The sequence below is a fragment of the Promicromonospora panici genome (assembly GCF_900608595.1).
Lineage (GTDB): Bacteria > Actinomycetota > Actinomycetes > Actinomycetales > Cellulomonadaceae > Promicromonospora > Promicromonospora panici.
Map to the genome: position 1 here is coordinate 114,954 of NZ_UWYY01000016.1, position 57,519 is coordinate 172,472.

The window sequence follows — 57,519 nt, forward strand, 5'->3', positions numbered from 1 at the left end:
CTCGGGCGTCCGGTGCTCGTGGTTCACGTGCTCCGAAGCCAGGAGCGCCTTCGGTCATCGCCGTGCCGGCTCGGTCACCCCGATCGTCAGCGTCACCGTCTGGTTGCGGGTGCGGCCCGCCGCGTCCGTGTTCGGGTACGGCGGAGCGACGTCGCCGCTGGTGGCGACGTCGACCGAGCTCAGCGGCAGCGTGGCCCCGTCCGCGACGACCTCGGCGGCCGCCAGCGCACGCGCCAGCCCGACGGCGGCGTTGTCCGCGTACGGCCCGCCCTGGACGGGTGCCGTGTCACTGGTGTGGCCCACGACCGTCACGTCGAGATCGGCCGCCGCGCCGGCGCGCCCGAGGAGTTCGCCGACGTCCGCGAGCGCCGCACGGCCGTCGTCGGACATCTCGGCGCCGCCGGCCAGGAACACCGCCTCCCGAAACGTGACGGTGAGGGCGGCGCCGTCGGCCTGGACGGTCCACCGCGGGTCGTCGAGGGCGGCGCGGACCGAGCGCAGGCTCTCTGCAGGGTGCGTGCCGTCGGACCGCAGGTCGCCGATCTCGTCGCGCAGACCCGTCACCTGGCCGTGCAGGCTCGCCAGCTCGGCCAGGACCTCGGCGTCCCGAGGGGGCGCCGCGGCCACGGGCCGGGGCGCGAGCGACCAGCCGGCTGCCACACCTCCCCCGGCCAGCAGGAGTGCGGCGATGGCGACGCCGGCCCGTGGTCCGAGCCTGGACCGCCGGGCGGACCAGGTCTCCCGGATCCGACGGCGTCCGGCGTGGGCGCCCGCGTGGTCGGGGTCGAGCCGCTCGACGCGCGCCCACGCCTTGTCGGCGGCGACCAGGTCACCCTGCTGGGCGTGGACGCGCGCGAGGAGGTCGAGCACGTCGACCTCGGTGCTGTCCGGGCCGGCGAACTCGTCGAGCGCCCGGCGGGCGGAGTCGTAGAAGCCGGCGCGGGCGAGGCGCGCGGCGTCCGCCGTGGCGCGGGCCGCGTTCGCCGTCGCGCGTGTGGCATCCGCTGCGGCGCGCGCGGTCGGAGCGGTGGCGCTCATCGGTTGCCCTCCGCCCGCAGGACGCCGCCGTTCGCCGAGCCGGCCACCGGCTCCGGCTGGACCGACACGTACTTCCGGAGCCGGGCGTTGACGCTCTGGAGGCGGCCGAGGTCGCCGGTCGCCGTCGCGGTGCGGCCCTCGGCGAGCAGGCGTGCGACGTCGGGCCGCGGGTCCCCGCCGAGATCGCTCTCGTAGCCGGAGAACACTATCGCCGCCCGGTCGGCCGTCGGGATCGCCCGGTGCACGATCGACCACGCCTCGTCGGTGCGCCGCTCGATGACCGCCTTGTCGCCGTCTGCGATGGCGATGTCCATCTCGGCCTTGATCTTCGCGAGCTCGGCCTGGAGCTCGCGCGCGCCGTAGGCGGCCACGATCTCCTCGGCGCTGGCGACCGCGTGCCGGCCCTCGTCGGCGAGCTTGGGCAGGTCCAGCAGGTTCTGCGCCTCGTCGAGCGCCGAGTCCGCCTCCAGGAGCCGGTCGTTGCAGGTCGCCACGGCGTCCTGGTCGACGGCGGCCTGGTGCAGCAGGCGGTCGACCTCGCCGATGAAGCCGTCGGCGTCGAACCGGTCCAGGCCGGCGTCCGCCTCGGTCGCGTTCAGCTGCGCGGCTTGCTCCCGGAGCTCGTCGTACCGGCGGCCCAGCGCCGCGCGCCGGGACCTCAGCTCCGCGACGGACGGGAGCAGGGGCCGGGTCCGGTCGACGTGGATGGGGAACTCCTCGTCGAGCAGCACCACGTACACCGACGCGGCGGTGAACTGGAAGCTCGCGTCGATGGTCACCTCCACCTCGACCTCGCTGCCGACGGGCAGGTCGCGGGTGATGTCCTCGGGCCGCAGGTCGAGACGCCCGACCACGGTGTTGCGGTCGGCGCGGGCGTGCTCGCCCTCCAGGATCGGGATGCTCACGACCCCGCCGGAGGACTTGCTGATCGCCACCGAGGTGCGCAGGCCGTGGGCCCGTCCGGTGCGGGGCAGCTCGACGTTCTTCTCGACCAGCGCCTGCACGGTGTTGTCCGCCAGCCCGACGCCGACGGTGTGGCTCGCCCGCGCGGCGGCGTCCCCCATGCCCGACCGGTGGTTGTAGGTGAAGGTCGGCTGGTCCGTCGGCACCTCGCTGCCTGCCGGGTCGCGGAGCGTCACCGTGATCGTGTGCACGGCGTTCCCCCGGGCCTCCAGCCGCATGCGGAACGTGCCGTCGCCGGACAGCTCGATCCGGCCGCTGTTCCACGCCGAGTCCATGGTCTGTTCCATGGTGGTGTTGCGCAGCTCGATGCTCCAGCCGGACCAGTCGCGGACCTCCGGCGAATCGGCCCGGCCGCCGACCAGCGGGTCGTCGTCCAGCCCGGCCGCGGGGTAGTCGAGGTTGAGCCGCACCGTGCCGGGGTCGACGTCCCGGTCGCGGCGGATCTCCTCGGGCACCCGCCGCGTCGCGGCATAGATGGCGGCGCCACGCGCGACCACCGTGATCGGGTCCTGGCTGTGGTCGAGCGGGATCCCTAGGTCGGTCTCCAGCATCTCGCGCACGAGCGTCATCTGGGAGGTGCCGCCCACGAGCAGCACCCGGTCGACGTCCTGCGGACCGAGCCCCGCCCCGGACAGCGCCAGCCGGCAGTGCCGGATCGACGCCTCGACCAGGCTGCGGGCGGCCCGGTCCAGGTCGGCGCGCGTCAGGGTGTGCGTGAGCTCGATCGTCTCGCCCTCGACCTCGAGGTCCTCCTCGATCGTCACCTCGGGCTGTACCGACAGCTCGATCTTCGCGGTCTCGGCCAGGCGCTTGAGCTTGGCGAGGGCTTTTCGCGTCCGTGGGTTGTCCCGGGTCACCGTGCTCGCCGGGTGGGCGGCGCGCACAGCGGGCAGCAGCTCGTCGTCCACCAGCGCCCAGTCGACCCGCTTGCCGCCCAGCGAGTTGTCCCCGGCGTGGTTGACCACGGTGAACTCGCCGTCCTCGATCTTGACCACGGCGGCGTCGAAAGTGCCGCCGCCGAAGTCGTACACGAGCCAGAACGCTTTCGCGGGCGGCTCGTCCAGCTCGGACAGGTACGCCCACGCCGCCGCCGTCGGCTCCTGCAGCAGCGTCGCCGACGGGATTCCCGCCAGCTCCGCGGCCTTCATGGTGGCCGCCGTCTGGTCGACGGTGAACGCCGCGGGCACGGTGATCACCGCGGTCTCCATCCGCTCCCCCGCGAGCTCGACGTTGCCGCGCATGGCCATGAGCACCTGCGCCGACAGCTCCTCGGGCGTCATGGTGCGGCCCGATGCCTCGAAGAGCATGTCCCGGTCGCGCCGGCCCATCCGGAGCTTGAACTCGGCGACGGTGTTGCCCGGGTCCGCCACCACCTGGTCGGCCGCGGTCTGACCCACCCGGACGTTCCCAGACCTGCCCACGTGCACGACCGACGGCGTGAACTCGGCGCCCCGGGCGGTGCGCAGGATCTGCGCCGTCGAGCCGCTCCCCACCGCCACCGCGCTGTTGGTGGTGCCCAGGTCGATCCCGAAGTCGATGTTGTCACGCATGGTGCTGCCCTCTTTCCTGGTCGTCGTCCTGGCTGTCGTTCGGGCCGTCGGCCGGGCTGCCGTTCGGCTGGCCGTTCTGCACCGGCACGCTCACGATCACCTCCGCCTCCTGGATGACCCGCCCCGAGCGCTTCACGGTCGGCCGCACGGTCTCCGTGATGGTCGGGCCGGTCACGGCCGGGTCCTCCTCGTGCGCCAGGACCACCAGCTCGAGCCCCAGCACGTACGGCTGCCCGTCGTGGTCGTGGGCGGTGATGCCGGCGGACCCGAGGTGGTCGGCGGCGCCGGCCAGGTGCTTGCCCGCCATCCGGACCGCCCGGTCGGGCCGCTCCTTCGCCCGGGGGCCGGACAACCGCCGGTGGGCGCGCCACACCTCGGTCGCGACCTGCGCGGCGGCGTCGTCGGACAGGTCCGTGGGGTTTCCGGCTGCCCACACCTCCTGCGTGCCCGACGGCGTATCGGTCACCCGGGCGGACGGCGTCGCCTCGTCCGTCTGCACCGCGGGCTCGGGCGACGGCGGTGCGGGCTCGTGCGACGGCGCGTCCGCGACGGGGCCGATCCGGAACTCGGGCGGGAAGCGCCGCTGGCGCCATCCGGCCATGACCTCGGAACTCATCAGGTCTCCTTCGCGGTTGCGATGACTATCGAAACGGTGAGTGCGGCGAGAGTGAGCCATTCCGTCGGCCCACCGAGCCAGGCCGTGACCAGCCAGGTCAGGCCGGCCGGCAGCAGGAGGAGCCAGAAGTGGAGGCCGTCACCGAAGCCGGACAAGAACGTCGACGCATAAAAGGCCACGATCAGCGCGCCGGCGGCGAACCAGAACCACGGCAGGCCGAGCGCGGCGGCGCCGAGGCCGATCCCGGCTGCGGGAACAGGGCCGAGCACGAGCAGGCCGCCCCAGAGGCCGAGGCCTTCGATCCAGAGCATGACGTGGAACACTCCGTCGACCAGACGAGCCACCCACGGGTGAAGACGATCTCGCGGAGACGCGGACACGGGGCGACCCGCGCTGGATGTCGCCCCGATCGATCCGGCTCCACCGCGACCGCCGGGGAGAGAGACACCTGACCTGCGCGCGGCCTCCGTCGCCTCGTTCAGACGGCGAATGGCGTACTCGATCCTGCTGTACTCCGCGAGGTTCTTGTCCACCAGCTCGGTGGTCCGGGGCGTCGAGGCATACACCCGCGCAAGTGCGAGGAGGCCCATCACGTCGCGGAAGCCCTGTGTCTCCCCGCCCAACGCGGCGGCATGCTCGTTCGCGTAGGCGACCACGCAGTTGTTGGTGGTGAGCGCGACCTGGTCGCGGTGACTCCGCGCCAGCTCGTCGTCCTCCCCGAGGAGGGCCGTCAGTGCTCGCAGACGCGGGTGTGCGGTGTCCAGGAGCGTGCGCGCCGCGCTCATCCCCGAACGTGTCGGATCGCCCGAGCGGGCGGTACGGCACGCGGCCTCCATCTCGTCCAGCAGCGGCTGGGCGGCGGCCCGGAGCGTCCGGGTGACGTCGTCGGCGTCGAAGCCCGCCTCGCGCACCGCACGCACCAGCCGCCCCGCGGTCCCAGGCGATGTGCGGGCCTCCCGCGCCGCGACTCCCGCCGCCACGCTGACGACGTGCAGCTGGAGCCGCTGCCGCAGCGTCCGGACCAGGGCGACGGTCACGCGCGGGTCGTCGATCTCGGTGACCCGCCGCCGCGCCTGCGCCCAGGTCGCCTCGGACCGCATCGCTTCCGCCCACGACCGCAGGCCCTTGCGCCAGCCCGCCCAGGCCGTCTCCGTCAGGACGGTGCCTCGCTCGGTCGTGCCCTCGAGCGCCCGGCACAACAGGCGCACCGCCTCGGCCCGGGCGTTCAGCCCGGCGTCACCCGCCCACAACAGCTCGTGCACCAGCCGCGCCACCGGGTCCTGCAGCACCTCGAACGCGGCGCGCAGCTCCACCGGATCCGTCGACGGCGGCAGCGGGGCACCTGCGGCGTCCGGCGGCAGGTAGTACGCGTTTCGGCTCTCCTCCTTCGCGCGGCGCACCTGGCGCGGCGTCGCGTCGGTCGCGAGACCTGTCACGCGGAACGCGTTCTTCCGGAAGAGGTCGTGACCCTTCAGCGCGTCCAGCACCCGGTCGATCTCGCGAGCGGCCTCCGTGGTCCCGGTCATGCCGTCTCCCGTTCCTGTGTCGGGTCCCGCCAGCGCTCCAGCTCGGCCAGGAGCGCCATCGCATTCGGGATGCGCCGGCGCGGCTCTGGCTCCAGGGCACGCAGTACTATCCCTTCGAGCTCCCCGTCGACGTCGCGGTTGAAGCGCGACGGCGCCACAGGCGGCTCGCGCAGCGCCGCGCCGTACACCGTGAACGAGATGTCGCGGTAGGGCAGGACGTCGGTCAGCAGCTGGTAGGCGAGCACGCCCACCGAGTAGACGTCGGCGGCCGTCGAGGAGCCCAGGCCGAACCGGAGCGCCTCGGGCGCCATGAACGCGAGCGTGCCCTCGCCGCTGGTCAGGCCGGTCCCGGGATCGGTGCGCCGGGCCAGCCCGAAGTCACCGATCCGCACCCGCAGCCCGCGCTGGTCCTGCCCGACCAGGATGTTCCACGGCGTCAGGTCGCGATGGACGATCGGCGGGTCCTCCCGGTGCGCCATCGTGAGGCCGGCACATACCTGGGTCAGGACCTCGACGGCGTCGGCCACCGGGACCGTGCCTGACGTGTGCGACGTCCGGTAGTCGTCGAGGTTGCCGCCCGCGACGTACTCCATGGTGAACCAGCCGCGTTCGCCGGACGGCGTCGTCACGGTGCCGGCGTCGAAGACGCGCACCACGTTCGGGTGCCCGATCCGGGACAGCAGCACGGCCTCGCCGAGCAGCCGGTGAGTCTCGGCGAGGGTGCCGACCTTCCGGAGCACCTTCATCGCCAGCCGCCCCAGGATCGCGTGCCGCACCCGGTACACCTCGGAGTAAGCGCCCTGGCCGAGCAGGCGCTCGACGACGTACGAGCCGCCGGTGACGTGCTGATCCGTGCTGAGCAGACCCATGGGTGCCCTCCTCACAGATCCATGAAGAAGTTGACGATCCCGGCGATCGCGCTGACGAAGACGCCGGCGGCGCCCGCGAACACGAGGCTGAAGAAGATGCCCGCGAAGATCAGGTCGGGCATCCCTATGCCCAGGACGCCGGTGGAGAACGCGAAGCCCGCCCAGATGAGCAGCCCGATCACGACCAGGATCCCGAGGCAGCCCAGCCACGCGACCGCTTCAGGGATCTCCCGGGCAGGCGCACGCGTATGCCCTGAGGCGTCGAGGTTCGCGCCGATCTGCTCCCGGGACGCCGGCGACCTGGCCAGGTCGTAGGCCTCCCGCAGCAGCACCCCGACGGCGTCGTAGTCACCCGTGTCGGCGTTCACGAACCGCACGACGCAGTTGTTCATCGCGAGCGCGACGTCGTCGTGGCACCCGACCACCAGGTCGTCGTCCGCTCCGAGCAGGCCCGACAGGCTCTCCAGGTGCTGGCGGGCGACGGCCAGGAGCGTCTCGGCGGCATCGATCCCGACGTTCTCCGAGCTCGCCGCACGGGCCACCTCGCAGGCCGCCTCGACGGCATCCAGGTCCGGCTGCGCGGCGGACCGGAACGCCCGCCGCACGTCGCCGGTCTCGAACCCGGCGGCGCGGGCGAGATCCCGCCACCGCCGCGCGTCGTCCGGGGCCTCGACGGCCCGCCGCGCCGCGAGGCCGGCGACCACCCCGACGACGTGTTCGGGCAGCCGCTCCCGAAGGGCGTCGACCGTCGCGGTCGTGAGGCGCGGGTCGTCGAGCTCGGCGGCCCTGCGCCGCGCCAGCTCCCACGTCGACTCGGCCGCGAGGACCGCCGCCCAGAGGTCCAGGCAGTGGTCCCATCGACGCCGGGCCGCGGCATCGCGGACCACACCGTCGGGGCTCGTCCCCTCCAGCGCCAGACACAGCTCGCTCACCGCACGGAGCTGTACGTCCGGCAGGCGGCCGTCGACGAACCTGGCCCACAGCAGCTCGTGCACCAGCCGCGCGACGGGGTCACGCAGGACCTCGAACGCGGCCCGCAGCTCGTCGGGGTCCTCCGACGGCGGCAGCGGGACGTCCGGACCAACCGACGGCGGCACGTAGTACTGGCTCCGGCTGTCCTCCCTGGCGCGGCGCACCTGGCGCTCCGTGGCGTCCGTCGGCAGGCCCGTGACCCGGAACGCGTTCCGGCGGAACAGGTCATGCCCCGTGAGCGCGCCCAGGACACGGTCGATCTCCTGGGTGTCGCGGTGGGTAGCCCCGCTCATTGCCATGCCCCTCCCGTCGCCGTCTCCCGTGGTGCTCGACGGCGACATCGTGGACCGGCCCGCCCGGGACCCCTCCCGACGAGCCTGCTCTGCGGGGGCTCGCTGAGCTTGGTTCAGCAGGCTTCGCAGAGCCATAACCGCGGACGATATGGCTTTGCGGAAGCCTGCTGAACGCGAGTCAGGAACGGTGGCGCGCCCGGGACGGTTCTGCCGGGACGCCCAGGACGTGCAGGGTGAGCGCGTCGAGCACCGTCAGGCCGTCGGCCGAGAGCACTGACTCCAGGTGACCTTGCACCGAGGCGACGCCGGGGCCGCGCAGGGCCGTGAGCACGCCGTCCCCGTCGAAGGACGGCTCCAGGGCCAGCCGGGCCACGGGATCGGCGGCGGCTGCAGCGTCGATGGTGGTGAGCTGCGCGCCGAAGGTGTTGTAGTAGCCGATCGCGGCCGTGGTGCCGAACACATCGGCGTCGAGCCGCACGCCCTGGCGCGGCGCCGGCAGCGCGCGGATCGGGAAGCCAGCGAGGCCGGCGAGCACCTGGTGGCTGAGGCAGACAGCGAGCAGCGGCCGGCCCGCGGCGACCCGCTCGTGGATCCGCCGGGCGATGGAGGCGATGCGCGGGTCCTGCTGGTCGCGCGGGTCCCCCGGTCCGGGGCCGAGCACGAGGAGATCGTCCGCGAGCACGTCGTCGACGGCGTCCCACCGGACCATCCGGGTGTTCATCCCGAGGTGGCGCAGCTGATGGGCGAGCATGGTCGTGAACTGGTCCTCGTGGTCGACGATCACAACGCTCGGGCCGGTCGGCGCCGTTGTCGGCACCGCGTGAACGGCATCCTGCGGGCGCACCCAGAACTCGGCGAGCTGTCCGTTGCGGGCGGCCAGCGCCTCGGCGACGCCGGGCTGCGCGTTCAGGTCGACGGCGACGTCGGGGCCGGCACCGCGCGGCACCAGCCCGAGCGAGGCGAGCACACCCGCCGCCTTCGCCCGGGTCTCCGCGACCTCGTGCTCGGGCACGGAGTGGCGCACGAGGGTCGCTCCGGCCGGGACGGTCACGCGGCCGCCGTCGTGCAGATAGGCCGTGCGGATGAGGATCGGAGCGTCGAGCGAGTAGCTCCCAGGGTTGGCCGCGACGGGCCCGGCAGGCTCGGAATCGGCCGGGCCGCGGGCGCCGTCCGGCTCGAACAGGGCGAGGAACCCTGAGTAGTAGCCGCGCGGACGCGTCTCGTGGCGGGTGATGACCGTGCAGGCGTTCTCCATGGGAGACCCGGTCACGGTGGGCGCGAACATCGTCAGGCGCAGCGCCTCGCGCGGGTCGAGCGTGGTGCGGCCCTCCAGCAGGTACTCGGTGTGGCTGAGGCGGGCCATCTGCTTGAGGTACGGCCCGACGATGCGCCCGCCGTCCGGGCAGAGCGCGCTCATCATCTTCATCTCCTCGTCGACCACCATGAAGAGCTCCTCGTTCTCCTTGGTGTCGCGCAGGAACTCGAGGACCCCGTCGCGCGTGGGGCCTGTCGCCGGATGGCGGTACGTGCCGCTGATCGGGTTCATCCGGGCCACACCGTCGTGCAGGGTCAGGTGCCGCTCGGGCGTGGCGCCCGCCAGGGACAGCGCCTCGGCGGCAGGAGCCGACTCCGCAGGCGCCGGGGCGTGCACCGCGAACGTCCAGTACGAGCCGACCTCGTGCGTGAGCAGAGCGCGGAACCACGACGCCAGCGTGGCGACGGGCGCAGCGTCGGTGCGCGCCTCGAAGCGGCGCATCACGACGAAGTTGGCGCCCGCGCCCCGCCCGATCTCGTCGTCGATCACGCGGCGCACGATGCCCGCGTACTCCGCGTCGGGGATGTCGAAGCCGAGCGGTTCGGCGGCGACGGGCTCGGGCGGGAGCACGGCGATCGCGTCGGCCACGGAGACCCGCTCCGACTCGCGGACGACTATGCAGCGCAGGGGGACGCCGTCGTCGTGCACGGTGAACCCACGCTCGTGAGCCTGCCGGAACGGGACGACGGCGAGCACCGGCGCGCCGTCGAGCGGGATGTCGCCCAGGAGTTCGGCGTCGACGACGTCGCCGACGAGCACCTCGACCTCGGTGCCGCCCTCGCGGCGCAGGAGCACGAACGGGAGCGAGCCGTCCGAGTCCAGGACCCGGTCGAGCAGGGGATGGCTGGTTGCGGTGGGAGTGGCAGAGCCGGCGGAGCGTGGAGTGCGGGACATGCGAGGCCTCTCGTTTCGGAGTGCCCGCCCCGGACCGACCGCCTCGTGGGGAAACACGAAACGACCGCCTCGAGGCGAGGCGGTCGTTTCGACGTGTGTGAATGCGTCGCGAGCCCGCCTATTCGGCGGGCCACCAGTCCTGACTGATCAGGTGCGACGTCATGGCCGGAACGGTAGCCGAGCGCGGTACGGGATGTCCACAGGGAGGCCTAGCGTCGCCGACACTGGCATAGGCGTTCACAAAACTGTAGGGTCCCAGTTTGTCAACTTACAACACTAACTAAGGCGCCCATGAGAGGGCGACCCCGAGACGAGCACCGAGGCGGAACCTTCACCATGACATCAACCCTCGACGAGATCGATCGCCTCACTGCGGTCAGACCCCACGAGCGGCAGCTGGCCTGGCAGGAGATGGAGTTCTACGCGTTCATCCATTTCGGGATGAACACCATGACCGACCGCGAGTGGGGACTCGGCAACGAGGATCCTGCGCACTTCGACCCGGACGCCCTCGACACCGACCAATGGATGCGGTCCATCGCGAGCGCCGGCATGACGGGCGTGATCCTCACCGCCAAGCACCACGACGGGTTCTGCCTGTGGCCGAGCGCGGTGACCACGCACTCGGTCGCCTCCGCTCCGTGGCGCGACGGCTCCGGGGACCTCGTCGCCGAGGTGGCCGAGTCGGCGCGGCGGCACGGCCTTCGATTTGGCGTCTACTTGTCACCGTGGGATCGCACCGAAGGCTCGTACGGCACCGGCCGCGCCTATGACGACTTCTTCGTCGCCCAGCTCACGGAGCTCCTCACGCGGTACGGCCCGGTCTTCTCCGTGTGGTTCGACGGCGCCAACGGCGAGGGCCCGGACGGGCGGGTGCAGGCCTATGACTGGGATCGGTACTACGCCACCATCCGCCGCCTCCAGCCCGGCGCGGTCATCAGCGTCTGCGGACCGGACGTTCGCTGGTGCGGCAACGAGGCCGGCCACACGCGGGCGGACGAGTGGAGCGTCGTGCCCGGCTCGCTCCGGGATGCCGAACGCATCGCGCAGGAGTCCCAGCACGTCGACGACGGCCAGTTCTCTCGCCTGGTCCGGAGCGGCGACGACGATCTGGGCAGTCGCAAGGCCCTCGGCGGCCACCTCGACGACCTCGTCTGGTACCCCGCGGAGGTCAACACCTCCATCCGGCCCGGGTGGTTCTACCACCGCGGCGAGGACGCTGCCGTCCGCACGGCCGAGGAGCTCTTCGAGATCTGGTGCGGCACGGCAGGAGGCAACGCGACGTTCCTCCTCAATGTGCCGCCGGACGAGCACGGGCTCGTCGCCCCCGCGGATGCGCGTGAGCTGGCGCGGCTGGGTGAGCTCATCGACCGGTTCCGCGCTCGGGTGATCCCGTCGCGAGCTGCGCCGACGTCTGTGCGCGGCCCCGACGCCGTCGGAAACGGGGATCTCGCGGAAGGTTTCTCGTCGGAGTTCGGCCCGCAACGGGACGCGACCTGGCACCCGGACCCGGAGGACGCCGCGCCCGCCGTGACCCTGACCTTCGACGGGCCGCGATCGGTCGGAGCCGTGGTCGTCAGCGAGGACATCCGTCATGGCCAGCGCGTCGAGGACGTGACGGTCAGCGCCACGGTGGACGGTCGGGAGGTCGTCGTCTGCCGGTCCTCGTCGGTGGGCTACCGACGGGTGATGCGTTTCCCCGCGATCACCGTCACGGGCCTGACCGTCACCATCGGGTCGAGCCGCGGGACCGCCGCCATCGCCACCGCCGCCGCGGTGGAAGGACCCTGATAGGTTGCGGACGATGAACGAGGCTGCGGCCGCACCCCGGCAGACCGGTATCCAGCGCTGGCCGGAGCTCCATCCGACGACGCAGGCCGCCTTCAACCGGGTCCTCTGGGACGACGGCCTCTCGCGGAGCGATATCGCGAGCAAGCTCGGCCTTTCCAGGACCCGGCTCACCACGATCACGCGCGATCTGGAGGAAGCCGGCCTCCTGGTCCAGGGACGTCGAGAACAACGGGCATCGACGGGTCGCCCGGCCGAGATGCTCCACGCGGTCACGACCGCCTACCAGTTCCTCGGTCTGCACCTCCGTGGGACGGGCGTCATCGCGGCGCTCGTCGACCTTGACGGTCGGGTGGTGTGGCAGAACAGCGCAGCGCTCCGGACCGAGTCGCCTCGCGAGCTGGTGGAGCTCGCGGCGAGCTGGCTTCAGGAGACGACGACGTCGTTCCGGGTGGCCGCGGTGGCAGTATGCGGCCCACTGGGCCGGGCAGGGCTCGATCCGGCGTCCCAGCGCATCCGCGGCATCAGCGAACAGCTCCAGGCGGAGTTCACCGCGGAGTGGTCGGTCCCGCTCTGGATCGAGGACGATGTCGTCGCTCTGACCGCGTTCGAGCAATGGCCTCAGCTCGGCGAGGGCCAGGACGACATGGTCCTGATCTCCGTGGGCGAGGAGATCGGGTTCGGCCTGGTCACCGATCGGAAGATCGTCCGCGGTGCCCACGGGACCGCGGGCCGCTTCGACCATATACCCGTACTTCCCGACGGTCCGGAGTGCCCCCTGGGGCACCACGGCTGCCTGTGGAGCGTCTGCTCGACGACGGCGGTCGTGCGCGCGGCCCCGGGCGCGCGCAGCATGAGCGAGGTCGCGGCCCGAGCGGACGCGGGCGATCCGGTGTGCGCCGACGTCATGGCACGCGCGGCGGACGGCCTCGGCACGGCAGCCGGCTATCTGGTGAATCTCCTCGACCCGGACAAGGTCGTGCTGACCGGCGAGAGCCACACCGTCCTGCGTGGTCGGTTCGAGGTGTTCCACTCCGCCCTGCGCCGCGTTCACCTCGACGGAGGGAAGGTCGAGGTCGGCATGCCGGACTTCGACTTCGTGGAGTGGGCGCGGGCCGCCGCGGCATTCGCGGTGTACCGAACCTTGAGCGGGCAGGGGTTCTGAGCGCGTTTCCGCACGTGCATCGCGACTGAGACGAGGCTGCCGAGCGATTGCGCCGCGCAGTCGTCCGGCAGGGTTAATGTCGTCAGTTGACAAACTCGCCTCGGCCCGGGAACCTGATCAGGCTGTCAAGTCGCGGCGCAGTGTTGCGCGCCCAGCCAGTCAAAGGAGACGTCTTGCGTACCTCTCGATTTTCCGCCCTTGCCCTCGCGGTAAGCCTCTCGACGATCGCCGTTACCGGCTGCTCGGCGTCCGGCGACAGCTCGGGCGAGCCCGTCACCCTTGAGTACTGGGCCTGGGCGCCCGGCTCCCAGGAGGAGGTGGACGCCTTCAACGCGGCTCACCCGGACATCCAGGTGAAGCACACCGACGCCGGCGGCGGCGAGACGTCGTCCGCCAAGCTCATCACCGCGTTGCGCGCCGGCAACGCACCCGACCTCGCGCTCGTCGAGAACACCTCGCTCCCGCGCATGATCGTCTCGGGCGTGCCCCTCGACATCACCGACCAGGTCGCCGACATCCAGGAGAACTTTTCAGCAGGTTCCTGGGAGCAGACCACCTTCGACGGCCACACGTTCGCCATCCCGCAGGACGTTGGCCCCATGGCTCTTCTCTACCGGCAGGACATCTTCGAGAAGTACGGCATCGAGCCGCCGGTCACCTGGCAGGACTACCGCGACGCTGCCGCCACCCTCAAGGAGGAGGACCCGAGCCTGACGATGGCCTCCCTCAGCACCGACGGCTGGGGCTGGTACGCCCCGGTCGCCGCCCAGGCCGGCGACGACTGGTGGTCGGTGGACGGCGAGACCTGGACCGTCAACATCGACGGGGACAAGTCCCGTGAGGTCATGGACTTCTTCCAGGGCATGTACGACGACGGGCTCATCGCCGCGGACCCCATCCTGACGCCGACCTACAACAAGCAGCTCAACGACGGCACCATGGTCTCCTGGCCCTCGGCCGTCTGGGCACCCGGCGTCATCGAGGGGGTCGCCCCGAAGACCGCCGGGAAGTGGGCTCTGGCCCCGCTGCCCCGCTGGGACGCCGACAACCCCACCGTGTCCTTCCAGGGCGGGTCGTCGGTCATCGTCACCTCGTCCAGCGAGCACCCGGAAGAGGCCGCGGAGTTCGCGAAGTGGCTGAACGCGAGCGACGAGGGCGCCGAGATGATCCTCAACGTCCAGAACGGTTACCCCGCCGCGCTGTCCGGCCAGGAGGCCGCGACCAAGCAGGACCCGCCCACCCTCATGCCGCAGCAGACCGACTACTACGACGTCGTGGCCGACATCGCGAAGAACACCAAGCCGGTCACCTGGGGCCCGAACACGGATGTCGCCGCCGCGGCGTTCACCGACGCGATGAACGCCGCCGTCCAGAACGGCACCTCGTGGGCGGACGCTCTCACAGCGACCCAGGACGCGGTCGTCGCGGACATGAAGGAACAGGGCTTCACCGTGCAGGAAGGCAGCTGAGCCCGCAGCCGGCGGGAGAACCGACCATGACCCACGCCATGACAGACCGCGCCGACTTACCGGTCGCGCCGGCACCGACCGACGACCGCAGACCACGACGCAGGCCCTCCCTACGCCCGAGGCTCGCTCCCTACCTCTTCAGCGCACCGGCAATGCTCCTGTACGTCGCCTTCACCGTCATCCCGCTCGGCTACGCGCTCGGTTCGAGCTTCTTCGCGCAGCGGCTGACCGGTGGAGGGATCCTCGGGACGCGCCGGACGGTCTTCGTCTGGTTCGAGAATTACGCCGACGTCCTGACCAACGCGACCCTCGTCGCCGGCCTCGGCCGGCTGGCGATCTACGGAATCATCGCGGTACCGCTCACGCTGGGACTGGCGCTGCTGTTCGCACTGCTGCTCGACGCGAGCGGAACTCGGCTCAAGCGGTTCGGCCGCACGGCGATCTTCGTCCCCTACGCGGTGCCGGGCGTCGTCGCCGCCCTGATGTGGGGATTCATGTACCTGCCGGCCACGAGCCCGTTCTCGTACGTGACCCGCTCGCTCGGCCTGGGCACCATCCCGTTCCTCGAACCGGACGGCCTGTACGGGTCGATCGCGAACATCACGATCTGGGGCGGGATCGGCTTCAACATGCTCGTGATCTACACCGCTCTGCGGAGCATCCCGAACGAGCTGGTCGAGGCCGCCCGGATCGACGGCGCGAGCGAGATCCAGGTCGCGCTGCGGATCAAGGTGCCGTTGGTGGGCCCCGCCCTGATCCTCACGTCGATCTTCGCCCTGCTCGGCGCCCTTCAGCTGTACGGCGAACCGGCGATGCTCATGCCGCTGACCAACAGCATCTCCACCACGTGGGCGCCGCTGATGACGATCTACCGCGACGCCTTCGTACTGGACAACCTGTCGTCCGCCGCCGCCGCGTCCATGGTGCTGGCGATCGGAACGGCCGCTTTCTCGCTCGCGGTCCTCGCGGTCGTCCGCCGAGTCAGCCGAAGGGGTATGGCATGACGACGACAACCGTCCCGCGGCGGACCGGGCAGCCGCCGCTGCAGCGCGGCAAGGTCGCCCCTACCGTCATCCTCCTCATCGGCGCGATCTACTGCCTGATCCCCGTCGCCTGGGTGTTCGTCGCGGCGTCCAAGGCACCCGGCGAGCTCTTCAACTCGTTCACATTCGCCCCGGGCAGCGGCCTCCTCGAGAATCTCGGGGACCTCTTCTCGCACAACGACGGCGCGTATGGCACGTGGGCGCTCAACTCGCTGCTGTATGCCGGGCTCGGCGGGGTCCTTTCGACCCTCGTGTCGGCCGCGGCCGGCTACGCGCTGGCGAAGTACGACTTCGCCGGGGGCCGGATCTTCTTCGGAGCTCTCCTCGCGGGCCTGCTCATCCCGGGCATCACCCTCGCCGTTCCGCAGTACCTCCTGCTCTCCGACCTGCAGCTGGCAGGAACGCGCTGGTCCGTGCTGCTCCCGAGCATCATCAGCCCGTTCGGGATCTACCTGTGCAAGGTCTTCGCGGAGGGATCCATCGCCCAGGAAGCACTCGAGGCGGCGCGGATCGACGGCGCCGGCGAGTGGCGCATCTTCCAGAGCATCGTCCTGCCGCTCATGGTGCCCGGCATGGTCACCGTCTTCCTGCTGCAGTTCGTGGGCATCTGGAACAACTTCCTCCTGCCCTACATCATGCTCGCCGACCAGACGACGTTCCCCCTGACCGTCGGCCTGAGCTCCCTGCTGAACCAGGGCTCCGGTTCCCCGGCCCTCTACTCGCTCGCGATCACCGGCGCCGCCGTCGCGATCATTCCCCTCATCGCCCTCGTGCTGTTTCTCCAGCGCTTCTGGCGGCTCGACCTCATCTCCGGAGGAGTCAAAGGATGACCCTGTCCCACACCGACCAGCCCTGGCCCACGACCGGCATCAGCTTCGGCGGCGACTACAACCCCGAGCAGTGGGACCCCTCGGTCTGGCGCGAGGACGTCGCCCTCATGCGGCAGGCCGGGGTCAACATGGTCTCGCTCGGGATCTTCTCCTGGGGCCTGCTGGAGACGGCTGAGGGTGTCTACGACTGGGCGTGGTTCGACGAGATCGTCGAACTCCTCGGGGAGAACGGCATCGCCATCGACCTCGCGACGCCCACCGCCGCCCCACCCAGTTGGCTCCTGGCCGAGCACCCGGAGTTCCCGCCCGTCGACCACGACATGACGCAGCACTGGCCCGGCGCCCGGCTGGGCTGGTGCCCGAGCAACCCGGACTTCCGGACGCACGCGCTCCGCATCGTCCGGGCCGTCGCCGAGCGCTACGGCTCGCGCGAGCACGTCGTGATGTGGCACGTGAGCAACGAGCTCGGCGGCGGGAACGGGCACTGCTACTGCGACGTGTCCGCCGCCGCGTTCCGCACGTGGCTGGAGAAGAAGTACGGGACCGTCGAGAAGCTCAACGAGGCCTGGGGAACCGCCTTCTGGGGTCACTACTACCGCAGCTTCAAGCACATCCTGCCGCCCCGCGGCAACGACTCGAAGAACCCGTCCCTCATGCTCGACTTCGACCGGTTCTCCTCCGACGAGCTGCTCGACCACTACCTCGCCGAGCGAGCACTGCTCAAGGAGATCACCCCCGATCTGCCCGTCACCACGAACTTCATGGTCGGCGCCGAGCCTGACGCGGTCGACTACGCCCGCTGGGCGCCGCACATGGACATCCTCGCAAACGACCACTACACCCGGTCGCCGGATCCGGTGCCTCAGCAGGACGTGGCCTTCTCGGGTGACCGTATGCGGTCGCTCACCACGGACCGGCGGCCCTGGCTCCTCATGGAGCACTCGACGAGCGCCGTGAACTGGCAGCCGCGCAACCGGGCCAAGAACCCGGGCGAGCTCATCCGTGACGCGATCAGCCACGTCGCACACGGGTCAGACGGCGTCATGTACTTCCAGTGGCGGGCCTCCCGAGCCGGTGCCGAGCAGTTCCACTCCGGGATGGTCCCCCACGCGGGACCGGACACGAAGATCTTCCGCGAGGTCACGGCGCTCGGCGGCCACCTCCAGCGCCTCGCACCCGTCCTCGGTTCCCGGGTGCCGGCGGCCAAGGTCGGCATCCTGTTCGACAACGAGGCGGGCTGGGCGATCCGGCGCGGGGTGAAGCCGAACAACTTCCTCCCCTATGGTGCCGCTGTCCGCGCCTGGCACGCAGCCTTCTGGCGCAGGGGCGACGGCGTCGACGTGCTGCCGCCGTGGAACGACTACGCCGGCTACGACACGCTCGTGGTACCGCAGCTCTTCCTCGTCGCGGACGACACCGCGAAGCGCGCCGAGGAGTTCGTCGCGATGGGCGGCACCCTGATCGTCACCCCGTTCTCGGGCATCGTCGACGAGAATGACCAGGTCCGTCTCGGTGGCTATCCCGGAGCGTTCCGTGACGTCCTCGGGGTGTGGACCGAGGAGTTCTACCCTCTGCAGGAGGGCGAGACCTTCCGGCTCGACAACGGCTGGAACGGCCGGGAGTGGACCGAGCACGTCCACGTGGCTGGAGCCGATGTCATCGCGCGTTACGAGGGCGGCCCGCTCGACGGCGAGCCGGCGGTGACGGTCAGGGCGCATCTGGGCGGCGGCCGGGCGGTCTACGTGTCGGCGGGGATCGACGGCGACGCGATCGAGAACCTCGTCGCCGGCCTCATCGAGCCTGATCGGGGGCCTGTCTCTGACAAGATCCCTGGCCTCGAGGTCGGGATCCGCGAAACCGACAGTGACGAGTTCGTCTTCCTCATCAACCACGGGGCGGACGACGCGGAACTGGGCATCCGAGGCGCTGAGCTGCTCACCGGGCGCACCGTCGAGGATTCGCTCGTCGTTCCCGCCGGTGACGTCCGCGTGGTGCACCGCCGCAAGGCGGCCTGACAGACACTGGGCCAAGAGCGGTCGAAGCACATGAGCAGGGCGGGGGCGGAGTCGTACCAGGTTCCCGCTCCCGCCCTGCTCATGTGCAGCCACCTGTCCTACCACACGAGTAACGCGGGCTCGTCCTGCTCGTCGAGCGCTCGTGCTGGTTGCCGGACCAGCACGGTGGCGCCGAACAAGGCGTAGCCGACCATGATGGGGTAGATCGCCCAGCGTTCGAACAGCCCGATGTTCCATTCGATGCCGGCGCGGACGTCGACCAGCGGACCGACGAGCAGCAGGAGGGCGCCAAGGCGCGCGGCGGGTCCGGTGCGCAGGATGAGTGTCATGGCGCTCATGCCGTCAGGGCCATTCCGGAGATCCGGTGGGCTTGGGTCGCGCGTACGGCACGTTCCAGTCCGCGCTCCTCGTTGTAGACGGGAATGACGAGGTCGAGGACGGGTGCAGGCGCTCGGAGCTGGGCGTCGCGCGTGGCCGGCGACGTGTCGGCATGGAGCGATCTTGATGAGTCCATACCGAAGAGCGTCGAAGACGAACCTCGGGTGAAACTATGTCCCACCTCTGTGTTTCATACAGAACCCGCGCTCTGGCAGAACGCTGCGGATCAGGGAGCGCCGTACCGCACCAGGGCGCCCCTGATCAGCGTCGCGACGGCGCTTTCCAGGTCGGAGCGCAGGTCCGGTGCGAGCTGGGCAAGCGCCGGGTCGACCTCGTAGGCCTTGAGCACGCTGGCAGATGGCCGGCAGTACGTCGACATCGCGCCCGCCAGGATCAGGGTCGCCATGCACACGGTCCTGGCACCGTCGCCGAGCTCCGGCACGTGGCGGCGGATCATCTCGACCGCGGCCCCGAGCGTTTTGATGGCGGCCCGCTTGTGGCGAACGATGACGTCGACGGACACGTTGTGCTCCAGGACCCCGGCCTGCGCGTTGGCGAGGTCCAGCAGCACCGGGTGACGCGCCAGCGACGCGGCTAGTACCGCAGCCATCTGGTCGCCGCGCTCCATGGCCGGGAGGCGGGGGTCGACGGCGGCGGCGAGCTCGTCCGCCACCTCGGTGAGCCACGCCCGCAGGGCACCCTCCAGCAGCTCGAGCAGTACCGCCTCACGGGACTCGAAGTACCGCAGCACGTTCGACTTGGCCAGCCCGACCCTGCGGCTCAGCTCGTTGAGCCCCACCTCGGCCACCGGCATCTCGTCGAGCATGGACATCGCCGTGTCGAGGATCGCCTGACGCCGGATCTCCCGCTGCTCCTCGCTGCGCGCTCGCTGGAATGTCACGTCCGCCAGTTTACAGACCGGCAGTCTGTTGACAACAGACCGCTGGTCTCTTACGGTCGACTTGCAAGAGACCAGCGGTCCGTAAAAGGGAGAACGACGATGACCGAGAAGTGGACCGAACGCGACATCCCCGACCAGACGGGCCGCGTGGCCCTCGTGACGGGCGCCAACACCGGCCTGGGATTCGAGACGGCGCGGGCCCTCGCAGCACGCGGGGCGTCGGTGGTGCTGGCGGTGCGCGACGTCGAGAAGGGCAAGAAGGCGGCCGCCCGCATCGCTGGCGACGTGAGCGTGCAGGCGCTGGACCTGACCTCGCTGGACTCCGTCCGCGAAGCGGCGGCGGAGCTGCACACCAAGCACGCCTCGATCGACCTGCTGATCAACAACGCCGGCGTCATGATCCCGCCCAAGCAGACCACGCGGGACGGGTTCGAGCTGCAGTTCGGCACCAACCACCTCGGCCACTTCGCACTGACGGGACTGCTGCTGGACCTGCTGCTGCCCGTTCCGGGCTCCCGGGTGGTGACCGTCAGCAGCATCGCCCACCGCACCGGTGGCGCCGCGATCCACTTCGACGACCTGCAGTGGGACCGGTCCTACGACCGGGGCGCGGCTTATGCGCAGTCGAAGCTCGCGAACCTGCTGTTCACCTACGAGCTGCAGCGGCGCCTCGTGCCGCTGGGCACCACGATCTCCGTCGCCGCGCACCCCGGCCTCGCCAGCACCGAGCTGGTCCGCAACATCCCCGCTGCCTTCCGCCCGATCGCATCCGCCATCGGCCCTCTGCTCACCCAGAGCGCTGCCCAGGGCGCGCTGCCGAGCATGCGGGCCGCCACCGACCCGGCCGTACTCGGCGGGCAGTACTACGGCCCCGACGGACGGGGTGAGACCCGCGGGAACCCGCGCGTCGTCGCCTCGAGCCCGCAGTCCTACGACGAGACCCTGCAGCAGCGCCTGTGGACCGTCTCCGAGGAGCTCACCGGCGTGCAGTTCCCCGTGGCTGTTGCAGCATCCTGAAGTCGTCGATCCAGGCATAACCAGGCGTCGACATACCGTCGCCGCTCGGCTGCACGGTGAGATCGGCGAACACGCTGTTCAGCAGCCAGGGTGGCTTCGTCGCGCTCCAGCCGGCCGTCATCGACGGGATCTGGTTGAAGCCGTACGTCGCCACCGCGAGCCGTCCGGTGCCTCGGAACCGCCCCATCTCCTCGCGCAGCAGGTGCTTCTTGGCTTCGAACCACGGGCTCTGCGACAGAAGGTCGTTCCACTTGCGGGAGGGGAAGGGGCGCTCGATCGCGTCGCCGATCACCTGCCACACCTCGGTGTGGGGCGCATAGCCGTAGCTCCGGGCGAAGTCCGCCGGGATCCGGTCGGTCATGTGCTGCTGCCAGTACCAGACCAGGGAGAACTCGGTCACCAGGAAGGTCTGCTCCGGGCGGAGCCGGGGCAGCGTGTAGTCCAGGAAGTCCTGGATCCGGGCCTGGTCGACGACGTGGGGATGGAGGTCGACACCTTCGATCTCCGGCGTCGCACGCACGAAGGCGAGGTATCGCTCGACGGCGGGCGTGCGGTGCTGGGGCAGGTCCAGCCGGTTCAGTGCGCCCATGTACAGGTGGGTGCCGCAGTCCGCACCGCACAGCTCCGCGCGGCGGCTGATGACGTGCCGGGCGACGGTCTCGTAGAACTCGTTGAGCCGCGCGTCCCGCTCGGCCGGCAGGCTCTCGATGAACGGCTCGTTGCCGATGGTGACGACGTCGACAGTCGGGAACACGTGCGGCAGCACGCGGTCCAGCCGCGCTAGCTCGGCAGCCATCTCCGCGCTGCCGGGTCGGGGGAACGAGCTGTTGGCCTTGGGAAACTTCAGGCTGAGCACGGTCCGGAAGCCCTCGTCGTGGGCGGCGCGGATCGCCCGGAGGGTGTCGCTCTGCGCGGGAGGGACGGAGTCGGCCTCGGGCAGCGTGTAGAACCCACGGACCCAGGTCGCGCCTGCCGAACGCAGCTCGCGTTCGTTCATCCGGTCCAGGTTCTCGTTGTAGTTGGCGCCGAGCACGCCCAGCGCGGGGAGCGGATCGACGCCGTCGGCAGCCCCGGAAACAGCGGACCTGGCGACGGCGGTGGACCCGTCGCCCACCGTCAGCGTCGCGATCGGAAGTGCCATGGCAAGCGTCGTGAGCACACCGGCGACGGTGCGGATCCGGATCGGGAAGTGCGTGAGCGGCTCGGTCATCAGGCGCGTCCTCCTTCTGCCCGCGGCTCCCTTGCCGCGTGTCGAACGAGACGCTAACCACTGAGATTTGGACGCTCAAGACGCGGCAAAAAGGTTCTGGGCGCGGCACGTCATCAGCGCGAACGAGCCGGGCCCGTGCTCTGCCGGGGTACGAACTCAGCCTTCGCCGGCTCGTGGGTCTCGGGATCCACGCGGCCGATCAGGACCCGTATCGCGGCCTCGCCCAGCGCGCCGAGCGGAACGCGAATCGTGCTGAGCTCCGGCGTGACGAGCTCGGCGCCGAAGATGTCGTCGAACCCGACGATGCTCAGGTCACCGGGCACGTCCAGTCCGGTGGCCTGCGCTTCGCGCAGCAGACCGATCGCGATGAGGTCGTTGTAGGCCACCAGCGCGCTGACGCCGGCGGCGCGCACCCGTGGCAGCGCGTCGCGTCCGCCGACGAGGGTCGGTTCGGTGGTGGGGATCTCCACGATGTGCATGCCGCGCCGCGGGGCCTCCTCCATCAGCACCTCCCAGCGCCGGGCATTGATCCACGAACGGGCCGGGCCGCTGAGGTAGCCGATCGAGCTGTGCCCGTGCGCCCTCAGGTGGTCCAGCGCGGCGGACAGACCGGTGCGCACGTCGACGACGACCGAGGCGATGCCTGTCACGGCACGGTTGACCAGGACCAGCGAGGTGTCCTGCGCGATCGCGGTCAGCGCCTCGTCGTCCAGGCGAGGCGCGGCCAGGACGAAGCCGTCCACGAGCGGACGCACCCGCTCCACCGCGTTCGACTCCGCCGCACCGGACTCCTGGGACTCGGCGAGCACCATCGTGTATCCCGCCTCGGCGGCCGCCCGCTCGGCACCGCGCACCAGGTCGAAGTACACCGGGTTGGTGAAGTCGGTGACGATCAGGCCGAGCGTCTGGGTGCGGCCGGTCGGCAGGGCACGGGCCATGGGATTCGCCCGATAGCCGAGCTCGGCGGCCGCGTCCTGGATCCGCCGCTCCGTGCGGGCCGAAATCCGCCCCGGTTTGCCCAGCGCACGCGACACGGTCGACGGGCTCACGCCCGCATGACGAGCGACGTCGTAGATCGTGACCGCACCCTGGCGACCGATTGCCACAGGCTGCTGGCCGACGTCGGTCGCCGCCTTCTCGATGTCCCGGTTCACGTGGCCCATCGAACCACAGCCCCGCTGCCACCTGGTCTCGCCACCGGTCGCGACTCGCACTCGACGTTTGGCAACCGGTTGACACAATGCCGACCGTGTGGTCGGCTTTCATCCGGATCACCGACCCCGACTGGCAACGACGCAGGAGGATTTCATGCTCAGACCGCAGATCTCTGCGACCCGCGAGCTGCTGCCCCTCGACGGGCTGTGGCGGTTCGCCGCGGGCGAGCTCGACCACGCACCGGGCAGCAGGTCGTTGCCCGGCACGCTCGAGGCTCCGGTGCCGGCCAGCTACAACGACCTGTTCGTGGAGCCCTCGCTGCGCGACCACGTGGGCTGGGTCTGGTACCAGCGCACGGTGCGGGTGCCGCGTGGCTGGGCGGGCCAGCGGGTGTTCGTCCGCGTCGACGCCGCCACCCACGCCGGACGCGTCCACGTCGGCGAGCAGCTCGTGGCCGAGCACGTCGGCGGGTACACCCCGTTCGAGGCCGACATCACCGATCTGGTCGACCCGGGGTCGGAGTTCCGCCTCACGATCGGTGTGGACAACACCCTGACCAACGAGACCATCCCGCCCGGCACCGTCGAGGTGACCGCGACCGGAGCCCGCCGCCAGCGCTACCTGCACGACTTCTTCAACTACGCCGGCCTGGCCCGGTCGGTGGCCATCTACAGCGCTCCCGCCGACAGGATCGAGGACCTCACGGTCACGACCGACGTCGACGGCACCACCGGCGTCGTGCACGTCGAGTCCGTCGTGGCCGGCACCGGCACGGTCCGCCTCCAGCTGGAGGACGCCGGTAGAGATGTCGTCGCGCGGGCCGACGGGACCGGCGTCGACCTGCGGGTCCCGGACGCGCTCCTGTGGGGCCCCGGCAGCCCGAACCTCTACACGCTGCGCGCCGTGCTGGAGCGCGACGGCCGCCTGGCCGACGAGTACGTCCTCCCGGTCGGCATCCGCACGGTACGGGTCGACGGGCTGCGACTGCTTGTCAACGACGAGCCGGTCTACCTGACCGGGTTCGGCAAGCACGAGGACACCCCGGTGCGCGGCAAGGGGCACGACAACGCCTACCTGGTGCACGACTTCGAGCTCATGGGCTGGACCGGCGCCAACAGCTTCCGCACCTCGCACTACCCGTATGCCGAGGAGGTCCTGGAGTACGCGGACCGGCACGGCTACCTCGTCATCGACGAGACCGCCGCCGTCGGTCTCAACCTCAACATCGGGGGCGGCATCTTCGGCAGCGGCGGAACCGCGACCTTCTCCCCCGGCACGATCAACGACCGCACCCAGGCGGCCCACGCGCAGGCACTGCGCGAGCTGGTCGCGCGCGACAAGAACCACCCGTCGGTGATCCTCTGGTCGGTCGCCAACGAACCGGCCTCGAACGAACCGGGTGCCCGCGAGTACTTCGAGCCGCTGATCACGCTGACGCGTGAGCTCGACCCGTCCCGGCCGGTCACGTTCGTCAACCTCGGCATGGCGACACCGGAGAGCGACCGGGTCGCCGACCTCGTCGACGTCATCTGCCTCAACCGGTACTTCGGCTGGTACGAGGACACCGCCGACCTGGCCTCCGCCGAGACGCACCTGGAGGACGAGCTGCGCCGGTGGCAGGACCAGTACGGCCGTCCGCTCGTCGTCACCGAGTACGGCGCCGACGCCGTCGCGGGTCTGCACTCGGTCCACACCCAGCCGTGGACCGAGGAGTACCAGCGCGACGTACTCGACCTCTACCACCGGGTGCACGACCGCGTCGAGGCGGTCGTGGGCGAGCAGGTGTGGAACTTCGCCGACTTCCAGACCTCCTCGGCGATCTTCCGCGTCGACGGGAACAAGAAGGGAGTCTTCACCCGCGACCGCCGGCCGAAGGCCGCCGCGCATCTTCTCCGCGCGCGCTGGACCGCGCAGCGGCACTGACCCGCCCCACCGACACCCACAGACCGCCCACCCGGTAGCGACAGGCAAAGGAGCCGTCCATGTCCACCTCAGCACCGCCGCCTCCCTCAGCAGTGTCCGGCCCTGCGGCCGGTTCGACGTCCACCGCCCCCGACCGGCTGACCGCGAAGGCGATCCTCGGCTACGGCGCGGGCGACTTCGCCAACAATCTCGCGTTCGCCACGGCCGGCGCCTTTCTGCTGATCTACTACACCGACGTCGCGGGGATCAGCGCTGCCGCGGCCGGCACCTTGCTGCTGGTCGTGCGCGTCTTCGACGCGTTCGCCGACATCCTCGCCGGCCGCATCGTGGACCGGACCTACAGCAAGCGCCTGGGCAAGTTCCGCCCGTTCCTGCTGTTCGGCAGCGTCCCGCTGCTCGGCCTGAGCGTGGCGACGTTCGCCGTCCCGCAGATCGGGCACACCGGGATGCTCGTCTACGCCTACCTCACGTACGCCGCGCTCGGCCTGGCCTACAGCCTGGTCAACATCCCCTACGGCTCACTGGCCGGCGCCATGACCCAGGTACCCAGCGAGCGAGCGAAGCTGGCCAGCGCGCGCAGCGTCGGCGGCTCGATCGTCAGTGCCGGCCTGGGCATCGTCATCGCGCCGCGGCTCGTGCCCGGGGCCGACCTGCAGACCGTGTTCACCGTCGCCACCCTGTGCTTCATGGTCGTGGGCACCGCCTGCTACCTGTTCACGTTCTTCACCTGCCGCGAACGGGTGCAGCGCGAGGTCACCAACGTCTCGCTGCGGCAGAGCTTCACGACGCTCAAGGGCAACCGCCCCCTGCTCATGCTGTGCGTCAGCTCGGTGCTGTTCATCACCGGTGGGCTGTCCCTGAACACGCTGCAGCTCTACTACGTACGCGACGTGCTGCACGCGCTGAACCTGTACCCGGTGCTGTCCACGATCCAGCTCGTCGCGACGTTCGTGCTCGCCCCGGCGATCCCGTTGCTGGTGCGCCGGTTCGGCAAGCGCACCGCGTACATGGGCGGCTCGGTCGTGACGGCGCTCGGCGGTCTGATCGTCGCGCTGTCACCCACGGGCGCTGTCGTCGCGCTGCCGTTCACCGGCCTGGTCCTGGGCATGCTCGGCTTCCTGCTGGTCAACATGCTCGTCTGGGCCCTCGAAGCGGACACGGTCGAGTACGGCGAGTGGCGGACCGGCGTGCGGACCGAGGGCATCACCTACGCGCTGTTCTCCTTCACCCGGAAGACCGGCCAGGCGATCGGCGGCGCGGTGGGGGCCTATGCGCTGGCCCTCGGCGGCTATGCGGCCGGAGCCGCTCAGCAGACCGAGGCCGCCCTCTGGGGCATCCGGGTCGGCACCGGGATCGTCCCGGCCGCCTGCGCGCTCGCCGCCGCGCTGATCATGTTCGCCTATCCCCTGACCGACGCCCGCCATGCCGAGATCGTGGCCGAGATCGCCGAGCGTCGAACGAGACGCTGAATGTCGGGGTCCGAACACTCAAGACGTGGCAGAAAGATCGCCCTTTCCCGGGGTGGTGCGGCGGACCAGGCAGGCGGACCGTGGGGAGATGGATCCCAGCACCGACACCGCTTCCGCCGATGCAGTCGCCCAACGCCTCCTCGGCGCCGTCCTCGGCCACGTCGACCTGATGTCGACGTTCCTGGGCGATCGCCTGGGCTGGTACCGCTCACTGGCCGATGACGGTCCCGCGACGCCGCCCCAGCTGGCCGAACGCACCGGCACGGACGCGCGCTACGCCCGCGAATGGCTGGAACAACAAGCCGTCACCGGCCTGCTGCACCTCGACTCGGACGGCGCCGCCGACGAACGCGTCTTCAGCATCCCACCAGCCACCGCGGAGGTGCTGACCGACCAGCACAGCCTCAACTATCTGGCTCCCATCAGCCGGCTGTTCGGCGCGGTCGGCCCCGCCCTCCCCCGGCTGCTCGAGGCTTACCGCACCGGCGACGGTGTGAGCTGGGACGAGCTCGGCGATGACGCGCGCGAGGGACAGGCGGACGCGAACCGGCCGTGGTTCGAGCACCGGCTGGCCGACGCGCTCGCCGGCGTCGAGGACGTGCACGGGCTGCTCGCGCGTCCCGGCGTCCGCGTCCTCGACGTCGGCTTCGGTGGTGGCTGGTCGAGCATCGCACTGGCCCGGGCGTACCCCGCCGCCACGGTCGACGGGATCGACATCGATGAACCATCGGTATCGATGGCCACCGAGAACGCCCGGGCCGCCGGCGTCGCCGACCGGGTCCGGTTCTCCCACGGTGACGCGGCCGATCTCCCGGCCGATCGTTATGACGCGGCCTTCGCCTTCGAGTGCGTCCACGACATGCCCCGGCCGGTCGAGGTGCTCACCGCCGTCCGGAAGTCGCTGAGGCCCGGCGCTCCGCTGATCGTGATGGACGAGGCGGTGGCCGACTCGTTCGCGGCGGACGGCGACGAGGTCGAGCGCCTGATGTACGGCTACAGCGTCTTCATCTGCCTGCCCGACGGCCGCTCCAGCCAGCCGAGCGTGGCCACCGGAACGGTGATGCGCCCATCCCGCCTGCACGAGTACGCCGAGGCCGCCGGCTTCGGCGAGTTCGAGGTCCTGCCGATCACAGACTTCTCGTTCTTCCGCTTCTACCGCCTCAGGTGAGACCGTCTACCGGCTGTCGCGCTTGCTCTGACGAGGATCCCCAGCAGGCCGGGCACTTGCTCCTGGGGCGGGACGTCCGTCCCGGACTTCTCGGAGGCGGCCGACGTCAGTGCCCGGCCGGCTGAAGCCTTGTACCGGGCTGAACCGTGGTCGCCGGGATGGAACCCAGGGCGGCCCTCCGCATCGTGGCCGACCTGTTGAACGCAGTCGCCTGACCGATCGCAAACCGATCGGTTTCCGATTGGCGACGCCGGACTAAACTCGCCGCATGACCACGGAGGCGAAGACGAGCCCGCGAGAGCGGCTGCTGGATGCGGCGGCGGCGCTCACCTACCGCGAGGGCGTCGGCGTCGGCATCCAGGCGTTGTGCCAGGCGGCGGGAGTGTCCAAGCGCTCCCTCTACCAGCTGTTCGAGAGCAAGGACGAGCTGCTGGCGGCGAGCCTGGAGCGGGGCGCACCCGCCTACAAGGCATGGCTGCTGCCCCCGGTGGACGACGACCGGTCGCCGCGCGAGCGAATCCTGCACGTCTTCGCGCAGATCGAGTCGCAGGCCGGTGCGCCCGACTTCCACGGCTGTCGATACCTTGCCATCCAGATCGAGCTCAAGAACACCGCCCATCCCGCGAGCCGGGTGGCCCGCGGCGTGAAGGAGGACCTGGCAAGGTTCTTTCGCGCCGAGGCCCAGCAGGGCGGGGCAGACGACCCCGACCTGCTGGCCCGGCAGCTCCTGCTGGTCTTCGACGGCGCCAGCGCCCGGGCGGGGATCGAAGCCGACGACCTGGCCGGACTCATCTCACCGACCGTGGACGCACTTCTCGACAGGGGAGGCGTTCGCTGACCCTCAGCGCGGCGCGACGCCCCGGGCCGGCCCGTCCGCGGGCAGGTTGCCCCGCATCTCGGAGATGAGCTGCGGGGTGAGCGTGGCTTCGGTTCGAGACACGAGGAGGGCCATCTCGTAGCCGACCAGACCGATGTCGCAGGTGGCCTCGGCGACCACGCCGAGCACGGACCCGTTGGAGACGCTCATCAGGAACAGGAACCCGTTGTCCATCTCGATGATCGTCTGACGGACATTACCGCCGTTGAGCTGGCGCGACGCCCCGCGGGTGAGGCTGGACATGCCCGAGACGATCGCCGCGAGCTGGTCGCCGCTGGTGCGGTCGAGCTGGTCGGACATCGCCATGAGCAGCCCGTCCGCCGACACGACCAGCGTGTGCCGGCTGCCCGGGACGGTGCGCACGAAGTTGTCGAGCAGCCACCCGAAATTCGTTGCTTCTGTACTGAGGGTCACTCGTTGCTCCTCTGGTGCCCGCTTGCCCGTTGGTCGGGCTGAGCCGGCAGCTGGTTGTACGTGCGGATGGATCCGTAGAACATCTGTTCCGGAACGGCGCTGCGCAGCACGCTGATCCGTCCGACCGGCAGGGCCGCGACATATCGCGGCTTCGGGTCGACATCCGTCGCCGCGGCGACGACGGCCTTCGCGACGGTGCTGGAAGCGTCGCCGTCCGGCACCAGCGCCGCGGTGACCTGCTCAGCGATGCGTCGCTGCTTGTCGTAGCCCTGCAAGGGTGCGGCCGGCCGCGCCCGGGCCGCTCCGGAGTCGGCACCGGTCCCTCCGGGCTCGACGAGAAGGACCCTGACACCGTGCTCCCGTGCGTCATGGTCCACGGCCTCGGAGTACCCCTCGACCGCGTGCTTGGACGCGACATGAGCAGCCAGGTACGGCCCGGTGATGAGCCCCGAGATCGACGGGAGGTTGATGATGCGCCCGTTGCCGCGAGCTCGCATGTGCGGCAGGACGGCCTGCGTCATGCGGATGAGGCCCAGGAGGCTGCTGTCGAAGTCGCCCTGCGCCCGCGTGCCGGGGTCCCGATGAGCCACGCGTGCCGGGCCGATGCCGGCGCTGTTCACCAGGACGTCGATCCGCCCCCATCGGTCCACGACCTGCTGGACGGCCGACGTGACGGCCGCATCGCCGGCCACGTCGAGATCGAGGAGGTCGACGCCGTCGGGCGGGCCGGCATGTGCGGCGTCGCAGCAGGTGCCCACCACGTGGAAACCGGCATCCACCAAGGCGAGCGAGCAGGCGCGCCCGATGCCCGACGACGCGCCCGTCACCACGGCAACCGGCCGACGTGTGGCCATCCGAGCTCCTCGCCCCTGGAATCCGATCAACTCCGGCACACGGTAAACTGATCGGTTTCCGATGGCAAATCCGCCGCGTGGGCCCGGCTCCCCGGATCGTGGCGTGGCGGATCAGGAACGTTCGTCCGACGAGCTTCTTGCGTCGGAGCCAGCCGGTGACCTCGCGAACCAGCAGAGAATGAGGCTGGGGATGTGCGGCCCGCCTGAGGCGGGCCGCACATCCCCAGCTGCACGTCAGCCTGCGGTCAGTCCTGGGTGTCGCGCAGGGTGTTCGCAACGACGGGTGCGTAGAACTCCTCGATGGCAGGGAAGTTCGGGTGGGTGCCCGTGGGGCGCAGGACTCCGTCCACTTCCCATGACCCGGTGGTGTCCGCCGTGCCCGGCAGCCCGCTCGCCTGCAGGGAGTCGAAGGAGTACTTGACCCGCTTCGTCACGTCAGTGGTGTCCAGCTTGGTGGAATAGACGTCGGCGACGGTGACTCCCCACTTCGCGCAGGCCGCCAGCTCGATCTCGCGAAGCGCCTCCTGTGTCTCGCTGTCACGAGCGCCCAGCCGGTGGACGGCCGTGTAGACGATGTCGGCTTCGGGGTACTTCTCCTTCATCCGCGCGATCAAGTTCTCGAAGGCACCCGCGAAGGTGCTGACATCGAGCTCGCTGTCGAAGCCGTCGCTGATGGCCCCGAGCTTGTCGAGAGTCGCGGGGTAGGCGTCGTTGGTGCCGCCGTCGAAGACGATGTAGTGGGGTTGCCCCGCCGGAGCGCTCGCCAGCTGGTTGACGATCGTGTTCGAGGAGGGGAGGACGGTTGCGCCGTTGACCGCCTTCTTCACCAGTGTCAGGCCTTCCTGCCTCGCCACGAAGTCGATGAAGCTGCCTGTGGGGTACCGGTGCCCGGCGACGATGCTGTCCCCGAACGCGTAGACGGTCTTGCCCGCCAGCATCGGGGACGGTGCGTCACCAGCGACCGTCAGCAGCACGTTGTCGACGGACTGTGCGTTGCTGTTCTCCTTGTACGCGCTCGTGGCCACCATTCGGTCCAGGCCCGTCGCCGTCATGGGCTTGTTCGCGTTCTCCACCAGCACGTTCGTGCCGTCGAGAATCTGGTAGCTGATGGTCTTGTTCGCGAAGTCGGCTTGAAACCGCACCGTGTAGGTTTTACCCACCGTGATCGGCCGAGCGGTCCAGGTCGGCTCCACCCCGAACTTGGCATGGCTCGAGTCGGCGTCGGTCCCGGACGTGGAGTACCGCAGCTGGTTGTCGCCGGTCGTCTTGGTCGACCCCATGACCGCGAACACGAGCCGCCCGTACGGGTCGCGGAACTCTATGCCGCCCTTCGAGTTTCTGTCTCCCCGGTACGTCCAGTCGAAGGTCAGGTCGACGGCCGACTGCCCGGAGACCTCCGGCCCGAACAGCTTGACGGCGGTGGTCTCGTTGCCCAGGTTGTTGTTGAGCTTGAGCTCGCCGTCGGAGACCCTCGCGTCCCGGCTGAAGCCGAAGGCGGGTGCCGCCGCGGCGGTCCCGAAGTCTTCGTCGATCAGCTTGGTCGCCGGCGGTACCGGACCTCTGGTAACGACCCGCACTACGCCGAAGGCCGGCACGGTCACGACCGCGTCCGTCCCGCTCGTGGTGACGGTCGCGTCCGACTCTCTGGTCCACTCGTTGTCGGTGACGTCGTTGGAGGGATCGTCATAGCTGCCGACCTGGGCAGAGGCGATCTCGCCGGCCATGTCGGAGAGCGTGAAGGTGGTTGCCTGAGCGCCCGCGTTCGCGAAGGCGAACTGGGTCGCGCTGCGCTCGATCGCGATGCCGGCGGTCTCGGCGCTCCATGTGCCGATCGTCAGGGGGTGGGATCGGAACGTCACGTCCATCGAGCGCAGCTGCGCCGTCACGTCGCGGCCGCTTCCGGCTCCCTGGCGCTCGTTCATATAGACCAGCTTCTTACCTGACAGGCCATTCGGGCGCTTGGTCGCGACATCGTGGCCGATCTTCTTGAGCATCGTGTTGACGCCGGTCAGATAGTCGATCTTGAGCCGGTTCGCCGCGGAGGTGTCTCTCGATCCCGACGCGTCGAAGAAGGGCCCGTCGTAGGTGCAGTCGCCCACACCGTACTTGGTGGCCGGCGAGTTGAAGACGCCGTGCTCGTCGGCCCCGCACAGCTCGTAGATGTTGTAGTAGCCACCGCCGGACAGGGTGGAGAGCAGCCCGTAGGGGACGGCGTACTGCCCGTCCTCAGCCCCGATCTCCATGATCATGGGAAGGTTGTGGCCGTAGGAGTAGTCGACTCCGTTCCACACCTTTGAGTGCCCGAAGGCGTACTGGTTGGCCCGGCTGGCACTGTAGGGGTCGACTCCGATGAAGTCGAGGTACGACGTGCCGCCTGTCTCCTGGACCTTCTGGTTGTACTCCACGGCGCTGTAGCCACGCAGAGCATCGTTGGCCCGGGTCCAGACAGAGTAGTCGGACTCCTTCACGACCTTGCTCAGCTCGTTGTAGTAGTTCCACAGCACGTGGCGGTTGAACTCCTTGAACGTGTCGGCGCCGTTGTTCGCCGTCGACTCCGTCGTGAACCCCTTGAAGTCCTTCCACGCCTCCAGAGCCATGTCGCTCTGGCTCACGTCGATCGACGTGCCGTTGATGGAACCGCTGCCCTCCATGCTGAGGGTCATGGACTCGTTCGAGACCTGGACACCGACCGTGGTGTGCTTGCCGTTGTTCTCGTTGGCCTCCCACTCGGCGACATGGTCCATCACCTTCGCGAGTGCCGCGGCCTCGAGCTCCATCAGCTTCGGGTCGGTCTTGTCCAGCAGGTAGTCGTAGACGCCGTACATCTGGGACGTCTGGGCGGTCCGCTTCTTGAACAGCGGTGCGCCCGCGGGATGGTTGGGGTCGCAGGCGTTGAGCCTGGCCTTCTTCAGCTCCGTCATCTCGGCCCGGAACACAGGCTCGCTCGCGCACGACGGCGTGCTCATGGTCTTGGCCACGGACTGGAAGACGTAGTAAGGAATGCGGTTGTCCATGGAGTTCGACGTCGTGTCGCCGCCGAACCACATGATCTCGAACTTGAGGTTGTTGTTCGACGCGTTGCGCATGGCCTCGTCGAGGTAGCTCCAGTCGAAGTTGCGCTCGTCCGCGCTGGACAGCACGAGCTGCGGCGGATAGGTGCCCGCGAGGCCGTCGATCGAGATCGGCACCTCGGACTCGGCGTCGAGCGGCGTGGCGGACTGGAGCAGCACGCTGACGGTCCGGTCGCCGTCGCCCTCGTACTGCGCCTTCACGAAGTCCGTGACGTCGAGGTCGTAATAGTTCGCCTTCTTGATGCGGTCCCACGACGGCGTGACGTCGAGCGGGGTCTGTTCCACACCGTCGATCGCCAGGTTCTGGCCGTCGTAGTCCGTGACACCGAGCGAGTCCCACGTGACATCTGAGTCGTCCCAGTCGTCGGCGAGGCCGTAGACCTTGAGGTCATGGCTTCGGAACAGGTCCGCGCCATCGCCCTGAGGGTTGCCTTCGTTGTCGACGTAGATCCGCACCTTGGAGGCGGTCAGCTCGTAGTCGTAGTCGCTCGGGATCGTGAACTTCAGCAGCGCGAGCGACTGGTTGGCCTCGTCCGCGGAGTCGAAGGCAGTCCGGATGTTCCCGCCGGAGAACGTCTCGCCCGGGCTGCCCTTGACGACGTACGCGGCGTCCGAGGCGGGCACCGACTCGTCAGGCTGGACGAACAACCAGGGAACCTGGACGTTGATCGTGGTGAAGCCCAGGTCGCTGGCGGACTTGTAGAGGGACCGGGTCTTCTCGCTGTTGTAGGCGTACTCGGGGCCGAAGACAGCACCATTCTTGTCCACGCGAAGCTGGACACCGTTGAAGAAGAACGGCTTGCCATCGACCTCGAGTGCCTCGTCCCGCTCGTAGGTCCCGGTCGCGAGGCGTGAGACTGGTGCGTGCACTGGTTCCTCCCCCGTGGCAGCGCTCGTGGGGATCGGTGTCCCGCTCACGATCCCGCTGACTCCTATCGCGGTCCCGGCCAGCCCTGCTAGCCAGCGTCGGCGTTGGCTCATCATCGGTGCTCCTTTGCACTTCTCCTGCTGCTTCCTCGCCAGCGGCCGCCGCTGGGCGCAGCGTCGCACAGTCTGCCAACGGTTCCAGAGTCGGGTCAAGACCCGGTCGCCCTTGGCCACAAGCCATAGGAGCAGGCATATCTGGCAGTTCTCTAGCGTTTGCCGCATCGTTGGAACGACCAATGCGATAACGGTTCCACACGTTGCCGACGGCCATGGCTGCCGCCGCCGGGGACGGATCGCCGTGACTTTCAGCGCTGCGCCGTACTACCGAGCTGTGCTGGAGCGCACGACAAGAGTGGCGCGGAGATGGACGTCATCCGTGGCAGCCGGGTCGAGGGCGAGGGTGAGCGCCGCACGCCCCGCTTCGACGAACGGCAGCGACACGGTCGTCAGGGACGGCGTGACGTCCTGAGCGATGGGGATGTCGTCGACGCCGGAGACCGCCACGTCCTCGGGAACGCGCAGGCCGGCCGAGCTCAGCGCATGCAGCGCGCCGATGGCCAGGACGTCGTTGCCGGCGAGGACGAGGTCCGGCCGCTCGTCACGCGCCAGGAGCCGGGCGGTGGCGCTCCGCCCGCCTTCCCGGGAGACCTCCGCGATCTCCACGGCGATCGCGGCGGCGTCGTACCCGTGCGCGACCAGACCTTCGACGAACCCCTGGGTGCGGCTCTCGAGCGCGGGGTGATGCGTGGTGGTCAGCACGGCCGGGCGTGCCCGGCCGAGCGTCGCCATGTGATCGGCCACCACCCGGCCGATCGTCACGTCGTCGAACCGGACGGAAGGGTAGTCGTAGTCGTGCTCGCCGACGAAGACGACGTTGGCCCCTTCCGCGCGGATGAGCTCGAGCTCGGCGAGGACCCGCTCGCTGTCCGTGCCGGCGAAGCTCGCGCTCGTGACGACGAGCGCGAGCGGGCGCAGACCACGCAGGATCCGCAGCGCCTCGAGGTGGGCGTCCGCGCCGGAGCCGACAGCGGTGACGCTGACCGCGACCCCGCTCGCCCGGCCGGCTTCCTCCATGCCGGCGGCCAACGCGGCGACCGACGCCGTGCGGGGGTCCGTGACGATCAGCACGACACCGGATCGTCGCCCGCGCAGCGCCCGGGCGGCCTGGTTGCGCACGTAGCCCAGGGCGTCGGCGACGGCGAGCACACGCACGGCGAGCTCGTCGCTCACGGACGCCGCGCCGCCGTTCAGGACCCGGGAAGCGGTCGACGGCGAGACGCCCGCGACCTCGGCGACGTCGCGCAGCGTCGCGGACCCGCTCCGCTGACGGGCAACTGCCACGCTCGGCCTCCGTTTCCTCGGCCGCCCATCGGCCGCACAGCGCCAAGTATCCCATCCGGCACCACACCAACCCGTTCGAATGGGACAATGGCCCGGTGCCGACAGATGCCACGAGCGACACCGGTGTGCGCCCCTCTGCCGTCCGGCTTCCGGTCACCCTGCGGGACGTCGCCCGCGAGGCCGGCGTCGGGCTCGCCACGGCCTCGCGCGCCCTGGACCCGGACTCGCGTTACGTGGCGGCGGACGTACGGCAGAGGGTCAAGGACGCGGCCCAGCAGCTCGGGTATCGCCCGAACGCCTCGGCCAGGGCCACGACGACGGGCTCGACGCCGACGATCGCGATGCTCGTCTCGGACATCCGCGACCCGTACAACGCGGAGCTCGTCCACGGGGCGATCCAGCAGGCCCGGCCCTCGGGGCTGATGGTGACGATCACGGGAACCGAGCACGTCATCGACGACGAGGTGCGTGTCGTTCAGATGCTCCGGAGCCAGCGGCCGCGGGCCCTGGTGCTGACGGGGATGCGCAGTGGCTCGGCCTCGTCACGGGTCGCCCTGCTCCGCGAGCTGGAGCGATACGAGCAGGACGGCGGCCGGATCGTCGTCGCCGGCGACGACGAGCTGCCTTTCGACACCGCCGCCGTGCCGCGACGCGAGGGGGCGCGCAAGCTCGTCGCCACGCTCGCCGGGCTCGGCTACCGGTCGATCGCCCTGATCACGCCCGACGTGGACTCCACCGGCGTGCGCGAGTGGGAGGCCGGTGTCCTCGAGGGCGCGCGCGAGCACGAGGTGCGCCTCGACCAGGCGAGCATGGTGCGCGTCCCCATGTCCCGCGAGGGCGGCCGCTCCGCCGCGGCCGGTTACCTCCGGAGCGGCCGTCCGCAGGTCGATGCCCTCCTGGCGGCGACGGACGCGATGGCGCTCGGTGCGATGAGCGCGGTCCGCGAGGCGGGCCTGGTGCTCGGGCAGGAGATCGGCGTCGCGGGATTCGACGACGTGGTCGACGCCGACGACGTGACGCCGGGCCTGACCAGCGTCAACCTCTCGCTCGAACCGATCGGCCGCACAGCGGTCGACCTCGCGCTCCAGCCACCGGACGCCCGGCGCCGCCTGATCGTCTTCGAGGCCCGGGTCGTCGTCCGGGGCAGCACCCCGCCCCGCCCACACCGTTGAGTGCTGGACATTCGCCCTCTTCTGGCTCGGGAGAGGGCGAATGTCCAGCACTCAGCGGCGTGGGAGGAGCCATCGGCTACTGGTTGGCCGACTGGATCGACCCGTCGAGCTCGGCGATGAACGCCTCGGCCGCTTCCTGCGGCGTCTGCGACTCGAACAGCACGTCCTGCAGGTAGCGAGCGATGAGCGTGTCGAGCTCGCTCGCGCCGTTCGGCGTGATCTCGGGTGCCTCGCCGATGTACGCCTCCTCCGCCGCGACGAAGTCAGCGGCACTCTTCTCGCCGGGCGCGAGACCGTCCAGGATCGAGTCGCGGACGGCGCCGTTCGACGGGATGCCGCGGTCCGTGCCGAGGATCCCTCCGACCTCGGGGTCGTTCACCATGAAGTCGACGAACAGCGCCGCCTCGGCCGGGTGCTCGCTCGTCGAGGAGACCGACCAGTACATGCCCGGCTTGAGGTAGGAGTACTTCGCCTCGTTCGCGTCCTCGCTCGGGATCTTCACGGGCTCGAGCGTGGCGCCGCCGGTCGCGGCCTCGTACGCCGGGATCTGAGTGATCTGGCTGAACGCCAGGGCCTGCTTACCGGTCGAGAAGTCGGTCTGGTCGAGCCCGACCCCGGCCATCTCCGCCTGGTGCGACGCCGGCGCGGCCGCACCCGACGCCGTCCAGTCGAGAGCCTGCTGGAAGTACGCCGCGAGCGTCTCGGGAGAGATCGACACACTGCCGTCGCTGAACAGTGCCTCGCCGTGCTGGCGCGCCCAGAGCTGGAGCGAGTACCCGTTGTTCAACGCGGAGATGCCGACGACCTCGCCCCCGCTCTTCTCGCTGACCTCGGTCGCGAAGTCGCTGAGGTCCTCCCAGGTCCACGTGCTGGTGTCGGGGAGCTCCAGCCCGAGCTCGTCCAGCAGGTCCTGGTTGGCCAGGATGCCGAACGCGGTGGTGCTGATCGGCATCCCGTAGAGCGTGCCCTCCGAGCGCCCGAGGTCCAGGACCTTCGGGTCCAGGCCGGAGGTGTCGAGCTGCGCCGTCCGCTCGAGGTCGTACAGGGCGCCGCGGTCCGCGTAGGAGGCGAGGTAGAGCTCGTCCATCTGCATGATGTCCGGGGCGTTTCCGCCCGCCGTCTGCGTCGCGAGCTTGTCCCAGTACCCGCCCCAGTCGGCGAACTCACCGACCACATCGATGTTCGGGTACTTCTCCTCGAAGGCGTCGATCGCCTTCTGGGTCAGGGGGTGGCGGGAGTCGCCGCCCCACCAGGTGGCACGGAGCGTCACCTCTTCCTCGCTGAGCTCGGGGGCCGCGCCATCGCTTCCGGCCCCTGGGGCGCTCCCCGTGCCGCAGGCGGTCAGCCCGGCCAGGACCACGATGCTGGCCGCAGCGGCCGCGGTGCGGCGTGCGGACGACGTTGTCAGACGCATTGTTCCTTCTCTCTGGTTGTTCACTTGCCGCCGGTGGTCGCGATGCCCCGGATCAGGTACTTCTGCCCGACCGTGAACGCGACCAGCAACGGGATGATGGACACGACGCTCATGGCGAACATCGAGCCGTAGGAGGACTGGGACTGCGCATCGATGAACGAGCGCAGCGCCACCGGCACCGTGTAGAGATTCGGGTCGGTGAGGTAGATGAGCTGGCCGAAGAAGTCGTTCCAGGTCCAGATGAAGGTGAAGATCGCGGTGGTCGCCAGAGCCGGCGCCATCAGCGGCAGCAGGATCTGGCAGAAGATCCGGGCGTGACCTGCCCCGTCGAGGCGGGCGGCCTCGTCCAGCTCCCGCGGCAGGCCACGGATGAACTGGACCATAAGGAAGACGAAGAAGCCGTCGGTGGCCAGGAACTTCGGGATGATCAGCGGCCAGAAGGTATTCACGAGACCGGCCTGGGCCCAGATCACGTACTGCGGCACGATCACGACGTGGACGGGCAGCATGATCATCAGCAGCATCACCGCGAAGGCCTGCTTCTTGAACCGGAACCGCAGTCGCGCGAACGCGTACGCCGCCATGGAGCAGGTGATGAGGTTGCCGATGATCGCGCCGGCGACCACGATCGCCGAGTTGAGCAGATACGTGCTGAACGGCGCCCCCAGCGCGTCCCAGCCCCGGGTGTAGTTCGCGATCTCGAAGGTGTTCAGCACCAGCGAGGGATTGCCGAAGATGGCTCCGTCCGGCCGTAGCGAGCTGACGATCATCCACAGCACCGGATACAGCGCGACCGCGACCACGCTGAGCAGCAGCACGTGCCGGAGCGCCCTGCCGACGCGGGACCACGGGCTGGGCGCGGAGGGCCGGATCCTCTGGGGAGTGCGGCTGCCGGGGACCGCGGGCGATTCGGCGAGCAGGTCAGTCGTCATAGTGCACCCAGTACCTCGAAGCCCAGAAGTTGATCAGCGTGAAGGCGCCGATGATGACCACCAGCAGCCAGGCCAGCGCGGAGGCGTACCCCATCCGAAAGGCGCCGAAGCCCTCCTGGTAGAGGTACAGCGTGTAGAAGAGGGTCGAGTCGCTCGGCCCGCCCCTGCCTCCGGAGACCACGAACGCCTGCGTGAACGCCTGGAACGAGTTGATGACCGCCAGGACCAGGTTGAAGAAGATGATCGGCGTCAGCAGAGGAAGAGTGATGGACCGGAACTGTTTCCATGGGCCGGCGCCGTCGGTCGAGGCCGCCTCGTAGTACTCACGCGGGATCTGCCTCAGGCCCGCCAGGAAGATCACCATCGGCGACCCGAACGTCCACACGTGCAGCAGGACGATCGTCGCCAGCGCCGTGTCCGGGTCGGCGATCCAGCTGGTGCTCGACGGGATCCCGATCGCGCCCAGGAGGCTGTTGAACAGCCCCGTGCCGCCGAAGATCAGCCGCCACAGCACCGCGATGGCCACACTGGACCCCAGCAGCGAGGGCAGGTAGAACGCCGAACGATAGAACGTCAGCCCGCGCATCCCGCGATCCAGCAGGACCGCCAGGCCCAGGGCGACGATGAGCTGGCCCGGGACGCCGAACAGCACATAGGTGAACGTCACCTCCAGCGACTTGTGCAGCCGCTCGTCACCCAACATCCGGGTGAAGTTGGCGAGTCCCACCCACCTCGGGTCCTCCAACAGGTTGTAGTCGGTGAAGGCCAGGTACAGCGACGCGGCCATCGGACCGATCGTCAGTGCGACCACGCCCACCAGCCACGGGCCGAGGAAGGCCAGCGCCGCCTTGTTGTCCGGCGTCTCCTGTTTGACCCGAGGCTCACCGCGCCCCCGGGTCATCCGTTGCAATTCAGCCAGGCTCACGGCCTTGCACCTCCCCTTCGAGGACCTGTGACCGCCTGCCGCGTGGTCCGTTCCAGCGCAGCTCGTTGCAATGATGACAACGGTTCCATATGCTTGTCAACAGTCGGCGGACGGCCTGGCTCAGGGGCAGTATTTCTGCAGTTCACAGCGCATTTCGAAGTTGAGTCGCCGGTGGTTCTAGCGACATCTGTACACGACACGATCCGGTAACGGTTCCACCGCCCCTGGTGGCCCCGGAACCGAGTTCGGATACCAACGGAGGTGCCATGAGCAGGGGTTTCATCCTGGGCGAGCACGAGGACGGGCTGGTCCTCGCCGGGCCGGGCACGACGGCGCGCGTCGCCGTCGCCGAGTCCGAGCCGGCGGCCGTCCGACACGCCGTCAGCGACCTCGTGCGTGACCTCGGGACGGTGACCGGCCGCACGGCAACGGCCTCGCCCGAGCGCGCCGGGGCGAACATCGTCGTCGGCACCGTCGGCATCTCACCGCTGGTGGACGCTGCGGTCAGGGACGGCTCCCTCGACGTCACCCCGCTGCGCACCGCCGACGGCGGGCTCCGCTGGGAGGGTTTCGTGATCGCCGCCGTCGGAGACACCCTGTACGTCGCCGGTGCCGACCGGCGCGGCACCGTCTTCGGCGTCTACGACCTGTGCGAGGAGATCGGCGTCTCGCCCTGGTACTGGTGGGGCGACGTGCCGGTGCGCCGGCGCGAGCGCGTCACGGTCGCGGCAGGGACGCGCGTCGCGGACTGGCCGGGAGTCGCGTACCGGGGCATCTTCCTCAACGACGAGGAGGAGCTCGAGAAGTGGGCCATGGCCCACACCGGTGACGACACGATCGGGCCGGAGACGTACGAGCGCGTCTTCGAGCTGATCCTGCGGCTCAAGGGCAACTACATCTGGCCCGCGATGCACGTGGGCGCCTTCAACCACGACCCGGCGAACGGCGCTCTCGCGCAGGAGATGGGCGTGGTCGTCGGCACGAGCCACTGCGACATGCTGCTGCGCAGCAACGAAAAGGAGTTCGGGCCATGGGTAGCCGCCCAGGACGCGCCCGTCGACTACGACTACTCCGTCCCGGGCCGCAACCGGGAGATGCTCCAGGAGTACTGGCGGGGCTCCGTACGCCAGAACAGCGGCTACGAGGTCTCCTGGACGGTCGGCATGCGCGGCATCCACGACTACGGGTTCAAGACCTCGGCGATCGACGCTGACGAGCACATGTCCGACGCCGAGAAGCACCGCGCCCGGGTCGCCCTCCTGGGCCGGGTCATCGGCGACCAGCGCGGCATCCTGGCCGAGCAGCTCGGCGAGCGCGCGCAGAACGCCCTGCAGATCTTCATCCCGTACAAGGAGGTCCTCCCCCTGTACGACGCCGGCCTTCGGGTGCCCGAGGACGTCACCATCGTGTGGGCCAACGACAACTTCGGGTACGTGCGCCGGTACCCCACCGAGGCCGAGCTCGACCGCCCGGGCGGGCACGGCCTGTACTACCACTCGTCGTACTGGTCAGAGCCTCCGCGCTCCTACCTCGCCACGTCCTCGACGCCGCTGGCCCTCGTCCGCAACGAGCTGACCAAGGCGTGGGACCACGGCATCCGGCGCCTCTGGGTCGACAACGTCGGCGGGCTCAAGCCGCTGGAGATCGAGACCGAGTTCTTCCTCCGCTGCGGCTGGGAGGCAGGCAAGGAGACCACCACGGCCGACGCGACCCAGTTCGTCGAGCAGTGGGCCGACAAGACGTTCTCCGGCGGGCACGGCAAGCAGGTGGGCCAGCTCTACGCCACGTACTACCAGCTCAACAACCAGCGCAAGCTCGAGCACCTCGCGTCGGGCGTGTTCGCCCAGACGGGATACGGCGACGAAGCGTCCCGCCGCCTCGCCGAGCTGCACCGCCTGTACCGGGAGACGAACGAGATCCTGCGCGAGCTGCCCGACGACGAGCGGGAGGCGTTCATCGAGCTGGTCGCGGTCAAGGTCCACCTGGCGTACCTCGTCGCCGGGCAGTTCCTGCACGCCGACCGCAGCACGCTCGCCCACCGGCAGGGGAAGCCGGCCGCGGCCGACCACCACCTGGAGCTGTCACGCACCTTCGACGCGCACAAGCGCGCGCTCCTGCACTACTACGACACCGTCCTGGCCGGTGGTCGCTGGTGCCATGTCTTCACTCCCGAGGAGTTCCCTCCGCCCGTCATGGCCATGTACCCGGCGGGGACGCCGGCCCTGCGGATCGGCGCTCCGGGTCTCGGCGTGGTCACGTACGACGCGGCGACGGTCGGCGCTCCCGGCGCCCGGCCCGCACTGACGTTCTGGCCGCACGGCGTGGCGACCAAGTGGATCGAGGTGTTCACGACGGGCGCGCCCGGAATGTCGTTCACCATCGAGGCCGACGACTGGATCGAGGTCTCGGCCACGTCCGGAACGGTCGACAGCGAGATCCGCGTCCAGGTCCGGGTCACCGGCGCGCCGGCCCGCGCCGGCTCGTCCGGGACCCTGACCGTGACCGGGGACGACGGCGCCGCCGTCGTCGTCGAGGTCCGCGTCGCCGAGGCGCCCCGCCTCGATGCCGGTTTCGTGGGAGTGGTCGAGGCCGACGGTCACGTCACGATCGACCCCGCGCACCCGGACACCCGCCACGACGGCGTGGCCTCCTCCTGGCATACCGTCCCGGGCCTCGGACGGTACGGGAACAGCCTGACCGAGGTTCGCCGGTCCGACGTCGCACCCGACGCCCCGGGCCCGGACGACGCGGTCCTGACCTTCGGCCTGCACCTGACCACTCCGGGCGCGCACCTGCTCGAGCTGCACCGCCTGCCGACGCTGGACTCCACCGGACGCCTGCGTGTCGGTGTCAGTGTCGACGACGCTCCCCCGTTCGTCGTCGAGTCCCCCACCACCGACGAGTTCCGGGGTGCCTGGACGACGGCAGTGCTCGACAACGTCGAGCGTCTCGTAGCCCGCCTGCCGTACCTCGCCGCCGGACCGCACGTCCTGCGGCTGCACGCACTCGACCGGCACGTCGCCCTGTCGAAGGTCGTCGTGTACACCGCCGCTCGTCAGGACACGAACCTCGGCCCTTCCTTCAGCCACCACACGGGCCGCCCCCTGCACGACACACCGGACCCGGCGATCAGCACCGACGTCTCCCAGCTCGACGACGTCGCCCGCGAGATCTACCGGACCGACCCACGCGAGGTCCCCCTCCCGCCCGTCGTCTACACCGGCCCGGGATTCTGGGACACCACGACGACGTTCAAGCCCAACGTCGCCGTCCCACAGACCGTTCTGGCCGAACCACGACACCGGACCGGCCCCGACGGCCGGAAGGACGTCCTCGCCGCGCTCGGCTCGGGCGTGACCCTCGAGTCCGGCGGCGTCATCGCACTGGAGGCCGAGTACGCCCTCGCTCAGACCTCTGCGGCCTGGTCGACACCCAGCATCGGCGAACCGGCCGTGGCGTGGACCCACACGCAGGCAGAGACCGACGGCGGCTCCGGGCTCGCCATGCACGTGGCCCGGCGAGGGCTGCGCTGGGACGACCCGGCGCACGCTCCCGGCCTCCACTACGCGATCGACGTCTCCGCGGCCGGAAACTTCCACGTGTGGTTGCTGGTGAAGTTCAGCGCTCGCGACGACGACGCGTGCGTGCTCGCCCTGGACGGCACCGTCCAGCCGGCCGAGAAGCAGTTCTCCGGTGGTGACCTGTACAGCTACGGCACACAGGAGATCTGGTTCTGGACACTCCTGTCCGACCTGCACCTACCGGCCGGCCGGCACACGCTGTCCGTCCTCGCGCGCAAGTCCGGCCTCCGCGTGGACCGCCTGTATCTCACCACCGGGACCGAGCTCCCGCCGGCAGACGCGGCCTGGCGACCGAGCCGGCGGGTGTCGCGGCACGGTTAGAGCGGTGCGACGGCGTTCATGGCCTCGTCGACCAGGTCACCCTAGGCCGGCGCGCAATTAACGCGCACGACGGGCCCCTCGGATCCGTGGACGCCGACCCTTCCGCCATACCGCTGAATGCCGTTTTTGCAGGTGCCGGCCACATACGTCTGTCACCGATGACTCTGGCCCACAATGGATGCGGGGTGGGAAGTCACCCTTGTGAGTGCGAGCGTAGTCCAGTGGTGACGGTCAGTGACGGCTGAATCCGTCGGGTTTCTGGCGGGGTCGAGTACGAAGCGACGACGCAGGAGACCGTGCGAGCGGGCTCAGGAGCTCCAGCGGTTCGATCCAACCGTAGACGGTATGAGGGACCGGTCGTCGAGCTGCGGAATCCGTACTTCGACAAGCGGTCCCTCGTACCGCCCATGGCATCAGCCTGCCCGGCAGAACACGTCACGCTTCGGAAGGGTGCCGTCCACCAGGAACTTCGTGGTGGTCTCCAGGGCGCAGGGGTTGTCGTGCAGCACGTAGGCGCCGTGCCCACTCTGGTCGACAGTCACCAGACGCGACCGGTCACCGAACCTCTCCCTGGCGAGCTGACCGCCGCGCAGAGGCGTAGCCGGGTCCCGCTCGTTCTGCACAATCAGGATGTTCCGCTTGCCCTCCTGCGAGATCTCCGCCTGCTCGACGGGCTCGTACGGCCAGTACGCACACGGCGTGATGTTGGCCCCCGCGGCGCCGAACATCGGGTACTTCGCCCGATCCTCGGCTGCGGTGTCCTTGTAGTGCTGCACGTCCGTGGGCCACTCGGCGTCGTTGCAGCTCACCGAGAGGAACACCGTCAGCGCGTTGTCGGACTCCCACGGCTCCTCGGCGCCGGCCGAGGGGTCGGACTCGTCCACGGCGCTCCCGGCCGGGGCACCCACCAACGGACGGACCGGCGCGTCAGCGGCCAACTGCTTCACGACCCCGGCCACGTCGTCAGCCAAGACCAACTCCCAGATCTCGGCGATCTTGGGATACTGGACCGGGCTGTAGAGGTACCCGAAGTTAGCCATCCGAAAGATCACGCCGTCTACCCCGGCCATCGGTTGCTCGTCGAGCCGCTCGGCCAGCTCGAAGTAGGTGGCACGCACCTGGGCCGGGGTGCGACCCAGCCCGTAGCTGCCGTGCCGCTTGGCTGCCCACTTCGCGAAGTCAGGGAATGTCTCCTCCATGCCCGGACCCCACAAGCGGAGCACATCCTGGTTCAGGTGCGTGTCACCGATGTTGCTGTCCAGCACGACGCGGTCGGCCCGGTCGGGGAACATCGCATCGTAGGTGGCGCCCAGTCCACTACCGTAGGAGTAGCCCAGGTAGTTCGCCTTCTCCTCGCCCAGCGCTGCCCGGATCTGGTCTAGGTCGCGCGCCGTGTTGGGCGTATTCAGGTGCTGTAGCAGCTCGGCGTCGGGCGACGCGGCGCACTGCTCGGCGATGCCCTTGACGACCTTCGCCTGCGCTTCGACGGCAGCCTCGTCCACGGCGTAGGGAGGGAGGTTGCCGAAGTGCGGGGTCTCCGCGGTGAAGCCGCAACGCGCGGCCGTCGAGTGCCCGATACCGCGGGTGTCCATCGCGATGATGTCGTAGGCGTCCCGCACGCTCTTGGGCAGCCCATTGGACGCCAGCACTGTGGACAGCGTGAGCCCGGAGCCAGACGGGCCGCCCGGGTTCAGCAGCAGGATGCCGCGGCGCTTCTCCGGATCAGTACTGGCCATCCGCGAGATCATGAGGTCGATCTGCTCGCCGTCGGGCTCAGCGTAGTCCAGGGGCACCTGCACAGTCGCGCAGTCCAGCACGTACGGGAAGGCGTCCTCGACCACGTCGGCGGGACAGGTACCCCACTCCGCCGGCGCGGGGGTAGGTGCCTGCGCGGTCCTGACCGCCGTCGTCGTCATCGCGGTCGTTGCCGCCGCCGAGGCGGTTGTGGCGGACTGGTCGTCGGCCAGGGCGGGCACGCCGGCGGCAGCGCTCACCGAGGCCACCAGGCCCACGGCCAGCGTGACCGCGATTCCGCGACGTGCACCACTTCGAGGCAGCCACCGTCTCGGGCCTCGGGCCCCGGACGCGTCCGGTACAGGTACGACAGGTCCGTAATCGGTATGGGACAGCTTCGCGCGCTCTGGCATCATGGCCTTTCCTTCAACAGAGTGGCTTCACTCCGGGAGCAGCCGATACTGAGCGACGACCAGCCCCCGAGGTCGGTCCGACCAGTCTTCGCGGGGTCCGGCGCGTCGCCCAGTGACGAGCCGTCACCGGCGCCCAGGAGGTTCGTCGTACCGACCCGTGACATGTGTCACGCCGGCCAGGTAGGTGTGCACCACCGAGTGCTGTTCGACGTCCGGTCGACGTGGCGGCACTCGTTGGGCATGACCTCGCGGAGGTCAGATCCAGCCGCGTTCCTCCGCGAGCAGCACCGCCTGCTGGCGGGAGTCGACGGCGAGCTTTCCCAGCACAGCGGAGATGTGGTTGCGCACGGTGCCGGGGGCCAGCGACAGGGACCGGGCGATCTGGCCCGTCGTCTCGCCGCGCCGGCCGGCACGCAGGACGTCGAGCTCACGGTCGGTCAGTGGGGAGCGTTCGTCGCTCAGGGCGTCGGCCGCGACCTCGGGGTCGACGTACCGCCCGCCGGCCGCGACGCGGCGGATGACGGCGGCGACCTCGTCGGCCCCGCGGGACTTGGGCAGGAATCCGGCGGCCCCCGAGGCCAGCGCCCGCCGCAGGACGCCGGGTCGGGCGTGGCGGGTGACGATCACGCACCGGGTCGCCAGGGTGCGGTTCAGCTTCTCGGCGACCTGGACGCCGTCCAGGTGCGGCATCTCGAGGTCCAGCAGGCAGACGTCAGGCGTCAGCCGCTGGGCCTCGGCGACCGCTTCGGCGCCGTCGGCGCACTCGGCCACGACCTCGATATCCGGTTCCAGGCGCAGCAGCGCGGCCAGCGCGGACCGGATCATCCCCTCGTCGTCGGCGAGCAGCACCCGGATCATCCAGCAGTCCTTTCCTCGGCAGGGGTCGTCCCGGCCGGATTGTCGCCGGCGGGATCGTCACCGGTGGGGTTGTCTCCGGTCGGGTTGTCGTCGGCCGGGACGGTGACGACGACGGTGAACGTCTCGCCGTCGCGGCGCACCTCGAGGTCGCCGTCCACCTCGGCCGCCCGCCGGGCGATCCCGTCCAGGCCTGCACCGCCCGCGCTCCCGCGTATATCGGGGGCGTCGACGGCGACGTCGTTGGAGATCTCGTAGCGCCAGAACCGGTCCGTGCGGGTGAGGGACAGGCGTGCCCACCGGCCGCCGCCGTGCCGGAGCACGTTCGTCGTCGTCTCGCGGACTACCGGTCCGAGCGCGGACGCCGGGGCGAGCGAGGTGTCGGGGTCCACCGTGGCCTCGGCCCTGGTGCCCGCCGCGCGCAGCAGGTCGACGGCGTTGGCGAGCTCGTCGCGCAGCGGGACGGAGCGGAAGCGGGTGGCCAGGTCGCGGGTGCCCTGCCGGGCGTCGTCCACGCTGGCGCGTGCGGCGCGCAGCTGTTCCATGCCCGCGTCCGGGTCGCGGGGCATGAGCCGCTCGGCGAGCTCCAGCTGGAGGGCGATGACCTGGAGGTGGTGCCCCTGCAGGTCGTGCACGTCGGTGGCGAGGCGGAGGCGCTCCTGGGTGGCCGCGAGCTTGGCCTCCGAGGCGCGGGCCCGGTCGAGCGTGACGAGCACGTCCCACCACCACAGCGACGAGACGGTCACGATCGGCAGGATGGCGGACAAGAAGAGCACCTGGGGCCAGTTGGCGGCGGGAACCTCCCCCAGTGTGAGGCGGACGTCGATCACACAGAGCGCGACGAGCAGCGCGGTCGCAGCCAGCACAACGCGCAAGCGGACTCCAGGCGGCCAGTTCACCAGCATGGCCACCTGGATCAGCGGCAGGACACCTACCACCCACACCCCGGTGGCGAGCCCAGCCGCGAGCCCATAGGCCGCCGAAAGCAGGAGCGGTGGGAGATGGCGCCGCCAGACCACCAGCGGCGCATCCACGGTGCGATGCCGGTAGTCGAGCAGCAGGGGCAGCGTCGCGAGCCACCACAGCAGCCCGCCCACGCCGACGGCTGCGGACGTGAGGCGGCCGAATCCACCCTCGACGAGAGTGTCCACCAGAAGGATCACGATGATGAGCTGAGAGACCACGATCGCCAGCGCGACGTACCACCAGGTCGCGCTGATGCTCCGGGTCAGCCGCAGCGCGGTACGGGCCTCGATATCTGATGCGGCGACGGCGGAGCGATCGGACCGGCTGCTCATTCGCCCAGGCTACGGGCATGACACATGTCATGGATGCGGCGTGCGAAGGCCCCGGAAGGCGGTGACAGGCCGGCACTTCTGGGCAGGGCTCGCGAGCGGTGGACTGGTGTCAGGACCGGGAACCGCCCCGACGTCCACAACCGCAGGAGCACACCATGGACCTTATCGAGACCCTCCAGAACCTCCTCGGGCAGGTGCCCGAGTTCGTCCAGCCACTCATCGTCGCAGTCGCCGGCGCCATCCCCTTCATCGAGGGCGAGGGCGGCGCCGCGATCGGCATCATCGGCGGAATCAACCCGGTCGTCGCCGCGATCGCCGCGATGGCCGGCAACTTCCTCGTCGTCGCCGCGCTCGTGCTGCTCAGCTCCGGTGCGCGCAACGCCGTCGTCACGCGGCACCGGACGAGGGCGGCCGCGCGGGCCGGAGGGCCGGCAGGTGACGAGACCGTCCTGATGACCGCGCCGGCCGCGGCGGACGGCTCCCGGAGCGCCGTCCGCCGCGCGAAGTTCCAGCGTGCCTACGAGCGGTACGGCGTCCCCGGCGTCAGCCTGCTCGGACCGCTGCTCCTGCCCACGCACTTCACCGCCACCATGCTCGCCGCCTCCGGCGTCGGCAAGGCCCGCATCCTGATCTGGCAGGCCGCCGCCATCATCGCCTGGACCACGCTCACCGCCCTGGTCATCACCGGCGTCATACAGGCTGTCCGATGAACCGGCACCGCAGTCGGTCCTCAGCGGGCCCCGACTGGTCGGCATGACTCGCGGTCCGTTGAACGCTCCCGAGCCGTCGGTCTCCACCCGGCTCGCCACCGCGACCATCCAGGCGGATGCCGCCGTCCGCAGCCGCACACCTACAGTGGGTGCGTGCCACGTACCTACCGTTCTGCCGTTCGAGAGCAGGCCGCCGCATCGACCCGGGCCGCCATCCTGGACGCCGCGGAGGTGCTCTTCGCCGAGCACGGCTACCCGCGAGTGACCATCGCGCGGATCGCGCAGGAGGCCGGGGTGGCGCAGGGCACCGTCTACGCGTCCTTCGGGAACAAGCTCGCCTTGGTGCGCGGGCTCACCGAGCGCGCAGCGGAGGACGACCGCATCAGCTCAGCGCTCTCCGCCATCGCCAAGGCGTCGGACGGCGGCGAGATCGCCGGCCTGGCCGCACGCAGCACCGGAGACGTCGTCCGGCGGCACGGGCGCCTCATGGCCGTGCTGGTCAACAACGCGGCCGACACCGAGATCGGCGAGATCTTCGCCGGCACGAACCGGTTACTGCGCGAACGGTTCCGTCTCATCGCGGCTCGGCTGGCCACCGTGGGCGCGTTGCGCCGTGGCATGACGACCGCCCGGGCGACCGACGTCCTGATGTACTACCTGAGCCCCGAGTCCTGGTTGCGGCTGCGTGGGCTCGGCTGGGGCTGGCCCGCGTGCCAGGACTGGCTCCGGCGCGAGCTGCTCTTCGCGCTGTGCGGGGACCTGGACGACGTCGCCGACGAGTCGCCCAGGGCAAATTCGATGAAGTAGTACGCTAATAAATATGCGGATACTCTTCTCAAGTACGCCCGCCCACGGTCACCTGCTGCCCCAGCTTCCGCTGGCGCGCGCCTTCAAGAACCGTGGTGACCAGGTAGCGGTCATGACCGCCGGTCTCTTCGCCCCGGTCCTGGACCCCGAGGGCATCGAGCTGCTGCCGGTCGGCCCCGGTGCGGACGTCCTCTTCGCGGAGTCGGCCCGCCGTACCGGCGTCGACGCGGCCGCGGACCCCACACCGGAAGCCGTCGCCGAGTTCTTCGCCGGCACCCGGATCGATCTGACGGCGGACGATGCCCTGGCCGCCGCCCGGGCCTTCGCGCCCGACCTGATCGTGGCCGAGGCGATGGACTTCGTCGGGCCGCTCGTGGCGGCGGCGCTGGAGGTCCCGCTGGCGACGCTGGCGTTCGGGCCGGCCATCCCCGCGGAGTTCACGGACGGGATCAACCGGGTGGCCGCCGTCCGCTACGCGGAGCGCGGGCTGACACCCGTCCCAGCTCGGTGGTACCTCGACCCGTGCCCGGACCTGCTCCAGCCGCCCGGCTGGGACGCCCCGCAGGTGCGGCTGCCGCTGCGGCCGGAACCACACCAGGGTCCCGGCCCGGCGGCCGTCCCTGCCGCCGTGCCCGAGCGCGGCCACGGCCCCCGGGTGCTGGTCACGTTCGGCACCCACTTCTCGGACCCCGAGGTCCTGGACCCGATCCTCACCGAGCTGCGGGACGCGGGCGTGGACCTGGTGGTCACGCTCGGCCTGACCGCGCGGACCGAGGACTTCGGCGCCGCGGGCGAGGGCGTCACATTCACCGGCTTCGTCCCGCTGGCCGAGCTGCTGCACGACGTCGACCTGGTGGTCACCCACGGCGGCGCCGGCACCACTCTCGGCGCGCTGGCCCGCGGCCTGCCGCTCGTCGTCGTGCCGCAGGGCGCCGACCAGTTCCTCCAGGCAGCAGTGGTCGACGCGTCGGGCGCGGGCATCGCCGTGCAGCCCGGGCCCGACATGCCGCAGGCTGTGGCCAAGGCCGTCGGAACACTGCGCACGGACACCGCATACACCGATGCGGCCCGCGCCGTGGCCCAGCAGATCCAGGCCATGCCAGCACCCGCCGAGGTCGCGACACAGCTGGCCGACGCCCTGAGCTGACACCACGGTCGCTCCCAGGCCGGGTCCTGGCATGCGTGCTGCCCTGCCCTGCATCACGCCGGGCAGGGCAGCGCGCGACCCGTGCGAGCGGCTCGCCGGTCAGACGGCCGACGTGCCCGTGCGCACGGTCCGAGCCGGGCGCGACCGCTTGGCGCGCTCCACGCGCCAGACCATGACGACGACCAGGACGTTCATCACCATGAGGATGATGACGGAGGCACCGGGCCCGGAGCCGGCACCGCGGTCGACCACCGACGAGCCGCCTCCTGCGAAGAGGGCGTTGACGATGCCCGCGAGCACGTTGTTGGAGACGTGGAAAGCCATCGCGGCTTCGAGCCCACCGCTGATCAGGCCCATGATCGCCGTGCACGCGGAGATGACGAACACGTAGCTGACGAACCACGGGTCCAGGGACACATGGACCAGCGCGAACAGCGCCCCGGAGACAACGTTGCCGAACACCACCGCGAGGCGCGTGCTCGGGAAGAAGGACCCGGCAGCGGGGACGACCCCTCCCCGGAAGACTATTTCCTCACCCGCCGACTGCAACGGGGTGGCCAGGAGAGTGGCCACGAGGATGGCGATGGTGGGTGCCCCGATCTCGAACGCGCCCCATCCGGTCGACTCCGGCGCGATGAGTGCCGTCACGAGGAGGGCAAGGCCGACCAGGCCCGCAGCCCCCAGGAGATAGACACCCAGACGACGCGGGTCGAAGGCGCGCCTGTGCCGGAACACCGCCCGCCACGGCACTTTCGCCATGCCCGCGACCAGCATCGTTGAGAGCACAGCGGTGATGGCGGTACTGACGCCTGACGCGGCGATCGTGAGCGGTGTCAGTGCGGGCTTGTTCGGGTCTGCCGGGCCCTCGATCAGGACGACCACCTGGAAGACGATGACCTGGACCACGAGCAGCATGACCGGGATCGCGATCAGGATGACCAGGGACTTCCAGGGCGGCATGCGGAAGTGGACGCCGAAAGGACGTTCGGGAATCGTCCCGGGCAACGGGCCCGTCACTGTCCGGCTCCCGACGACTCTGGTATGCACACGATGAAGAACCTTTCTTGAGAGGGATCGACTGATCCGCTCTCGAGCAGACACTGTGCCCCCGGGGCAGACGCAAGCGCTCCGCCCTGTGCCCCTGGACACAGGGCGCCCGCCGGTTCGTGGACTACCGCTCGCACGTCACCGGCATCTCGAACCAGCTGCTGTCCCAGCGTCTCCGCGAGCTCGAGGTGCATCAACTGATCGAGCGGGTCGTGGTGCCGTCCACGCCGGTCCAGGTCCTCTACCGCCCGACGGAGCGGGGCAGCAGCCTGATGCGGGTGCTGCACCCGCTTATCGAGTGGAGTGCTACGCACGACGGCTGACGCCGGGACCTTGCCCGGCGTCAGCCAGCCCTTCGCTCACTCACTCGGGTGCATCGTCCGAACCGCCCAGCGCCTCCTTGGCCCCTTGATCAGGCGCGGTTCCCATGGCCGGGCTGAGCTCGCGCGCTCGCCTCAGCACGTCCAGCTGAGCCGGGTTGTAGAGCGCCTGCAGAGCCTGGCCCACAGCGTTCCTCGCCGCCTCGGCCTCGCGGAATGTCCCGGCCTTGGTCTCCAAGGTCACCGACCTGTTGGCGCCGACAAACGGCGCCATCCATTCGGCGAGCGCCTGGCGCGTAGCGTCGTCCGCGTCCGCGGGGAGGTCGCGAAACGCTTCGTCGAGGTCCTCGTGGGGATTGGTTGCGAGGAGCTGACGCAACGCGTCCATCGACTCCTCCGAGAACAGCTGGGAGTAGATCGTCAGGAGCGCCCGGTCGTTGTCGCGCAAGGGCTGTGCGACTTCGTGGAACACGGTGGGCACGTCGGGAGTCGCGCCGGGCCGGGACAGCACGGCGAGCTCTTGCCGGACGCTTTGGATCCGTTCGACCGTCGCCTCCAGCTCGGCGTCGATCTCCTGGAAGACGGAGGGGTGCCCGTGGGCGGCTGTCCCTAGCTCGGCGACCTGCGCCAACGAGAGCCCCAGGCCCGTCAGCCGCTTGATCTGTAGCAGCCGCGTCAGGTGGCACACCTCGTAGCGCTTGTTGTAGCCGTTGGGCTCGCGGTCGGGCTCCTCGAGCAGGCCGATCTCGTGGTAGTGGCGCACTGTCTTGACCGTCGTACCCGACAGCTCGGCGATCTCGCGCGTGCTCCACGTCATGGTGCCTCGCTTCTTTCTCGGTGCTGCTGGCCGCTAACGCTCTCGGTGGTGCTAGCCCTTAACGCTTGCGCGGCGCTCACGCATCCAGACCAGTGCGGCTACGACTTGGGAACGTCAGTGAGCCGTCGTCGCGCTTGTGGCGGTGGTTCGTCCGTGATTGATCGCGGCGTCCACTGCTGCGCCGATGCGCTGCAAGGCAATCAGGTCGCGCGGTTCGAGCGAGTCGATCAGGTATTCGCGGACTGCCGCGACATGTCCGGGCGCAGCCGCGACCACGACGTCGTAGCCGGCCTCGGTCAGGGTGGTGTTGGTGCGGCGACCTGCACCGGGTATCCGGGACCTGGCAAGCAGCCCTCGCTTCTCCAGTCGCCCGACGACGTGCGACAACCGCGACAGCGAAGCTGATGTACGCACGGCCAGTGCGCTCATCTGCATGGTCCGGTCCGGCTCCTCGGAGAGGACCGACAGCACCATGTACTCGAAGAAGGTCATCTGGGACTCGCGCTGCATCCGCGCGTCCAGGGCGGCAGGCAAGCTGATCATGATCGCAGAGTTGGCCAGCCACGCCGCCAGTTCGTCGCTGTTCAACCATCGCGGCTCGGCATCCGATCCAACGGGTGAGCCACTTCCGGGCTCGGTGACCGCAGCGGATGGCGTCGTTGCGCGGGATGCCGAGCCGCCTTGCCCGGCCCTCTTGCCCTGCCGCTGAGCATCCGCCGCCTTCGCCATGCGGCCAGCCTACGGCGATCGTTATTGACGCATCAAGTTCCAGGAGGTAGAACTTGACGCATCAAGTTCATCTTGATGCGTCAAGTTCTTGTCGGGTCGACATACCGGCAGTGGGCCTGGCGAACCGATCCAGGAGAGGACCATCCGATGCAGACCACGTCGCTCGGCGGGCTTGAGGTCTCGCGCCTCGGTCTGGGAGTCATGGGCATGTCCGCGTTCTACACAGGCAAGGACGAGTCCGAGGAGGGCTCCATCCGCACCATCCGGCGCGCCATCGACCTCGGGGTCACGCACCTGGACACCGCCGAGGTGTACGGGGGAGGTGCCAACGAGGCCCTGCTGGGCCGGGCGGTCAAAGGACGACGGGACGAGGTGGTGCTCGCCACCAAGTTCGGCCTGATCTCCCACACGGGCCGGTCCGGCGCGGACAGCACACCGGTGAACGTGCGTCTCGCCGTGGAGGGTTCCTTGCAGCGCCTCGGCACCGACCTGTACTACCAGCACCGGGTCGACCCCAACACCCCGATCGAGGACACGGTCGGCGCCCTGGCTGACCTGGTCACCCAGGGCAAGGTCCGCTACATCGGTCTGTCCGAGGCGGGCCCGGCCACCATCCGCCGCGCGCACGCGGTCCACCCGGTGGCCGCCGTCCAGAGCGAGTACTCGCTCTGGACGCGGGACCCCGAGGCCGACGTGCTCCCGGTGCTGCGCGAGCTGGGAATCGGCCTGGTGCCGTACTCCCCGCTGGGTCATGGCTTCCTGACCGGGAACATCCGCTCTCTGGAGGGTCTGGACGCCGACGACTGGCGTCGCACCAACCCGCGCTTCACCGGCGGCAACCTCGAACGCAACCTGCGCATCGTCGACGAGGTCCGGGCCGTGGCGACCGAGTCCGGAGCCACCCCTGCCCAGGTCGCCCTGGCCTGGCTCCTGGCCCAGGGGGAGGACATCAACCCCATCCCCGGCACCCGACGCGTCGAGCGGCTCGAGGAGAACATCGCCGCCGACGGGATCCGACTTACCCCGGCCCAGATCGGCCGGCTGAACAACCTGACCCCCGCGTCCGGCGACCGCCATGACCGGGGCGGCATGGCCGCCATCGACCGGTGAAGAGCGACGCGGCAACGCGCCGAACGGCACGGGACGACCGCGCCTCAACCGCAGAAGACCGAGTAGAAGACCGAATGGAGCAGCACCATGGCAAGCAACGTGATTCGCGTCGGGATCATCGGCGCGGATACGAAGGCCAGCTGGGCCGGGGCATCGCACATCCCCGCGCTGGCGGCCCAGCCGCAGCTGAGGCTGGCCGCCGTAGCGACCCGGCGTGAAGAGAGCGCACGAAAGGCCGCCGAGCTGTTCGGCGCCGAGCGCTGGTACGCCGACCCGTACGAGCTGATCAACGATCCGTCGATCGATCTCGTCACCGTCGCCGTCAAGGTCCCGGCACACCGCGAGCTCGTGCTCGCGGCCCTCGCGGCAGGCAAGGCCGTCTACTCGGAGTCACCCCTGGGCGCGAGCGTCGCGCAGACCGAGGAGATGGCCGCGGCTGCCGGCACCCTGCACACGGCGATCGGACTGCAGGGCAGCCTCAACCCGTCGGTGCGCCGGGCGGCCGAGATCATCGCCCAGGGCCGGCTCGGGCGGCTGCTGTCGGCCCGAGCGACCGCGACGACCTTCGGGAACGGCCCGGAGTCAGTGAGCGCCTATGAGTACTTCGACAAGGCGGCCGCAGGAGCCAGCTTCATGACGATCGCGGTGGGCCATGTCCTGGACGTGATCGAGACGGTCCTCGGCGACATCACCGAGATCGACGCGCGCACGGAACTTCTCTGGCCGGAGGTCAAGCTGACCGACTCCGGCACGACGACCACCCGTGAGGTACCGGACCACCTCGACGCGATCCTCAAGACCGCCTCCGACACCCCGGTGGGAGTGCAGGTCCTGGCGGGCGTGCCCGTGCCCGACGCCCGCTTCAGCCTCGAGGTCCGTGGCGCCGACGGTTGGCTCAGGCTGACCGGCAACCACCCCGCCGGCGTCCAGGTCGGCGACCTCACGCTGACCTCGAACGTCGACTTCGAAGCGCCCGACAGCCCTGTCGCCACGGGAACCGGTCCGGCCGCCGCCGAGATCTGGACCGGTGCCTCCATCAACGTGGGAGAGGTGTACGCGAGCCTCGCGCGCGACATCGACGAGAACACCTTTGCGACGCCGGGCTTCGCACACGCGCTGCACAACAGTCAGCTCGTCGCGCGAGTCGAGGAAGCCGCCCGCAGCGGGCAGCGACAGTAGAACTCCTCAGCAGGGTGCGGGCGGCCACGGCGGCGGCCCGCACCCTGCCGTCGAGCGGACTCGGCGGTGACGCCTAAGGCGTCGATGAAGACGATCGCAGAGTTCGCTGTCTCAGCCGTGGGACCAGGACACCGCGTTCATCGCCATATCAGCAACCCGGCGCAGTTCCGCCTCGCTCCTGCCCGTCGCCGCCTGAACGGCGATGCCGTACGCGACCGTCGTGATGTAGGCCGCCAGCGTGCGCGGATCCTCGGTCTCCGGCAGATCACCCTCGGCCCGCGCACGCAGGAATCGGGACTCGAGGCGCGCAGCGCCATCCTGGCGCCAGTCGACGAGGACCTTCTGGGCAGTGAGCCCGTTGTCGCCGGCGGACAGCGCAGCCTGGACGCCAAGGCATCCGTGGGGTGCCTCGCGACTCGTGCTGGCAGCGGCTGCGCCGCGAAGAATGGACTCGGCGACTTCGCGTGCGGTCGGCTCGGACAGTGCACGGATTCCGTAGGAGGCTGGGCCTTCCGTGTACCGCTCGACCGCTCGGCGGAACAGCTCGTCCTTGTTCCCGAACGCCGCATACATGCTGCTGCGAGTGATGCCCATCGCCTCGGTCAGGTCCGTCAGGCTCGCCCCTTCGTAGCCTTTAGCCCAGAACACTCTCATGGCTTGTTCGAGGGCGTAGTCGGAGTCGAACTCGCGGGGTCGCCCCAGCTTGGTCTGCGATGTGGGCATGGCAGCCATTATGCCCCCTTACGGACCAGGCAGTCCAGATAGCGCGAAGGATCAGGCGTTCAAGCCGCCGTCGATGGTGAGCACAGCTCCGGTAATGAACGCCGCCCGCGTATGAGCGTGCCGCTCGACGCCGCACAGGCTGCTCTGGCCAAGGCGATGAGCGCGCTGTGCAACCCCGCGCAGCGCGATGTCATGACGCGGGCGATCGAGCTCGCGCCGGCCGAGGACGGCGCGAACACCCAGGCCTGAGGCCCGAGCGCCGTGACGCCTGCCCTCACGGTTGAGGGCTTGCGAATAAATCTCTGACCGTCTACGTTACTTCCGTACCGATCGGTCCTGAAGTGATGTACTGGACCTAGGGACGTGACCTCGCTACCGGGCCTGCGTGAGCGAGCACGCCGAAGCACGCCGCAGCGGAAGTGCCGCCGGCTCGATATGAGAAGGAGAAGGATCATCATGAAAGCCGCCGTCATCGCCTCGTTCGGCGAACCCTCCGTGTTGCGGGTTGCGGAGGCTCCGCGACCGGTGCCGGGTCCGGGTCAGGTGCTGGTGCGGGTTCACGCCGCCGGGGTGAACCCGGCGGAGATCCTGGCACGCGCCGGAGCGTTCCGCCTGCGTGCTCCCGCCATCATCGGATTCGAGTTCGCCGGCGTCGTCGAGGCGGTCGGTCCGGGCGTCGACGAGGGCGTGGTCGGCGACCGTGTCGCCGGGTGGCCGGACTCCGCCACCCAGGGCTCCTACGCCGAGTACACGGTCAGCAGCAACTTCGCGACGATCCCCGACGGCGTTTCCTTCCAGGAGGCCGCGGCTACTGTCATCGGCGCCGACAACGCGGCGAGGGCTCTCGGGCTTCTGAACATTCGCCCGGGTGAAACGCTCGTGGTCACCGGCGCGAGCGGTGCTCTGGGCGGCGCCGCCGTGCAGTTCGCGCGACAGCGGGGTGTGACGGTGATCGGCGTCGCCGGGACTGCCAACGCCGACTTCGTCAGGAGTCTCGGGGCGACCCCTGTCGCCCACGGCCCGGGCCTGGTCGATCGCATCCGTGCCGCCGCTCCGGGCGGGGTCGACGCCGCGCTCGACACCGCCGGCAAGGGGCTCCTTCCCGCCCTCGTCGATCTTCTCGGCGGCCCCGACCGGATCGTGACGCTCGCCGACCGCGATGCCGCACAACACGGCGTCGCATTCAGCCCCGGGGGCAGCGGGAACCGCGACCGCGGCCCTGTCCAGGAAGCCC

General features: G+C 70.0%; 47 protein-coding genes (1 of these 47 cut by a window edge). 21 read left to right on the forward strand and 26 right to left on the reverse strand.

The genetic code is table 11. The features are described 5' to 3' along the window. Positions 1-54: 54 nt before the first annotated feature. The 7 genes from EW117_RS19280 to EW117_RS19310 form a co-directional block, all read right to left on the reverse strand. The gene (locus EW117_RS19280; RefSeq protein WP_129788329.1) at positions 55-1,038 is read right to left on the reverse strand and encodes a hypothetical protein; all 984 of its coding nucleotides are present in this window, start codon (positions 1,036-1,038) and stop codon (positions 55-57) included. Further along, positions 1,035-3,551 (reverse strand): Hsp70 family protein, encoded by a 2,517-nt coding sequence (locus tag EW117_RS19285; RefSeq protein ID WP_129788330.1) that lies wholly within the window; start codon positions 3,549-3,551, stop codon positions 1,035-1,037. Before EW117_RS19285 ends, EW117_RS19280 begins: the two co-directional genes overlap by 4 nt. Further along, positions 3,544-4,167, reverse strand: coding sequence for a hypothetical protein (locus EW117_RS19290; RefSeq protein ID WP_129788331.1), 624 nt, complete (start codon positions 4,165-4,167; stop codon positions 3,544-3,546). Before EW117_RS19290 ends, EW117_RS19285 begins: the two co-directional genes overlap by 8 nt. Next, entirely contained in the window at positions 4,167-5,693 is a 1,527-nt protein-coding gene (locus tag EW117_RS19295; protein ID WP_129788332.1) for a hypothetical protein, read from the reverse strand. Before EW117_RS19295 ends, EW117_RS19290 begins: the two co-directional genes overlap by 1 nt. Continuing rightward, positions 5,690-6,562: a serine/threonine-protein kinase gene (locus tag EW117_RS19300; protein ID WP_129788333.1), complete on the reverse strand. Its 873-nt coding sequence runs from the start codon at positions 6,560-6,562 to the stop codon at positions 5,690-5,692. The genes EW117_RS19295 and EW117_RS19300 overlap by 4 nt, the downstream gene beginning before the upstream one ends. Before the next feature lie 11 nt (positions 6,563-6,573). Beyond that, complete coding sequence (locus EW117_RS19305; RefSeq protein ID WP_129788334.1) at positions 6,574-7,827, reverse strand: hypothetical protein; 1,254 nt, start codon at positions 7,825-7,827, stop codon at positions 6,574-6,576. Between the two features lie 178 nt (positions 7,828-8,005). Beyond that, entirely contained in the window at positions 8,006-10,036 is a 2,031-nt protein-coding gene (locus tag EW117_RS19310) for a chorismate-binding protein (RefSeq protein WP_129788335.1), read from the reverse strand. A gap of 336 nt (positions 10,037-10,372) precedes the next feature. On the opposite strand from EW117_RS19310, the gene EW117_RS19315 reads away from it, so the two are divergent. From EW117_RS19315 to EW117_RS19340, 6 genes are all read left to right on the forward strand, one after another. Further along, complete coding sequence (locus tag EW117_RS19315; protein ID WP_129788336.1) at positions 10,373-11,827, forward strand: alpha-L-fucosidase; 1,455 nt, start codon at positions 10,373-10,375, stop codon at positions 11,825-11,827. A gap of 13 nt (positions 11,828-11,840) precedes the next feature. After that, positions 11,841-12,989, forward strand: coding sequence for an ROK family transcriptional regulator (locus tag EW117_RS19320; RefSeq protein WP_129788337.1), 1,149 nt, complete (start codon positions 11,841-11,843; stop codon positions 12,987-12,989). 173 nt (positions 12,990-13,162) lie between these two features. Continuing rightward, the gene (locus EW117_RS19325) at positions 13,163-14,458 is read left to right on the forward strand and encodes an ABC transporter substrate-binding protein (RefSeq protein ID WP_129788338.1); all 1,296 of its coding nucleotides are present in this window, start codon (positions 13,163-13,165) and stop codon (positions 14,456-14,458) included. Positions 14,459-14,610: 152 nt separating this feature from the next. Next, positions 14,611-15,462, forward strand: a complete 852-nt coding sequence (locus EW117_RS19330) for a carbohydrate ABC transporter permease (protein WP_242504389.1) — start codon at positions 14,611-14,613, stop codon at positions 15,460-15,462. Next, entirely contained in the window at positions 15,459-16,331 is an 873-nt protein-coding gene (locus EW117_RS19335) for a carbohydrate ABC transporter permease (protein ID WP_129788339.1), read from the forward strand. Before EW117_RS19330 ends, EW117_RS19335 begins: the two co-directional genes overlap by 4 nt. Next, a complete protein-coding gene (locus EW117_RS19340; RefSeq protein WP_129788340.1) occupies positions 16,328-18,346 on the forward strand; it encodes a beta-galactosidase in 2,019 nt (672 codons plus the stop codon). Before EW117_RS19335 ends, EW117_RS19340 begins: the two co-directional genes overlap by 4 nt. A 98-nt stretch (positions 18,347-18,444) precedes the next feature. Here EW117_RS19340 and EW117_RS19345 read toward each other — a convergent pair whose 3' ends face one another. The 3 genes from EW117_RS19345 to EW117_RS19355 all read right to left on the reverse strand — a co-directional run bounded on the left by EW117_RS19345 (position 18,445) and on the right by EW117_RS19355 (position 19,625). Next, the gene (locus EW117_RS19345) at positions 18,445-18,684 is read right to left on the reverse strand and encodes a hypothetical protein (protein WP_129788341.1); all 240 of its coding nucleotides are present in this window, start codon (positions 18,682-18,684) and stop codon (positions 18,445-18,447) included. After that, positions 18,681-18,860 carry a hypothetical protein gene (locus tag EW117_RS29820; RefSeq protein ID WP_129788342.1) on the reverse strand — a complete coding sequence of 60 codons (180 nt, stop codon included), beginning with the start codon at positions 18,858-18,860 and terminating at the stop codon, positions 18,681-18,683. Before EW117_RS29820 ends, EW117_RS19345 begins: the two co-directional genes overlap by 4 nt. A 90-nt stretch (positions 18,861-18,950) precedes the next feature. Further along, positions 18,951-19,625: a TetR/AcrR family transcriptional regulator gene (locus EW117_RS19355; protein ID WP_129788343.1), complete on the reverse strand. Its 675-nt coding sequence runs from the start codon at positions 19,623-19,625 to the stop codon at positions 18,951-18,953. Positions 19,626-19,724: 99 nt separating this feature from the next. Here EW117_RS19355 and EW117_RS19360 point away from each other — a divergent pair, with 99 nt between their 5' ends. After that, a complete protein-coding gene (locus EW117_RS19360) occupies positions 19,725-20,642 on the forward strand; it encodes an SDR family NAD(P)-dependent oxidoreductase (protein WP_129788344.1) in 918 nt (305 codons plus the stop codon). On the opposite strand, the gene EW117_RS19365 is transcribed toward EW117_RS19360, so the two are convergent. Next, positions 20,602-21,852, reverse strand: coding sequence for a hypothetical protein (locus EW117_RS19365; protein WP_207211943.1), 1,251 nt, complete (start codon positions 21,850-21,852; stop codon positions 20,602-20,604). The genes EW117_RS19360 and EW117_RS19365 overlap by 41 nt on opposite strands. Before the next feature lie 113 nt (positions 21,853-21,965). Next, entirely contained in the window at positions 21,966-23,006 is a 1,041-nt protein-coding gene (locus EW117_RS19370; RefSeq protein ID WP_165362779.1) for a LacI family DNA-binding transcriptional regulator, read from the reverse strand. Positions 23,007-23,160: 154 nt separating this feature from the next. On the opposite strand from EW117_RS19370, the gene uidA reads away from it, so the two are divergent. The 4 genes from uidA (at position 23,161) to EW117_RS19390 (ending at position 28,405) form a co-directional block, all read left to right on the forward strand. Beyond that, positions 23,161-24,930, forward strand: coding sequence for a beta-glucuronidase (gene uidA, locus EW117_RS19375; RefSeq protein ID WP_129788346.1), 1,770 nt, complete (start codon positions 23,161-23,163; stop codon positions 24,928-24,930). Between the two features lie 59 nt (positions 24,931-24,989). After that, entirely contained in the window at positions 24,990-26,399 is a 1,410-nt protein-coding gene (uidB, locus tag EW117_RS19380; protein WP_129788347.1) for a glucuronide transporter, read from the forward strand. A gap of 88 nt (positions 26,400-26,487) precedes the next feature. Beyond that, entirely contained in the window at positions 26,488-27,567 is a 1,080-nt protein-coding gene (locus EW117_RS19385) for a class I SAM-dependent methyltransferase (protein WP_129788348.1), read from the forward strand. Positions 27,568-27,835: 268 nt separating this feature from the next. Then, the gene (locus tag EW117_RS19390; protein ID WP_129788349.1) at positions 27,836-28,405 is read left to right on the forward strand and encodes a TetR/AcrR family transcriptional regulator; all 570 of its coding nucleotides are present in this window, start codon (positions 27,836-27,838) and stop codon (positions 28,403-28,405) included. Positions 28,406-28,408: 3 nt separating this feature from the next. On the opposite strand, the gene EW117_RS19395 is transcribed toward EW117_RS19390, so the two are convergent. The 4 genes from EW117_RS19395 to EW117_RS19415 form a co-directional block, all read right to left on the reverse strand. Beyond that, positions 28,409-28,858, reverse strand: coding sequence for a roadblock/LC7 domain-containing protein (locus EW117_RS19395; protein ID WP_129788350.1), 450 nt, complete (start codon positions 28,856-28,858; stop codon positions 28,409-28,411). Further along, a complete protein-coding gene (locus EW117_RS19400; protein WP_129788351.1) occupies positions 28,855-29,712 on the reverse strand; it encodes an SDR family NAD(P)-dependent oxidoreductase in 858 nt (285 codons plus the stop codon). Before EW117_RS19400 ends, EW117_RS19395 begins: the two co-directional genes overlap by 4 nt. A 245-nt stretch (positions 29,713-29,957) precedes the next feature. After that, complete coding sequence (locus EW117_RS19410; RefSeq protein WP_165362780.1) at positions 29,958-33,764, reverse strand: GDSL-type esterase/lipase family protein; 3,807 nt, start codon at positions 33,762-33,764, stop codon at positions 29,958-29,960. Positions 33,765-34,031: 267 nt separating this feature from the next. After that, on the reverse strand, positions 34,032-35,051 hold the full coding sequence (locus EW117_RS19415; protein ID WP_242504390.1) for a LacI family DNA-binding transcriptional regulator: 1,020 nt from the start codon (positions 35,049-35,051) through the stop codon (positions 34,032-34,034). A 95-nt stretch (positions 35,052-35,146) separates the two neighbouring features. Between EW117_RS19415 and EW117_RS19420 the strand changes: the two genes are divergently transcribed. After that, positions 35,147-36,223 (forward strand): LacI family DNA-binding transcriptional regulator, encoded by a 1,077-nt coding sequence (locus EW117_RS19420; RefSeq protein ID WP_129788353.1) that lies wholly within the window; start codon positions 35,147-35,149, stop codon positions 36,221-36,223. Between the two features lie 76 nt (positions 36,224-36,299). Here EW117_RS19420 and EW117_RS19425 read toward each other — a convergent pair whose 3' ends face one another. The 3 genes from EW117_RS19425 to EW117_RS19435 are packed head-to-tail and all read right to left on the reverse strand — an operon-like array spanning position 36,300 to position 39,470. Next, the gene (locus EW117_RS19425) at positions 36,300-37,637 is read right to left on the reverse strand and encodes an ABC transporter substrate-binding protein (protein WP_129788354.1); all 1,338 of its coding nucleotides are present in this window, start codon (positions 37,635-37,637) and stop codon (positions 36,300-36,302) included. Positions 37,638-37,657: 20 nt separating this feature from the next. Continuing rightward, on the reverse strand, positions 37,658-38,569 hold the full coding sequence (locus tag EW117_RS19430; protein WP_129788355.1) for a carbohydrate ABC transporter permease: 912 nt from the start codon (positions 38,567-38,569) through the stop codon (positions 37,658-37,660). Further along, a complete protein-coding gene (locus tag EW117_RS19435; RefSeq protein ID WP_129788398.1) occupies positions 38,559-39,470 on the reverse strand; it encodes a carbohydrate ABC transporter permease in 912 nt (303 codons plus the stop codon). Before EW117_RS19435 ends, EW117_RS19430 begins: the two co-directional genes overlap by 11 nt. Before the next feature lie 290 nt (positions 39,471-39,760). Between EW117_RS19435 and EW117_RS19440 the strand changes: the two genes are divergently transcribed. Next, positions 39,761-43,396 (forward strand): glycosyl hydrolase 115 family protein, encoded by a 3,636-nt coding sequence (locus EW117_RS19440; RefSeq protein ID WP_129788356.1) that lies wholly within the window; start codon positions 39,761-39,763, stop codon positions 43,394-43,396. A 413-nt stretch (positions 43,397-43,809) separates the two neighbouring features. On the opposite strand, the gene EW117_RS19445 is transcribed toward EW117_RS19440, so the two are convergent. From EW117_RS19445 to EW117_RS19455, 3 genes are all read right to left on the reverse strand, one after another. Then, positions 43,810-45,390 carry an alpha/beta hydrolase gene (locus tag EW117_RS19445; protein WP_242504391.1) on the reverse strand — a complete coding sequence of 527 codons (1,581 nt, stop codon included), beginning with the start codon at positions 45,388-45,390 and terminating at the stop codon, positions 43,810-43,812. Between the two features lie 408 nt (positions 45,391-45,798). Then, entirely contained in the window at positions 45,799-46,401 is a 603-nt protein-coding gene (locus EW117_RS19450) for a response regulator transcription factor (RefSeq protein WP_129788357.1), read from the reverse strand. Next, a complete protein-coding gene (locus EW117_RS19455; protein ID WP_129788358.1) occupies positions 46,398-47,696 on the reverse strand; it encodes a sensor histidine kinase in 1,299 nt (432 codons plus the stop codon). Before EW117_RS19455 ends, EW117_RS19450 begins: the two co-directional genes overlap by 4 nt. Before the next feature lie 155 nt (positions 47,697-47,851). Between EW117_RS19455 and EW117_RS19460 the strand changes: the two genes are divergently transcribed. From EW117_RS19460 to EW117_RS19470, 3 genes are all read left to right on the forward strand, one after another. Beyond that, positions 47,852-48,406: a small multidrug efflux protein gene (locus EW117_RS19460; protein WP_129788359.1), complete on the forward strand. Its 555-nt coding sequence runs from the start codon at positions 47,852-47,854 to the stop codon at positions 48,404-48,406. A 153-nt stretch (positions 48,407-48,559) separates the two neighbouring features. Further along, entirely contained in the window at positions 48,560-49,213 is a 654-nt protein-coding gene (locus EW117_RS19465; protein WP_129788360.1) for a TetR/AcrR family transcriptional regulator, read from the forward strand. A 13-nt stretch (positions 49,214-49,226) separates the two neighbouring features. Next, positions 49,227-50,360, forward strand: coding sequence for a glycosyltransferase (locus EW117_RS19470; protein WP_129788361.1), 1,134 nt, complete (start codon positions 49,227-49,229; stop codon positions 50,358-50,360). Between the two features lie 99 nt (positions 50,361-50,459). On the opposite strand, the gene EW117_RS19475 is transcribed toward EW117_RS19470, so the two are convergent. Then, the gene (locus EW117_RS19475; protein ID WP_129788362.1) at positions 50,460-51,377 is read right to left on the reverse strand and encodes a CPBP family intramembrane glutamic endopeptidase; all 918 of its coding nucleotides are present in this window, start codon (positions 51,375-51,377) and stop codon (positions 50,460-50,462) included. A gap of 116 nt (positions 51,378-51,493) precedes the next feature. Between EW117_RS19475 and EW117_RS19480 the strand changes: the two genes are divergently transcribed. Next, positions 51,494-51,730 carry a winged helix-turn-helix transcriptional regulator gene (locus EW117_RS19480; protein ID WP_277986479.1) on the forward strand — a complete coding sequence of 79 codons (237 nt, stop codon included), beginning with the start codon at positions 51,494-51,496 and terminating at the stop codon, positions 51,728-51,730. 40 nt (positions 51,731-51,770) lie between these two features. Here the strand turns inward: EW117_RS19480 and EW117_RS19485 are convergent, their stop codons facing one another. Further along, positions 51,771-52,544 (reverse strand): helix-turn-helix domain-containing protein, encoded by a 774-nt coding sequence (locus EW117_RS19485; RefSeq protein ID WP_129788364.1) that lies wholly within the window; start codon positions 52,542-52,544, stop codon positions 51,771-51,773. Between the two features lie 114 nt (positions 52,545-52,658). Next, the gene (locus EW117_RS19490; RefSeq protein WP_129788365.1) at positions 52,659-53,273 is read right to left on the reverse strand and encodes a MarR family winged helix-turn-helix transcriptional regulator; all 615 of its coding nucleotides are present in this window, start codon (positions 53,271-53,273) and stop codon (positions 52,659-52,661) included. A gap of 147 nt (positions 53,274-53,420) precedes the next feature. On the opposite strand from EW117_RS19490, the gene EW117_RS19495 reads away from it, so the two are divergent. Then, positions 53,421-54,383, forward strand: a complete 963-nt coding sequence (locus EW117_RS19495) for an aldo/keto reductase (protein ID WP_129788366.1) — start codon at positions 53,421-53,423, stop codon at positions 54,381-54,383. 87 nt (positions 54,384-54,470) lie between these two features. After that, positions 54,471-55,562: a Gfo/Idh/MocA family protein gene (locus EW117_RS19500; protein WP_129788367.1), complete on the forward strand. Its 1,092-nt coding sequence runs from the start codon at positions 54,471-54,473 to the stop codon at positions 55,560-55,562. 111 nt (positions 55,563-55,673) lie between these two features. On the opposite strand, the gene EW117_RS19505 is transcribed toward EW117_RS19500, so the two are convergent. Continuing rightward, positions 55,674-56,285, reverse strand: a complete 612-nt coding sequence (locus EW117_RS19505; protein ID WP_129788368.1) for a TetR/AcrR family transcriptional regulator — start codon at positions 56,283-56,285, stop codon at positions 55,674-55,676. Positions 56,286-56,396: 111 nt separating this feature from the next. Here EW117_RS19505 and EW117_RS29495 point away from each other — a divergent pair, with 111 nt between their 5' ends. Both EW117_RS29495 and EW117_RS19510 read left to right on the forward strand, forming a co-directional pair. Further along, a complete protein-coding gene (locus tag EW117_RS29495) occupies positions 56,397-56,534 on the forward strand; it encodes a hypothetical protein (RefSeq protein ID WP_165362781.1) in 138 nt (45 codons plus the stop codon). Between the two features lie 207 nt (positions 56,535-56,741). Further along, a protein-coding gene (locus EW117_RS19510; protein ID WP_129788369.1) for an NADP-dependent oxidoreductase crosses the window boundary here: on the forward strand, positions 56,742-57,519 show its 5' portion. The gene runs 128 nt beyond the window's last position; 778 of the gene's 906 nt are visible here — the first part of the coding sequence; the start codon lies at positions 56,742-56,744; its stop codon lies off the right edge, out of view.

Excerpts from the sequence above, each read along its gene's own strand:
- EW117_RS19435 (WP_129788398.1), bottom strand. The coding sequence starts at position 39,470 with ATGACCCGGGGGCGCGGTGAGCCTCGGGTCAAACAGGAGACGCCGGAC.
- EW117_RS19485 (WP_129788364.1), bottom strand. The coding sequence starts at position 52,544 with ATGACGTGGAGCACGCGCGAGATCGCCGAGCTGTCGGGTACGACGGTC.
- EW117_RS19385 (WP_129788348.1), top strand. The coding sequence starts at position 26,488 with ATGGATCCCAGCACCGACACCGCTTCCGCCGATGCAGTCGCCCAACGC.
- EW117_RS19300 (WP_129788333.1), bottom strand. The coding sequence starts at position 6,562 with ATGGGTCTGCTCAGCACGGATCAGCACGTCACCGGCGGCTCGTACGTC.
- EW117_RS19315 (WP_129788336.1), top strand. The coding sequence starts at position 10,373 with ATGACATCAACCCTCGACGAGATCGATCGCCTCACTGCGGTCAGACCC.
- EW117_RS19285 (WP_129788330.1), bottom strand. The coding sequence starts at position 3,551 with ATGCGTGACAACATCGACTTCGGGATCGACCTGGGCACCACCAACAGC.
- EW117_RS19490 (WP_129788365.1), bottom strand. The coding sequence starts at position 53,273 with ATGGCGAAGGCGGCGGATGCTCAGCGGCAGGGCAAGAGGGCCGGGCAA.
- EW117_RS19335 (WP_129788339.1), top strand. The coding sequence starts at position 15,459 with ATGACGACGACAACCGTCCCGCGGCGGACCGGGCAGCCGCCGCTGCAG.
- EW117_RS19495 (WP_129788366.1), top strand. The coding sequence starts at position 53,421 with ATGCAGACCACGTCGCTCGGCGGGCTTGAGGTCTCGCGCCTCGGTCTG.
- EW117_RS19450 (WP_129788357.1), bottom strand. The coding sequence starts at position 46,401 with ATGATCCGGGTGCTGCTCGCCGACGACGAGGGGATGATCCGGTCCGCG.
- uidB (WP_129788347.1), top strand. The coding sequence starts at position 24,990 with ATGTCCACCTCAGCACCGCCGCCTCCCTCAGCAGTGTCCGGCCCTGCG.
- EW117_RS19290 (WP_129788331.1), bottom strand. The coding sequence starts at position 4,167 with ATGAGTTCCGAGGTCATGGCCGGATGGCGCCAGCGGCGCTTCCCGCCC.
- EW117_RS19330 (WP_242504389.1), top strand. The coding sequence starts at position 14,611 with ATGCTCCTGTACGTCGCCTTCACCGTCATCCCGCTCGGCTACGCGCTC.
- EW117_RS19295 (WP_129788332.1), bottom strand. The coding sequence starts at position 5,693 with ATGACCGGGACCACGGAGGCCGCTCGCGAGATCGACCGGGTGCTGGAC.
- EW117_RS19455 (WP_129788358.1), bottom strand. The coding sequence starts at position 47,696 with ATGAGCAGCCGGTCCGATCGCTCCGCCGTCGCCGCATCAGATATCGAG.
- EW117_RS19390 (WP_129788349.1), top strand. The coding sequence starts at position 27,836 with ATGACCACGGAGGCGAAGACGAGCCCGCGAGAGCGGCTGCTGGATGCG.
- EW117_RS19400 (WP_129788351.1), bottom strand. The coding sequence starts at position 29,712 with ATGGCCACACGTCGGCCGGTTGCCGTGGTGACGGGCGCGTCGTCGGGC.
- EW117_RS19460 (WP_129788359.1), top strand. The coding sequence starts at position 47,852 with ATGGACCTTATCGAGACCCTCCAGAACCTCCTCGGGCAGGTGCCCGAG.
- EW117_RS19425 (WP_129788354.1), bottom strand. The coding sequence starts at position 37,637 with ATGCGTCTGACAACGTCGTCCGCACGCCGCACCGCGGCCGCTGCGGCC.
- EW117_RS19365 (WP_207211943.1), bottom strand. The coding sequence starts at position 21,852 with ATGACCGAGCCGCTCACGCACTTCCCGATCCGGATCCGCACCGTCGCC.
- EW117_RS19360 (WP_129788344.1), top strand. The coding sequence starts at position 19,725 with ATGACCGAGAAGTGGACCGAACGCGACATCCCCGACCAGACGGGCCGC.
- EW117_RS19340 (WP_129788340.1), top strand. The coding sequence starts at position 16,328 with ATGACCCTGTCCCACACCGACCAGCCCTGGCCCACGACCGGCATCAGC.
- EW117_RS19280 (WP_129788329.1), bottom strand. The coding sequence starts at position 1,038 with ATGAGCGCCACCGCTCCGACCGCGCGCGCCGCAGCGGATGCCACACGC.
- EW117_RS29820 (WP_129788342.1), bottom strand. The coding sequence starts at position 18,860 with ATGGACTCATCAAGATCGCTCCATGCCGACACGTCGCCGGCCACGCGC.
- EW117_RS19305 (WP_129788334.1), bottom strand. The coding sequence starts at position 7,827 with ATGAGCGGGGCTACCCACCGCGACACCCAGGAGATCGACCGTGTCCTG.
- EW117_RS19440 (WP_129788356.1), top strand. The coding sequence starts at position 39,761 with ATGAGCAGGGGTTTCATCCTGGGCGAGCACGAGGACGGGCTGGTCCTC.
- uidA (WP_129788346.1), top strand. The coding sequence starts at position 23,161 with ATGCTCAGACCGCAGATCTCTGCGACCCGCGAGCTGCTGCCCCTCGAC.
- EW117_RS29495 (WP_165362781.1), top strand. The coding sequence starts at position 56,397 with ATGAGCGTGCCGCTCGACGCCGCACAGGCTGCTCTGGCCAAGGCGATG.
- EW117_RS19500 (WP_129788367.1), top strand. The coding sequence starts at position 54,471 with ATGGCAAGCAACGTGATTCGCGTCGGGATCATCGGCGCGGATACGAAG.
- EW117_RS19470 (WP_129788361.1), top strand. The coding sequence starts at position 49,227 with ATGCGGATACTCTTCTCAAGTACGCCCGCCCACGGTCACCTGCTGCCC.
- EW117_RS19345 (WP_129788341.1), bottom strand. The coding sequence starts at position 18,684 with ATGAGCGCCATGACACTCATCCTGCGCACCGGACCCGCCGCGCGCCTT.
- EW117_RS19320 (WP_129788337.1), top strand. The coding sequence starts at position 11,841 with ATGAACGAGGCTGCGGCCGCACCCCGGCAGACCGGTATCCAGCGCTGG.
- EW117_RS19410 (WP_165362780.1), bottom strand. The coding sequence starts at position 33,764 with ATGAGCCAACGCCGACGCTGGCTAGCAGGGCTGGCCGGGACCGCGATA.
- EW117_RS19430 (WP_129788355.1), bottom strand. The coding sequence starts at position 38,569 with ATGACGACTGACCTGCTCGCCGAATCGCCCGCGGTCCCCGGCAGCCGC.
- EW117_RS19505 (WP_129788368.1), bottom strand. The coding sequence starts at position 56,285 with ATGCCCACATCGCAGACCAAGCTGGGGCGACCCCGCGAGTTCGACTCC.
- EW117_RS19310 (WP_129788335.1), bottom strand. The coding sequence starts at position 10,036 with ATGTCCCGCACTCCACGCTCCGCCGGCTCTGCCACTCCCACCGCAACC.